The organism is Serratia sp. TSO36 (assembly GCF_057808395.1).
The window spans coordinates 284,285-340,280 of record NZ_JBJZOU010000009.1; the positions used below are offsets into that span (position 1 = coordinate 284,285).

At 61.3% G+C, this 55,996-nt stretch carries 53 protein-coding genes, 6 tRNA genes and 4 other RNA genes (2 of these 63 cut by a window edge); 46 read left to right on the forward strand and 17 right to left on the reverse strand.

From position 1 onward, the window contains the following. The 3 genes from odhB to sucD all read left to right on the forward strand — a co-directional run. Positions 1-1,178, forward strand: the 3' portion of a protein-coding gene (gene odhB / locus ACK3CV_RS06665) for a 2-oxoglutarate dehydrogenase complex dihydrolipoyllysine-residue succinyltransferase (RefSeq protein ID WP_033637469.1). The gene continues 40 nt to the left of window position 1, outside the view; only the last 1,178 of its 1,218 coding nucleotides appear in the window; the start codon falls outside the window, past its left edge; its stop codon occupies positions 1,176-1,178. 122 nt (positions 1,179-1,300) lie between these two features. Further along, positions 1,301-2,467: an ADP-forming succinate--CoA ligase subunit beta gene (gene sucC / locus ACK3CV_RS06670; RefSeq protein ID WP_015376978.1), complete on the forward strand. Its 1,167-nt coding sequence runs from the start codon at positions 1,301-1,303 to the stop codon at positions 2,465-2,467. Continuing rightward, on the forward strand, positions 2,467-3,339 hold the full coding sequence (gene sucD / locus ACK3CV_RS06675) for a succinate--CoA ligase subunit alpha (RefSeq protein ID WP_004939878.1): 873 nt from the start codon (positions 2,467-2,469) through the stop codon (positions 3,337-3,339). The genes sucC and sucD overlap by 1 nt, the downstream gene beginning before the upstream one ends. 72 nt (positions 3,340-3,411) lie before the next feature. Here sucD and ACK3CV_RS06680 read toward each other — a convergent pair whose 3' ends face one another. Beyond that, positions 3,412-5,310 (reverse strand): bifunctional metallophosphatase/5'-nucleotidase, encoded by a 1,899-nt coding sequence (locus ACK3CV_RS06680; RefSeq protein ID WP_164038687.1) that lies wholly within the window; start codon positions 5,308-5,310, stop codon positions 3,412-3,414. 683 nt (positions 5,311-5,993) lie between these two features. On the opposite strand from ACK3CV_RS06680, the gene cydA reads away from it, so the two are divergent. The 23 genes from cydA to pnuC all read left to right on the forward strand — a co-directional run bounded on the left by cydA (position 5,994) and on the right by pnuC (position 18,548). After that, a complete protein-coding gene (cydA, locus tag ACK3CV_RS06685) occupies positions 5,994-7,562 on the forward strand; it encodes a cytochrome ubiquinol oxidase subunit I (protein WP_019454034.1) in 1,569 nt (522 codons plus the stop codon). Positions 7,563-7,576: 14 nt separating this feature from the next. Further along, positions 7,577-8,716, forward strand: coding sequence for a cytochrome d ubiquinol oxidase subunit II (gene cydB / locus ACK3CV_RS06690; protein ID WP_019454033.1), 1,140 nt, complete (start codon positions 7,577-7,579; stop codon positions 8,714-8,716). A gap of 17 nt (positions 8,717-8,733) precedes the next feature. Continuing rightward, positions 8,734-8,847, forward strand: coding sequence for a cytochrome bd-I oxidase subunit CydX (gene cydX, locus ACK3CV_RS06695; protein WP_004939868.1), 114 nt, complete (start codon positions 8,734-8,736; stop codon positions 8,845-8,847). Beyond that, entirely contained in the window at positions 8,847-9,143 is a 297-nt protein-coding gene (ybgE, locus tag ACK3CV_RS06700; protein ID WP_033637471.1) for a cyd operon protein YbgE, read from the forward strand. The genes cydX and ybgE overlap by 1 nt, the downstream gene beginning before the upstream one ends. 130 nt (positions 9,144-9,273) lie before the next feature. Further along, complete coding sequence (gene ybgC, locus ACK3CV_RS06705; RefSeq protein ID WP_025160034.1) at positions 9,274-9,678, forward strand: tol-pal system-associated acyl-CoA thioesterase; 405 nt, start codon at positions 9,274-9,276, stop codon at positions 9,676-9,678. Then, the gene (gene tolQ / locus ACK3CV_RS06710; RefSeq protein ID WP_004939862.1) at positions 9,675-10,358 is read left to right on the forward strand and encodes a Tol-Pal system protein TolQ; all 684 of its coding nucleotides are present in this window, start codon (positions 9,675-9,677) and stop codon (positions 10,356-10,358) included. The genes ybgC and tolQ overlap by 4 nt, the downstream gene beginning before the upstream one ends. Before the next feature lie 12 nt (positions 10,359-10,370). Then, positions 10,371-10,799, forward strand: a complete 429-nt coding sequence (gene tolR, locus ACK3CV_RS06715) for a colicin uptake protein TolR (RefSeq protein WP_004939859.1) — start codon at positions 10,371-10,373, stop codon at positions 10,797-10,799. An 81-nt stretch (positions 10,800-10,880) separates the two neighbouring features. Next, positions 10,881-12,083 (forward strand): cell envelope integrity protein TolA, encoded by a 1,203-nt coding sequence (gene tolA, locus ACK3CV_RS06720; RefSeq protein WP_164038685.1) that lies wholly within the window; start codon positions 10,881-10,883, stop codon positions 12,081-12,083. 132 nt (positions 12,084-12,215) lie between these two features. Then, a complete protein-coding gene (gene tolB / locus ACK3CV_RS06725) occupies positions 12,216-13,508 on the forward strand; it encodes a Tol-Pal system beta propeller repeat protein TolB (RefSeq protein ID WP_004939856.1) in 1,293 nt (430 codons plus the stop codon). Positions 13,509-13,552: 44 nt separating this feature from the next. Further along, positions 13,553-14,062: a peptidoglycan-associated lipoprotein Pal gene (pal, locus tag ACK3CV_RS06730; protein WP_025160033.1), complete on the forward strand. Its 510-nt coding sequence runs from the start codon at positions 13,553-13,555 to the stop codon at positions 14,060-14,062. A gap of 9 nt (positions 14,063-14,071) precedes the next feature. After that, positions 14,072-14,866, forward strand: coding sequence for a cell division protein CpoB (gene cpoB / locus ACK3CV_RS06735; protein WP_033647153.1), 795 nt, complete (start codon positions 14,072-14,074; stop codon positions 14,864-14,866). 178 nt (positions 14,867-15,044) lie between these two features. Then, positions 15,045-15,120 (forward strand) — tRNA-Lys (locus ACK3CV_RS06740). A 29-nt stretch (positions 15,121-15,149) separates the two neighbouring features. Further along, positions 15,150-15,225, forward strand: a tRNA-Val gene (locus tag ACK3CV_RS06745). Between the two features lie 7 nt (positions 15,226-15,232). After that, positions 15,233-15,308 (forward strand) — tRNA-Lys (locus ACK3CV_RS06750). A 15-nt stretch (positions 15,309-15,323) separates the two neighbouring features. Next, a non-coding RNA gene (locus ACK3CV_RS06755) (RtT sRNA) lies at positions 15,324-15,448 on the forward strand. A gap of 156 nt (positions 15,449-15,604) precedes the next feature. Beyond that, positions 15,605-15,680: transfer RNA gene (locus ACK3CV_RS06760), tRNA-Lys, on the forward strand. 13 nt (positions 15,681-15,693) lie between these two features. After that, positions 15,694-15,816, forward strand: a non-coding RNA gene (locus ACK3CV_RS06765) — RtT sRNA. Between the two features lie 45 nt (positions 15,817-15,861). Then, a tRNA-Val gene (locus ACK3CV_RS06770) sits at positions 15,862-15,937 on the forward strand. Positions 15,938-15,943: 6 nt separating this feature from the next. Beyond that, positions 15,944-16,019: transfer RNA gene (locus tag ACK3CV_RS06775), tRNA-Lys, on the forward strand. A 74-nt stretch (positions 16,020-16,093) separates the two neighbouring features. Further along, positions 16,094-16,218: non-coding RNA, RtT sRNA (locus tag ACK3CV_RS06780), on the forward strand. 74 nt (positions 16,219-16,292) lie between these two features. Beyond that, a non-coding RNA gene (locus ACK3CV_RS06785) (RtT sRNA) lies at positions 16,293-16,417 on the forward strand. Positions 16,418-16,740: 323 nt separating this feature from the next. After that, positions 16,741-17,802, forward strand: coding sequence for a quinolinate synthase NadA (nadA, locus tag ACK3CV_RS06790; RefSeq protein WP_015376982.1), 1,062 nt, complete (start codon positions 16,741-16,743; stop codon positions 17,800-17,802). 20 nt (positions 17,803-17,822) lie between these two features. Continuing rightward, positions 17,823-18,548 carry a nicotinamide riboside transporter PnuC gene (gene pnuC, locus ACK3CV_RS06795; RefSeq protein ID WP_033637475.1) on the forward strand — a complete coding sequence of 242 codons (726 nt, stop codon included), beginning with the start codon at positions 17,823-17,825 and terminating at the stop codon, positions 18,546-18,548. 35 nt (positions 18,549-18,583) lie between these two features. Here pnuC and zitB read toward each other — a convergent pair whose 3' ends face one another. Genes zitB through ACK3CV_RS06810 form a run of 3 tightly spaced genes read right to left on the reverse strand, consistent with a single transcriptional unit; the run spans position 18,584 to position 23,348 of the window. After that, positions 18,584-19,546 (reverse strand): CDF family zinc transporter ZitB, encoded by a 963-nt coding sequence (gene zitB / locus ACK3CV_RS06800; protein WP_164142061.1) that lies wholly within the window; start codon positions 19,544-19,546, stop codon positions 18,584-18,586. Further along, positions 19,546-22,746 (reverse strand): ATP-binding protein, encoded by a 3,201-nt coding sequence (locus tag ACK3CV_RS06805; protein ID WP_489009815.1) that lies wholly within the window; start codon positions 22,744-22,746, stop codon positions 19,546-19,548. Before ACK3CV_RS06805 ends, zitB begins: the two co-directional genes overlap by 1 nt. Continuing rightward, positions 22,743-23,348, reverse strand: coding sequence for a response regulator (locus ACK3CV_RS06810; RefSeq protein ID WP_033638694.1), 606 nt, complete (start codon positions 23,346-23,348; stop codon positions 22,743-22,745). Before ACK3CV_RS06810 ends, ACK3CV_RS06805 begins: the two co-directional genes overlap by 4 nt. A gap of 212 nt (positions 23,349-23,560) precedes the next feature. Here ACK3CV_RS06810 and aroG point away from each other — a divergent pair, with 212 nt between their 5' ends. The 3 genes from aroG (at position 23,561) to ACK3CV_RS06825 (ending at position 27,111) form a co-directional block, all read left to right on the forward strand. After that, positions 23,561-24,613, forward strand: a complete 1,053-nt coding sequence (gene aroG, locus ACK3CV_RS06815) for a 3-deoxy-7-phosphoheptulonate synthase AroG (protein WP_033637478.1) — start codon at positions 23,561-23,563, stop codon at positions 24,611-24,613. Positions 24,614-24,878: 265 nt separating this feature from the next. Next, on the forward strand, positions 24,879-26,069 hold the full coding sequence (locus ACK3CV_RS06820) for a YjgN family protein (protein WP_033638695.1): 1,191 nt from the start codon (positions 24,879-24,881) through the stop codon (positions 26,067-26,069). Positions 26,070-26,076: 7 nt separating this feature from the next. Then, positions 26,077-27,111 carry a M48 family metallopeptidase gene (locus ACK3CV_RS06825; RefSeq protein WP_164142059.1) on the forward strand — a complete coding sequence of 345 codons (1,035 nt, stop codon included), beginning with the start codon at positions 26,077-26,079 and terminating at the stop codon, positions 27,109-27,111. 49 nt (positions 27,112-27,160) lie between these two features. Here ACK3CV_RS06825 and gpmA read toward each other — a convergent pair whose 3' ends face one another. The 9 genes from gpmA to modE form a co-directional block, all read right to left on the reverse strand. After that, positions 27,161-27,913 (reverse strand): 2,3-diphosphoglycerate-dependent phosphoglycerate mutase, encoded by a 753-nt coding sequence (gpmA, locus tag ACK3CV_RS06830; RefSeq protein WP_004939834.1) that lies wholly within the window; start codon positions 27,911-27,913, stop codon positions 27,161-27,163. A gap of 215 nt (positions 27,914-28,128) precedes the next feature. Beyond that, positions 28,129-28,476: a PsiF family protein gene (locus ACK3CV_RS06835; protein ID WP_063991122.1), complete on the reverse strand. Its 348-nt coding sequence runs from the start codon at positions 28,474-28,476 to the stop codon at positions 28,129-28,131. A gap of 197 nt (positions 28,477-28,673) precedes the next feature. Further along, positions 28,674-29,717, reverse strand: coding sequence for a galactose-1-epimerase (galM, locus tag ACK3CV_RS06840; RefSeq protein WP_103773756.1), 1,044 nt, complete (start codon positions 29,715-29,717; stop codon positions 28,674-28,676). Beyond that, positions 29,711-30,862, reverse strand: coding sequence for a galactokinase (galK, locus tag ACK3CV_RS06845; RefSeq protein ID WP_033637483.1), 1,152 nt, complete (start codon positions 30,860-30,862; stop codon positions 29,711-29,713). Before galK ends, galM begins: the two co-directional genes overlap by 7 nt. Next, positions 30,859-31,911, reverse strand: coding sequence for a galactose-1-phosphate uridylyltransferase (gene galT, locus ACK3CV_RS06850; RefSeq protein WP_033637484.1), 1,053 nt, complete (start codon positions 31,909-31,911; stop codon positions 30,859-30,861). The genes galK and galT overlap by 4 nt, the downstream gene beginning before the upstream one ends. A gap of 285 nt (positions 31,912-32,196) precedes the next feature. Beyond that, a complete protein-coding gene (locus ACK3CV_RS06855) occupies positions 32,197-33,015 on the reverse strand; it encodes a CPBP family intramembrane glutamic endopeptidase (protein WP_164142057.1) in 819 nt (272 codons plus the stop codon). Positions 33,016-33,181: 166 nt separating this feature from the next. Next, positions 33,182-33,754 carry a cysteine hydrolase family protein gene (locus ACK3CV_RS06860; RefSeq protein ID WP_164142056.1) on the reverse strand — a complete coding sequence of 191 codons (573 nt, stop codon included), beginning with the start codon at positions 33,752-33,754 and terminating at the stop codon, positions 33,182-33,184. A 95-nt stretch (positions 33,755-33,849) separates the two neighbouring features. Next, positions 33,850-35,337 carry a molybdate ABC transporter ATP-binding protein ModF gene (gene modF / locus ACK3CV_RS06865; protein WP_164142054.1) on the reverse strand — a complete coding sequence of 496 codons (1,488 nt, stop codon included), beginning with the start codon at positions 35,335-35,337 and terminating at the stop codon, positions 33,850-33,852. A gap of 90 nt (positions 35,338-35,427) precedes the next feature. Beyond that, a complete protein-coding gene (modE, locus tag ACK3CV_RS06870; RefSeq protein ID WP_164142052.1) occupies positions 35,428-36,219 on the reverse strand; it encodes a molybdenum-dependent transcriptional regulator in 792 nt (263 codons plus the stop codon). Positions 36,220-36,407: 188 nt separating this feature from the next. Here modE and ACK3CV_RS06875 point away from each other — a divergent pair, with 188 nt between their 5' ends. From ACK3CV_RS06875 to modC, 9 genes are all read left to right on the forward strand, one after another. Beyond that, on the forward strand, positions 36,408-38,570 hold the full coding sequence (locus ACK3CV_RS06875) for a TonB-dependent siderophore receptor (RefSeq protein ID WP_164142049.1): 2,163 nt from the start codon (positions 36,408-36,410) through the stop codon (positions 38,568-38,570). A gap of 4 nt (positions 38,571-38,574) precedes the next feature. Continuing rightward, positions 38,575-39,570, forward strand: coding sequence for an ABC transporter substrate-binding protein (locus ACK3CV_RS06880; protein WP_239504677.1), 996 nt, complete (start codon positions 38,575-38,577; stop codon positions 39,568-39,570). Position 39,571: 1 nt separating this feature from the next. After that, the gene (locus tag ACK3CV_RS06885) at positions 39,572-40,327 is read left to right on the forward strand and encodes a class I SAM-dependent methyltransferase (protein WP_086579463.1); all 756 of its coding nucleotides are present in this window, start codon (positions 39,572-39,574) and stop codon (positions 40,325-40,327) included. Position 40,328: 1 nt separating this feature from the next. Continuing rightward, entirely contained in the window at positions 40,329-41,354 is a 1,026-nt protein-coding gene (locus ACK3CV_RS06890; protein WP_164142045.1) for a FecCD family ABC transporter permease, read from the forward strand. Then, the gene (locus tag ACK3CV_RS06895; protein ID WP_164142043.1) at positions 41,351-42,139 is read left to right on the forward strand and encodes an ABC transporter ATP-binding protein; all 789 of its coding nucleotides are present in this window, start codon (positions 41,351-41,353) and stop codon (positions 42,137-42,139) included. Before ACK3CV_RS06890 ends, ACK3CV_RS06895 begins: the two co-directional genes overlap by 4 nt. Before the next feature lie 145 nt (positions 42,140-42,284). Then, complete coding sequence (locus ACK3CV_RS06900) at positions 42,285-42,434, forward strand: AcrZ family multidrug efflux pump-associated protein (protein ID WP_004939813.1); 150 nt, start codon at positions 42,285-42,287, stop codon at positions 42,432-42,434. A gap of 158 nt (positions 42,435-42,592) precedes the next feature. Then, positions 42,593-43,366: a molybdate ABC transporter substrate-binding protein gene (gene modA / locus ACK3CV_RS06905; protein ID WP_164142041.1), complete on the forward strand. Its 774-nt coding sequence runs from the start codon at positions 42,593-42,595 to the stop codon at positions 43,364-43,366. Then, the gene (modB, locus tag ACK3CV_RS06910) at positions 43,363-44,052 is read left to right on the forward strand and encodes a molybdate ABC transporter permease subunit (protein WP_164142039.1); all 690 of its coding nucleotides are present in this window, start codon (positions 43,363-43,365) and stop codon (positions 44,050-44,052) included. The genes modA and modB overlap by 4 nt, the downstream gene beginning before the upstream one ends. After that, complete coding sequence (gene modC / locus ACK3CV_RS06915; protein ID WP_164037470.1) at positions 44,053-45,120, forward strand: molybdenum ABC transporter ATP-binding protein ModC; 1,068 nt, start codon at positions 44,053-44,055, stop codon at positions 45,118-45,120. A gap of 31 nt (positions 45,121-45,151) precedes the next feature. On the opposite strand, the gene ACK3CV_RS06920 is transcribed toward modC, so the two are convergent. Next, entirely contained in the window at positions 45,152-45,970 is an 819-nt protein-coding gene (locus ACK3CV_RS06920; protein WP_164142037.1) for a pyridoxal phosphatase, read from the reverse strand. A 178-nt stretch (positions 45,971-46,148) separates the two neighbouring features. Here ACK3CV_RS06920 and pgl point away from each other — a divergent pair, with 178 nt between their 5' ends. Further along, positions 46,149-47,144, forward strand: a complete 996-nt coding sequence (gene pgl, locus ACK3CV_RS06925; protein ID WP_164142035.1) for a 6-phosphogluconolactonase — start codon at positions 46,149-46,151, stop codon at positions 47,142-47,144. 67 nt (positions 47,145-47,211) lie between these two features. On the opposite strand, the gene ACK3CV_RS06930 is transcribed toward pgl, so the two are convergent. Continuing rightward, positions 47,212-47,694: a kinase inhibitor gene (locus tag ACK3CV_RS06930; RefSeq protein ID WP_033637497.1), complete on the reverse strand. Its 483-nt coding sequence runs from the start codon at positions 47,692-47,694 to the stop codon at positions 47,212-47,214. A 156-nt stretch (positions 47,695-47,850) separates the two neighbouring features. Here ACK3CV_RS06930 and ACK3CV_RS06935 point away from each other — a divergent pair, with 156 nt between their 5' ends. Continuing rightward, positions 47,851-48,252, forward strand: a complete 402-nt coding sequence (locus ACK3CV_RS06935; RefSeq protein ID WP_016928691.1) for a YkvA family protein — start codon at positions 47,851-47,853, stop codon at positions 48,250-48,252. A 4-nt stretch (positions 48,253-48,256) separates the two neighbouring features. Here ACK3CV_RS06935 and bioA read toward each other — a convergent pair whose 3' ends face one another. Then, complete coding sequence (gene bioA / locus ACK3CV_RS06940) at positions 48,257-49,531, reverse strand: adenosylmethionine--8-amino-7-oxononanoate transaminase (protein ID WP_164142033.1); 1,275 nt, start codon at positions 49,529-49,531, stop codon at positions 48,257-48,259. A gap of 88 nt (positions 49,532-49,619) precedes the next feature. Between bioA and bioB the strand changes: the two genes are divergently transcribed. Genes bioB through bioD form a run of 4 tightly spaced genes read left to right on the forward strand, consistent with a single transcriptional unit; the run spans position 49,620 to position 53,226 of the window. Then, positions 49,620-50,657 carry a biotin synthase BioB gene (bioB, locus tag ACK3CV_RS06945; RefSeq protein WP_033638697.1) on the forward strand — a complete coding sequence of 346 codons (1,038 nt, stop codon included), beginning with the start codon at positions 49,620-49,622 and terminating at the stop codon, positions 50,655-50,657. Continuing rightward, complete coding sequence (gene bioF / locus ACK3CV_RS06950; RefSeq protein WP_489009816.1) at positions 50,657-51,808, forward strand: 8-amino-7-oxononanoate synthase; 1,152 nt, start codon at positions 50,657-50,659, stop codon at positions 51,806-51,808. The genes bioB and bioF overlap by 1 nt, the downstream gene beginning before the upstream one ends. After that, the gene (gene bioC / locus ACK3CV_RS06955) at positions 51,792-52,559 is read left to right on the forward strand and encodes a malonyl-ACP O-methyltransferase BioC (RefSeq protein ID WP_033647122.1); all 768 of its coding nucleotides are present in this window, start codon (positions 51,792-51,794) and stop codon (positions 52,557-52,559) included. Before bioF ends, bioC begins: the two co-directional genes overlap by 17 nt. Beyond that, entirely contained in the window at positions 52,552-53,226 is a 675-nt protein-coding gene (gene bioD, locus ACK3CV_RS06960; protein WP_164142030.1) for a dethiobiotin synthase, read from the forward strand. Before bioC ends, bioD begins: the two co-directional genes overlap by 8 nt. A 27-nt stretch (positions 53,227-53,253) precedes the next feature. Here the strand turns inward: bioD and ACK3CV_RS06965 are convergent, their stop codons facing one another. After that, complete coding sequence (locus tag ACK3CV_RS06965; RefSeq protein WP_033637502.1) at positions 53,254-53,976, reverse strand: ATP-binding cassette domain-containing protein; 723 nt, start codon at positions 53,974-53,976, stop codon at positions 53,254-53,256. Between the two features lie 144 nt (positions 53,977-54,120). Here ACK3CV_RS06965 and ACK3CV_RS06970 point away from each other — a divergent pair, with 144 nt between their 5' ends. Together ACK3CV_RS06970 and uvrB are read left to right on the forward strand one after the other, a co-directional pair. Beyond that, positions 54,121-54,300, forward strand: a complete 180-nt coding sequence (locus ACK3CV_RS06970; RefSeq protein WP_130042688.1) for a hypothetical protein — start codon at positions 54,121-54,123, stop codon at positions 54,298-54,300. 784 nt (positions 54,301-55,084) lie between these two features. Further along, positions 55,085-55,996, forward strand: the beginning of a protein-coding gene (gene uvrB / locus ACK3CV_RS06975; protein WP_164142028.1) for an excinuclease ABC subunit UvrB. 1,101 nt of this gene lie beyond the right edge of the window; only the first 912 of its 2,013 coding nucleotides appear in the window; its start codon is at positions 55,085-55,087; its stop codon lies off the right edge, out of view.

The following is a 55,996-nucleotide window of genomic DNA, read 5'->3' on the forward strand; positions in this document are numbered from 1 at the left end:
CGGTTGCCGATGCGACCGTAGCCACCTGGCACAAAAAACCGGGCGACAGCGTGCAGCGTGATGAAGTCCTGGTTGAAATCGAAACCGACAAAGTGGTGTTGGAAGTGCCGGCCAGTGAAGCGGGCATTCTCGATGCTATCGTGGAAGAAGAGGGCGCGACCGTACTGTCTCGCCAGCTGCTCGGCCGCATCCGTCCGGGCGACAGCTCCGGCAAGCCGACCGCTGAGAAGAGCCAGGAGAAAGAAGCCACGCCTGCACAGCGCGCTACCGCGAGCCTGGAAGAAGAAAGCAATGACGCGCTCAGCCCGGCGATTCGCCGCCTGATCGCCGAACACGATCTCGATGCCGGCGCCATCAAAGGCACCGGTGTGGGTGGCCGCATCACGCGTGAAGACGTGGAAGCGCACCTGGCCAAAGGCGGCGCCGCCGCCAAACCGGCCGCCGCCGCTGAAGCCGCGCCGCAGCCTGCTCTGGCCGGCCGCAGCGAAAAACGCGTGCCGATGACTCGCCTGCGCAAACGCGTCGCCGAGCGTCTGCTGGAAGCGAAGAACAGCACCGCGATGCTGACCACCTTCAACGAAATCAACATGCAGCCGATCATGGATCTGCGCAAGCAGTACGGCGAAGCCTTCGAGAAGCGCCACGGCGTGCGTCTGGGCTTCATGTCCTTCTACATCAAGGCGGTGGTTGAAGCGCTGAAGCGCTTCCCGGAAGTGAACGCGTCGATCGACGGTTCCGACGTGGTTTACCACAACTACTTCGACATCAGCATCGCGGTTTCGACCCCGCGCGGCCTGGTGACGCCGGTACTGCGCGATGTAGACGCCATGAGCATGGCTGACATCGAGAAGAAAATCAAAGAGCTGGCCGTTAAGGGCCGCGACGGCAAACTGACCGTGGAAGAGCTGACCGGCGGTAACTTCACCATTACCAACGGCGGCGTATTCGGCTCCCTGATGTCCACCCCGATCATCAACCCGCCGCAGAGCGCCATCCTGGGCATGCACGCCATTAAAGATCGCCCAATGGCGGTCAATGGTCAGGTGGTGATCCAGCCGATGATGTATCTGGCGCTGTCTTATGACCACCGCCTGATCGACGGTAAAGAATCCGTCGGTTATCTGGTGACGGTCAAAGAGATGCTGGAAGATCCGGCTCGTCTGCTGCTGGACGTCTAGTAACCCTTGCCGGGCGCGGCATGCCGCGCCCGCACTCTGTGCTATGTGGCCGGAAAACCATGCGGTTTACCGCGTAATAATGGTCCGGCTAAAAACCTTCAGAACTGAATGGATAGAACATCATGAATTTACACGAATATCAGGCAAAACAGCTGTTTGCTCGGTATGGCATGCCGGCACCAACCGGTTACGCCTGTACCACTCCGCGTGAAGCAGAAGAAGCCGCATCCAAAATCGGCTCCGGCCCGTGGGTGGTGAAATGTCAGGTTCATGCTGGCGGCCGCGGTAAAGCGGGCGGCGTTAAAGTCGTCAACAGCAAAGAAGATATCCGCGCTTTCGCGGAAGCCTGGTTGGGCAAGCGTCTGGTAACTTACCAGACTGACGCGCTGGGCCAGCCGGTTAACCAGATCCTGGTTGAAGCGGCGACCGACATCGATAAAGAACTGTACCTGGGCGCCGTCGTAGACCGTGCGACCCGTCGCATCGTGTTCATGGCGTCTACCGAAGGCGGCGTGGAAATCGAGAAGGTGGCGGAAGAAACCCCTGAACTGATCCACAAAATGACCATCGATCCGCTGGCGGGCCCACAGCCTTATCAGGGCCGTGAGCTGGCCTTCAAACTGGGCCTGACCGGTAAGCAAGTCAGCCAGTTCGCCAAGATCTTCATGGGCCTGGCGACGCTGTTCCTGGAACGCGATCTGGCGATGGTTGAGATCAACCCGCTGGTGATCACCAAGCAGGGCGATCTGGTGTGCCTGGACGGCAAACTGGGCGCCGACGGCAACGCCCTGTTCCGCCAGCCGGAACTGCGTGAAATGCGTGACCCTTCCCAGGAAGACGAGCGCGAATCCCGTGCGGCTCAGTGGGAGCTGAACTACGTTGCCCTCGACGGCAACATCGGCTGCATGGTTAACGGCGCCGGCCTGGCGATGGGCACCATGGACATCGTTAAACTGCACGGCGGCGAACCGGCCAACTTCCTGGACGTTGGCGGCGGCGCGACCAAAGAGCGCGTGACCGAAGCGTTCAAAATCATCCTGTCCGACGACAAGGTGAAAGCGGTTCTGGTTAACATCTTCGGTGGTATCGTACGTTGCGATCTGATCGCCGACGGCATCATCGGCGCAGTGGCCGAAGTGGGCGTTAACGTCCCGGTGGTGGTGCGCTTGGAAGGGAACAACGCCGAACTGGGCGCCAAGAAACTGGCGGACAGCGGCCTGAATATCATTGCTGCGACCAGCCTGACTGATGCGGCTCAGCAAGTTGTTGCAGCAGTGGAGGGTAAATAATGTCCATTTTAATCGATAAGAACACCAAAGTAATTTGCCAGGGCTTCACCGGTAGCCAGGGGACTTTCCACTCCGAACAAGCTATCGCTTACGGCACCAAAATGGTTGGCGGCGTAACCCCGGGCAAAGGCGGCACTCAGCACCTGGGCCTGCCGGTGTTCAACACCGTGCGCGAAGCGGTTGAAGCGACCGGCGCCACTGCCTCTGTGATCTACGTTCCAGCGCCGTTCTGCAAAGACTCCATCCTGGAAGCGATCGATGCCGGTATCAAACTGATCATCACCATCACCGAAGGCATCCCGACGCTGGACATGCTGACCGTGAAAGTGAAGCTGGACGAAGCCGGCGTGCGCATGATCGGGCCGAACTGCCCAGGCGTGATCACCCCAGGCGAGTGCAAAATCGGCATCATGCCTGGCCACATCCACCTGCCGGGCAAAGTGGGCATCGTTTCCCGCTCCGGCACCCTGACCTATGAAGCGGTGAAACAAACCACCGATGCCGGTCTGGGCCAGTCCACCTGCGTGGGCATCGGCGGCGACCCGATCCCGGGCTCCAACTTCATCGATATCCTGAAGATGTTCCAGCAGGATCCGCAGACCGAAGCGATCGTGATGATCGGTGAGATCGGCGGCAGCGCTGAAGAAGAAGCGGCAGCTTACATCAAAGAACACGTCACCAAACCGGTTGTCGGCTACATCGCCGGCGTAACCGCGCCGAAAGGCAAGCGTATGGGCCACGCGGGCGCCATCATCGCAGGCGGCAAAGGCACGGCGGACGAGAAGTTTGCTGCGCTGGAAGCGGCGGGCGTGAAAACCGTTCGCAGCCTGGCGGACATCGGCGACGCGGTAAAAGCGGTGCTGAAGCGCTAAGCATTTAGTACGAAATAACACTATCTCGACATGTTTGGCCACCCATTGGGTGGCCTTTTTTATGGACGACGATCAGAAGTCGTTGAGCGCCTTGATCAGCGCGATCCGATCCTGCAGGCGGCGCTGCTGCACCGGATCCACGGCGGCTTGGCGCTGTTGCTCCAGCGAGGTGAGGGCGGCGCGGTAATCGTCGGCGTTGCGGAACAGCGCGTTTTTGACGTTGATCGACGCGACGTTGGTGTAGCGGCCGTCGTCGGTGGTCGGTACCTGGATAACGCCCTCATTGAGCAGCCGTTTGACGATCGCCCGCTGCGGTTCGTAACCCTCCATGCCGACCAGCTTCCAGCGCTGCGGCGGCACGCCCTGATACTGGCCGTGTTTCACTTCCGTCAGGTAGCGCAGGGTCAGATGGCGAATGGTGCCTTCTTCTTCACCGTATTGCGCTTTGCTGTCGAACAGCACCGGGAAGGATTGCCCCTCCAGCGCGCCACCCTTTTGCGTCAGGTGGCCCATGCGGTAACTGTTCATGCCCAGGCGGATCGGCATATCGTCGGTGACCGGCGTGCCGTCCGTCAGGCGCAGATCGACGATGCGCGCGCCGGCGGGTTGGCGCAGATCGATGGTGTAAGTGACGCCGTCGAAGAAATCATTGGTGGAATATTTGGACGTTCGCCGCGCCGGGTTAAAGCTGTAGGTGACGTCGCCCGGCTGCAGCTGATTGAAATAGTCGGCGGACCACTCCATGTAGCGTTTAAGCGCTTTGCCGTTGAGCTGATACACGGTGATCTCGCCGCCGGCGTATTGGTAGTTAAAGGCGATATCCTTGGCCTTGATGTCGCCGACGTCCAGTTTGGCGCGATCGTTGTCGATCTGCAGGGCGATCACCTGCGCCAGCGGCGCATAGTGGCGGGCGGCCTGCTGGAACAGCGCGCTGATGCCGGTATCCTGCACATGCACCTGGGGAATGCCGCGGAATTCGTCGGCGGGCACCAGATCGCTGCCGCTCAGCTTCGCCACGACCCGGTTGGCATTGGCGCGCAAAATGTCATGGTACGGCTGGTAGAGCGCTTGCATGGCGCTGTCCGGCGTCATCCCCTTGATGGGGTAGGTGTAGCTGTTTTTGTCGATCAGCGTGAATTTGCCGTCGCGGCGTTCAAACTGCAGATCGATACGCGACAGCGCGCGGCCGTATTTATCCGGCTCGGTGATGATGACGCCGTTAACCACCGCTTTGTCGATCTTCACATGCATATGGCCGGCGACGATCGCCGCCAGCTCCGGGTTGGCGTTGGCGATGTCGGCCACGCCGGTGCCGGGGCGCTGGTTCTCGTTGTCGATGCCCATATGCGCCACCAGCACGATGGCGTCGACCTGGCCGTCGATTTGCCTGATGACCTGCTTCACCGCCTGCACCGGATCGGTGAAGTTCAGCCCTTTGATGCGATCGGTGCCCTTGGCAAATTCCGCGGTCATCGGCGTGTCCATGCCGATAATGCCGATCTTCACGCCCTGGCGTTCGACGATGGTGTAGGCCGGCAGATAGGGCTTGCCGTTGTCCCAGACGATATTACCCGCCAGCGCCGCGCCCTTGAACTGCTTGAGCGGGGTGGCCAGCACCGGCAGGCCGAAGTCGAACTCGTGGTTGCCCATCACCCAGACATCGTAATTGAGTGCGTTGAGGCCCAGCATCATCGGGCTGACGGCCTCATGCTTGAAGGTTTCGACGAAGTTGCCTTGAATGGTGTCGCCGGCGTCCACCAGGATCAGGTTGGGCTGCTCGGCGCGCACTTTTTTGACCTGGGTGGCTATCTGGCTCAGGCTGCCCGCCAGATTCTCCGTGTCGCTGGCGTAGTCCCAGGGCACGAAGGTGCCGTGCAGATCGGAGGTGCCCAGCAGGGTGATATTTACCGTTTCGGCGGCCATGGCGTTTCCCGAGAGTCCCAAGACAGAGGCAAAGATGATTTTTTTCATAAGTTATTGTCACTCAATGCAATTTTAACATAAGTGGTCATTCTGCTACAAAATCGCAACCTTTACGATCCCATAGCGAGAAATAGACTAATATTGGAGAGAGATTTGTTGTTTTGTGACTGCTATCACTGTCACGGCTTATTGGAAATAAAAGGTTAATTATGTCGCATAATAAGCGCGTAATAATACAATGGCGGCTCTTTTAAATTACATTTATTTAACACAAAAATATCATTAAAAAACAATTAAACCATTGCGCAACATGACCCTAAGAAAATTATGCGAAATGTGCTGATGAATATGGAAATAAGATGCGGATAGGCTTAAATTGTCTCAGATCAAATTAGCCCGAAGTACCTCTTTCGGCTAAGATTTGACCTGTAACCAAAAGTCTAACCCACGTCACGTAAAAACCTATTTATTGTGTGGGATTGGGCGAGTATCATCCATGTTGTGATTATGGATGGTTGATCTTGTTGCATTTGTTACCCGTTGTCGGTTTTCAGTGGCGTGCTTGTCGAGGGCCCGAGGGGCTATTGGCCGAGTGTGCGGTTGAAAGCGGAGAAGCTGGATCAAATTTGTTGTGTTTAAGGGCATTCACTGCGGGGCGTTACTGGCGGCTTTGAAAGAGGCATGCCGATAACCGCGTGTCGGAGTCTTCCTGCGAGGAGCAAGGAGTCAAGATGTTTGATATTGTCGAACTGTCGCGCTTACAGTTTGCTTTAACGGCGATGTACCATTTCTTATTTGTCCCATTAACGCTCGGTATGGCGTTCTTGCTGGCAATTATGGAAACGGTATATGTCCTGTCTGGCAAACAAATCTATAAAGACATGACCAAATTCTGGGGAAAGTTATTTGCGATTAACTTTGCTCTGGGTGTGGCCACCGGTTTGACCATGGAGTTCCAGTTCGGGACTAACTGGTCGTATTTCTCTCACTACGTCGGCGATATCTTCGGGGCCCCACTGGCTATCGAAGGTCTGATGGCGTTCTTCCTTGAATCGACGCTGGTCGGCCTGTTCTTCTTCGGCTGGGATCGTCTGAGCAAGGTGCAGCACATGGCGGTAACCTGGTTTGTGGCCCTCGGCTCCAACCTGTCCGCGCTGTGGATCCTGGTCGCCAACGGCTGGATGCAGAACCCGATCGCGTCGGATTTCAACTTCGAAACCATGCGCATGGAGATGGTCAGCTTCTCCGAACTGGTGCTTAACCCGGTTGCGCAGGTGAAATTCGTTCACACCGTGGCTTCCGGCTACACCTGTGGCGCGATGTTCGTTCTGGGCATCAGCTCCTACTACCTGCTGAAAGGCCGCGACATCGCCTTCGCCAAGCGCTCCTTCGCCATCGCTGCCAGCTTCGGTATGGCTGCCATTCTGTCCGTTATCGTTCTGGGTGATGAATCCGGCTACGAAATGGGCGACGTGCAGAAAACCAAGCTGGCCGCTATCGAAGCGGAATGGGACACCCAGCCGGCGCCGGCGTCCTTCACCCTGTTCGGCATTCCCGATCAGGACAAGATGGAAAACTCCTTCTCTATTCAGATCCCGTATGCGCTTGGCCTGATCGCCACCCGCTCCACGGACACTCAGGTCACCGGCCTGAAAGATCTGATGGCGCAGCATGAAGTGCGCATCCGCAACGGGATGAAAGCCTACCAGCTGCTGGAAGAGCTACGCGGCGGCAACACCGATCCTGCGGTGCGCGCCGAATTCAACAAAACCAAGCAAGACCTGGGCTACGGCATGCTGCTGAAGCGCTATACCCCGAACGTCACCGACGCGACGGAAGCGCAGATCCAGCTGGCGACCAAGGACTCCATTCCGCGCGTGGCGCCGCTGTACTTCGCCTTCCGCATCATGGTGGCCTGTGGCGTGATCATGCTGTTGATCATCGGCCTGTCGTTCTGGAACGTGATCCGCGGCCGCATCGGCCAGAAAAAATGGCTGCACCGCGCGGCGCTGTACGGTTTGCCGCTGCCTTGGATCGCGATCGAGTCCGGCTGGTTCGTGGCGGAATACGGCCGTCAACCGTGGGCGATTGGTGAGGTGCTGCCGACGGCGGTCGCCAACTCTTCGCTGACCGCGGGCGACATTCTGTTCTCGATGGGGCTGATCTGCGGCTTGTACACCCTGTTCCTGGTGGCTGAATTGTACCTGATGTTCAAGTTTGCGCGTCTGGGTCCAAGCAGCCTGAAAACCGGCCGCTATCACTTTGAACAACCGACTGCCGCCGTGCAGGAAGCGCGCTAAACAGGAGTCCACGTATGTTTGACTATGAAGTACTGCGATTTATTTGGTGGGTCCTGGTTGGCGTACTGCTGATCGGCTTCGCCGTCACCGACGGTTTCGACATGGGCGTCGGCATTCTGGTGCGCATCATCGGGAAAACCGATACCGAGCGCCGGGTGATGATCAACTCCATCGCCCCGCACTGGGACGGTAACCAGGTGTGGCTGATCACCGCAGGCGGCGCGCTGTTCGCCGCCTGGCCGATGGTCTACGCAGCGGCCTTCTCCGGCTTCTACGTCGCCATGATCCTGGTGCTGGCCGCCTTGTTCTTCCGCCCGGTCGGTTTCGATTACCGTTCCAAGCTGGAGAGCAGCCGCTGGCGCAACATGTGGGACTGGGGCATCTTCATCGGCTCCTTTGTGCCTGCAGTGGTCTTCGGCGTGGCGTTCGGCAACCTGCTGCAGGGCGTGCCGTTCCACATGGACGAGTACATGCGCCTGTTCTACACCGGCAACTTCTTCCAACTGCTGAATCCGTTCGGTCTGTTGGCGGGCGTGGTCAGCCTGACCATGCTGGTCACCCAGGGGGCGACCTACCTGCAAATGCGCACCACCGGCGAGATCCACCTGCGTTCACGCGCTGCGGCGCAGATCGCGACGCTGATCATGGCGGTGTGCTTCCTGCTGGCGGGCGTATGGCTGGTGAAAGGCATCGACGGCTTCGTCGTGACGTCGGCGCTGGACACCCTGGCGGAATCCAACCCGATGCGTAAAGAAGTGGCGCATCAGGCCGGCGCCTGGCTGATCAACTTCAACAAGTATCCGCTGCTGTGGGCGTTGCCTGCGCTGGGCGTGGTGCTGCCGTTGTTCACCATCCTGTTCTCGCGTCTGGAGAAAGGCGCGCTGGCGTTCGTCACCTCGTCGCTGACCATCGCCTGCGTCATCCTCACCGCCGGGGTCACCATGTTCCCGTTCGTGATGCCGTCCAGCACCGTGCCTAACGTCAGCCTGACCATGTGGGACGCGACGTCGAGCCTGTTGACGCTGAAAGTGATGACCGTCGTGGCGGCGATCTTCGTGCCTATCGTTTTGGCGTACACCAGCTGGTCGTACTACAAAATGTTCGGTCGCCTCGACAAGAACTACATCGAAAACAACAAGCATTCGCTGTACTAAGGATAAGGAGCTAAACCATGTGGTATTTTGCCTGGATTCTCGGAACGCTTCTTGCCTGCGCCTTCGGCATCATCACGGCGCTGGCGCTTGAGCAGAGCGAAGCGACCAAAGCTCAGCAAGACGGTAAGTGATGAGCTCGTCCGTGATTGACAAGCTGTACGCTGTCACCGACAAGGGCCCGATCCGGGCCCTTTCCCTGGTGCTGGCGTTGGTTTTGGCGGGGTGCGTGTTCTGGGATCCGACGCGTTTCGCCGCCAAAACCAGTTCGCTGGAGATTTGGGAAGGGCTGTTGCTGATTTGGGCGGTGTGCGCCGGGGTGATCCACGGTTTCGGATTCCGCCCGCAGCGCAGCGTCTGGCGCGCTTTTTTCGCGCCGCTTCCCGCAATTGTGATCTTGTGCGCAGGATTACTTTACGTTTCTTTATAATCTCCCCGATGTCCCCATGTTATGGGCCCTCACGGCCCATAATTATTTTCATTCCCATCTTGTAACCCATTCCCAACCCGATCCGTCTTGCGTATAGTAGCAGCGTTAAATTGCATTGCTGGGAAGTAGAGTGAGTAATACGTTGTTTCGATGGCCGGTTCGCGTTTACTACGAGGATACCGATGCCAGTGGTGTGGTCTATCACGCCCGCTACGTCGCCTTTTTTGAAAGAGCGCGCACAGAGATGCTGCGTCAGCACAACTTTCATCAACAGCAGCTGCTCAGTGAACAAGTCGCTTTTGTCGTCCGGCGCATGACGGTGGATTATCTGGCTCCGGCTCGTCTCGACGAGCAACTGGAGGTCCAGAGCGAAATCACCTGCCTGCGCGGGGCTTCTCTCACGTTTGCTCAACGCATTGTCAATTCTGACGGGGCCCTACTGAGCCAGGCAGATGTCCTGATTGCCTGTATTGATCCACACCAAATGAAGCCGAGAGCGCTTCCTAAGTCTATTGTCGCGGAGTTTAAGCAGTGACTGACATGAACATCCTAGATTTATTCTTGAAGGCGAGCCTGCTGGTTAAGCTTATCATGTTGATTTTGATATGCTTCTCGGTAGCCTCCTGGGCGATCATCATTCAGCGCACCCGCATCCTCAATGCGGCGACGCGTGACGCCGAAGCCTTTGAAGACAAATTCTGGTCCGGTATCGAGCTTTCCCGTCTGTACCAGGAAAGTCAGGCGCGTCGCGATAGCCTGACCGGCTCCGAGCAGATCTTCCATTCCGGCTTCAAAGAGTTCGCCCGCCTGCACCGCGCCAACAACCATGCGCCGGAGTCGGTGATCGAAGGGGCGTCGCGCGCGATGCGCATTTCGATGAACCGCGAGCTGGAAACGCTGGAAACCCATATTCCGTTCCTCGGCACCGTCGGTTCGATCAGCCCGTACATCGGCCTGTTCGGCACCGTGTGGGGGATCATGCACGCCTTTATCGCGCTGGGCGCGGTGAAGCAAGCCACGCTGCAGATGGTGGCGCCGGGTATCGCCGAAGCGCTGATCGCCACCGCGATCGGTCTGTTCGCCGCCATCCCGGCGGTCATGGCCTACAACCGTCTCAACCAGCGCGTCAACAAGCTTGAGCAGAATTACGACAACTTTATGGAAGAGTTCACCGCTATTCTGCATCGTCAGGCCTTCTCCAGCGACAGCAAATAAGTAGGAGGTAGCATGGCGAGAGTACGTGGACGTAGTCGGCGCGAGCTGAAGTCCGAAATTAACATCGTTCCGCTGCTCGACGTGTTGCTGGTGCTGCTGCTGATCTTTATGGCAACCGCGCCAATCATCACGCAGAGCGTGGAGGTTGACCTGCCGGACGCCACCGATTCCAAAACGGTGTCTAGCGATGACAATCCGCCGGTGATCCTCGAGGTTTCCGGCGTAGGTCAATACACCCTGGTGGTGGATCACAACCGTATGGAGCTGTTGCCGCCTGAGCAAGTCGCGGCCGAAGCCAAGTCGCGTTTGGCGGCTAACCCGAAAACGGTCTTTTTGATCGGCGGTGCGAAGGAAGTCCCTTACGATGAGATTATCAAGGCATTGAATATTCTCCATCAGGCGGGCGTGGCTTCCGTGGGGCTGATGACCCAGCCAATCTGACCGTAAGGCGAACGGCAACCCGGTTCCTGCGCTGCGGCCCAGGAACCCCGTATAAGCAACACCAGTTTTTGGGAATCTATTTTGGTAAAGGCAACTGAGCAAAACGATAAGCTGAACCGCGCCGTTATTGTTTCGGTCGTTCTGCACTTCATACTGATTGCCCTGCTGATTTGGGGATCGCTGCAGGAAAATGTCGACATGGGCGCCGGCGGTGGCGGTGATGGCACCGTGGTGGGCGCGGTGATGGTCGATCCCGGCGCGGTGGTGGAGCAGTACAATCGCCAGCAGCAGCAGAGCAACGATGCGCAGCGTGCCGAAAAGCAGCGCCAGAAAAAGGCGGAGCAACAGGCCGAAGAGCTTCAGCAGAAGCAGGCGGAGCAACAGCAGCGCCTGAAAGAGCTGGAGAAAGAGCGTTTGGCGGCGCAGGAGAAAGCCGCGCAGGACGCCAAAGCGCAGGCTGAGCAACAGCAGAAGGCGGCGGAGCAGCAGAAACAGGCCGCCGAGCAGCAAAAAGCGGCGGAAGCCGCCGCAGCCAAGGCCAAAGAGCAACAGAAGGTCGCCGAGGCCGCCGCCGCGAAGGCGAAGGCTGAAGCGGACAAGATAGCCAAAGCGCAGGCGGACGCGCAGAAGAAAGCCGAAGCGGAAGCCAAGAAAGAAGCGGCCGCCGCTGCCGCCGCCAAGAAACAGGCGGAAGAGGCGAAGAAAGCCGCGGCCGCCGCCGCAGAGCAAAAAGCCGCAGAAGCTGCGGAGAAGAAAGCGGCCGCTGAAGCCGAGAAAAAAGCCGCAGCGGAAGCCGAGAAGAAAGCTGCGGCCGAGAAAGCGGCTGCCGCCAAGAAAGCCGCCGCGGACGCCAAGAAGAAGGCCGCCGCTGAGGCTGCGAAGCAATCGGAGGAAGTCAACGATCTGTTTGGTGGCCTGGCGGACGGCAAGAACGCGCCGAAAGGCGGCGGTGCCAAATCGAAGGGCGACGGTAAACCGGCCGGGCAGGGCAATGCCAAGGCGGCTGGGGCCAGCGGGGCGGATATCAGCGGTTATATGGGGCAAATTCAGGGGGCGATTCAGAGCAAGTTCTATGACGCCAGCTCGTTCGCCGGCAAAACCTGCGATCTGCGTATCAAGCTGGCGCCGGACGGCCTGCTGATAAGCGTACAAGCGGCGGGCGGCGATCCGGCGCTGTGTCAGGCCGCGGTGTCTGCCGCCAAGTTGGCGCATATACCGAAGCCGCCGAGCGATGCCGTTTATCAGCACTTTAAGAATTCTATCCTTGAATTCAAACCGAAATAACGGTTGATTGACTGAGTGATATCACAGGGATGTACTAAGGTAACCAACAGGGATTATGTAGTTTTACGTAAGTTGGTTTGTTAAAATTCTGCTAATTTATCGCAGGCATCCCGCCTGGATAAGGGAGATGAGATGAAGCAGGCATTTCGAGTAGCGCTAGGTTTTTTAATTCTGTGGGCGTCCGTGCTGCACGCGGAAGTTCGCATTGAAATCACCCAAGGGGTCGACTCCGCTCGTCCGATTGGCGTGGTGCCGTTTAAATGGGCGGGCCCAGGCACGCCGCCGGAAGATATCGGCAAGATTGTCGGCGCGGATCTGCGCAACAGCGGCAAATTCAACCCGATCGACGTGGCGCGCATGCCGCAGCAACCGACCTCCGCGTCTGAAGTGACCCCGGCGGCCTGGACTGCGCTGGGCATCGACGCCGTGGTTGTCGGCCAGGTTCAACCTGGCGCCGACGGTAGCTATCTGATCTCCTACCAACTGGTGGACACCTCGGGTTCGCCGGGCACCGTATTGGCGCAGAACCAGTATAAAGTGACCAAACAGTGGTTGCGTTATTCTGCCCATACCGCCAGTGACGAAGTGTTCGAGAAGCTGACCGGCATCAAGGGCGCGTTCCGTACCCGTATCGCCTACGTCGTGCAGACCAACGGCGGGAAATTCCCGTATGAGCTGCGCGTAGCGGATTACGACGGTTACAACCAGTTTACGGTGCACCGTTCGCCTGAGCCGCTGATGTCCCCGGCCTGGTCGCCGGACGGCAGCAAACTGGCTTACGTGACCTTTGAGAGCGGCCGTTCCGCGCTGGTGGTGCAGACCCTGGCTAACGGCGCCATCCGCCAGATCGCCTCGTTCCCGCGCCACAACGGTGCGCCGGCGTTCTCGCCGGACGGCAGCAAACTGGCCTTCGCGCTGTCCAAGAGCGGCAGCCTGAACCTGTACGTGATGAACCTCGGCTCCGGCCAGATCACGCAGCTGACCGATGGCCGCAACAACAACACCGAACCGACCTGGTTCCCGGATGGCCAGTCTCTGGCGTTTACCTCCGACCAGGGCGGGCGTCCGCAGATTTATAAAATCAGCGCCAGCGGCGGTGCCGCACAGCGCCTGACGTGGGAAGGCTCTCAGAACCAGGATTCTGAAGTCAGCTCCGACGGTAAATTCCTGGTGATGGTCAGCACCAACAGTGGTGCGCAACACATCGCCAAACAAGATCTTGGATCGGGCGCCGTTCAGGTTTTGACCGGTACCTTCCTCGATGAAACGCCTAGTATTGCGCCAAACGGCACCATGGTGATCTATAGCTCGACGCAAGGTATGGGCTCCGTGCTGCAGTTGGTGTCAACTGATGGGCGTTTCAAAGCGCGTCTTCCGGCAACTGATGGACAGGTCAAATTCCCTGCCTGGTCGCCGTATCTGTGATGCATGTGTAAATATGTATGGCAAACTATAAAAGGATCAAAGAAATGCAACTGAACAAAGTGCTGAAAGGGCTTCTGCTGGCACTGCCAGTTCTGGCTGTAGCAGCTTGTAGTTCTAACAAAAGCGCAAACAACGACCAATCTGGTATGGGCGCTGGCACTGGTATGGAAAACGGCAGCAGCAACCTGTCTTCCGAAGAACAAGCTCGTCTGCAGATGCAAGAACTGCAGAAGAACAACATCGTTTACTTCGGCCTGGACAAGTATGACGTAAGCTCCGAATTCGCTCAGATGCTGGACGCGCACGCTGCATTCCTGCGTAACAACCCGTCTTACAAAGTGACCGTTGAAGGCCACGCTGACGAACGCGGCACGCCGGAATACAACATCGCTCTGGGTGAGCGCCGTGCTAACGCCGTTAAAATGTACCTGCAGGGTAAAGGCGTTTCCGCTGACCAGATCTCTATCGTTTCTTACGGTAAAGAAAAACCAGCAGTACTGGGCCACGACGAAGCGGCTTATGCTAAAAACCGTCGTGCCGTTCTGGTTTACTAAGAGAATCGCATGAACAGTAACTTCAGACGTCACCTGTTGAGTCTGTCGTTACTGGTTGGCGTAGCGGCCCCCTGGGCCGCTACTGCCCAAGCGCCAATCAGTAATGTCGGCTCCGGCTCGGTCGAAGACCGCGTCACCTCGCTTGAGCGCATCAGCAATGCTCAAGGCCAGCTTTTAAATCAACTCCAGCAGCAACTCTCTGATAACCAACGCGACATTGATTCTCTCCGTGGGCAAATCCAGGAAAGCCAGTATCAGTTGAATCAGGTGGTTGAACGCCAGAAGCAAATCTATCAGCAGATGGATAGCCTCAGCCAGGGCGGCGCTCAGAGCGCCTCTGCGGCCGCGGGCGCTGCCGGCGGGGCAGCCGCAGGCGCATCTTCCGATGCGGGCGGCAGCGCGCCTGCAGCCGCCTCCGCCACGCCGAGCGGCGGTGATGAGAACAGCGACTACAACGCCGCTGTTTCTCTGGCACTGGAAAAAAAACAGTATGACCAGGCGATTTCCGCCTTTCAGTCCTTCGTAAAACAGTACCCGAAGTCTACTTACCAGCCCAACGCCAACTATTGGCTGGGCCAGTTGTTCTACAACAAGGGTAAAAAAGACGACGCGGCCTACTATTTTGCGGTGGTGGTGAAGAATTACGCTAAATCACCGAAGGCGCCGGACGCCATGTACAAGGTGGGTATCATCATGCAGGAGAAAGGGCAGGCCGATAAAGCCAAAGCCGTGTTCCAGCAGGTGATTAAACAGTACCCAACCAGTGCGGCGGCCAAACAGGCGAAAAGTCGCGTAGGCGGTTAACAGTCAGAAAAATGAGCCCAGAAGTTAGTCGATTTGACCGATTTCTGGGCTCATTCGCGTGAAGAACAAGCAGTTGAACGCATCGGTAAAAAATTTAGGTTGCGCTGCCAAGATAAATTAGTAATATATGCCGCCGTTGCCAAGACATCTTGCAAGATGTTAAAGCGGCAGGGAAATTGGGTCGTTAGCTCAGTTGGTAGAGCAGTTGACTTTTAATCAATTGGTCGCAGGTTCGAATCCTGCACGACCCACCAATTTCTGAAGTAGCAGTAACCACAACAGTGGGTGATTAGCTCAGTTGGTAGAGCATCTCCTTTACACGGAGGGGGTCGGCGGTTCGAGCCCGTCATCACCCACCACTGTTATGGGTCGTTAGCTCAGTTGGTAGAGCAGTTGACTTTTAATCAATTGGTCGCAGGTTCGAATCCTGCACGACCCACCATTCTTTAAGAATGGCTGTGATAGAGAATCGTAAAGGATGAGAACCGTAAAGGTTCGAGTCTCGCGTAGCGAGACAACATCACTCCGGTGATGGCCCGCAAGGGCGAGGCCAAAGGCCTAGTTATCCTGCACGACCCACCATTCTTTAAGAAAGAATGGCAGCTTCAGAATCGGTTTGATGTGGCAAAGTAAAGGTCCGAGTCGAGTACCCGTCGAGTTGTCCTGAACATCCCCATCCTTGTTTTCCGCGAGTTGGTTTCAGTAACCCATTCGCCATCAGCAGTAAACCACATCAGTGGGTCGTTAGCTCAGTTGGTAGAGCAGTTGACTTTTAATCAATTGGTCGCAGGTTCGAATCCTGCACGACCCACCACTCTTTGATAGAGCAAGGTGTTAAATCGTCAGGATGAGAACCGTAAAGGTTCGAGTCTCGCAAAGCGAGACAACATCACTCCGGTGATGGCCCGAAGGGCGAGGCCAAAGGCCGAGTTATCCTGCACGACCCACCACTCTTTGATAGAGCAAGGTGTGAAAAATAGCAGTACCACAGCAGTGGGTGATTAGCTCAGTTGGTAGAGCATCTCCTTTACACGGAGGGGGTCGGCGGTTCGAGCCCGTCATCACCCACCACACTGCGGGTCGTTAGCTCAGTTGGTAGAGCAGTTGACTTTTAATCAATTGGTCGCAGGTTCGAATCCTGCACGACCCACCAATTCAGAAAAAAGCGCCTTTTGGCGCTTTTTTCGCATCCGCGCCACCAGATTCTGCTTTATCCTCTTGCCAACAGAGTTCACCGAGTCGTGCGGGTGAGATCCTGCGTTCAGGTTCGAGCATCACGCAGCGATACGACAACGCGCAGCGTTGCCCGCAGGGTGAGGCCAAAGGCCGAATCAATCCTGCACGACCCACCAATTCAGAAAAAAGCGCCTTTTGGCGCTTTTTTCGCATCCGCGCCACCAGATTCTGCTTTATCCTCTTGCCAACAGAGTTCACCGAGTCGTGCGGGTGAGGGCCTGCGCTCAGGTTAGAGCATCGCGCAGCGATACGACAACGCGCAGCGTTGCCCGTAGGGTGAGGCCAAAGGCCGAATCAATCCTGCACGACCCACCCATTCAGAGAAAAGCGCCTTTTGGCGCTTTTTTCGCATCTGCAGCACCGTAATCTACATTCGTGCTTTCTCGTTTCAACACTGCACCGATCATCATCCCGCTGTTCTCTGAACGGGCTATACGGTCTCGTCAGGCCATTATCCGCTGTGAACTGCACGGCCAGCGTCCGTGTTTTTAATTCATTAAACAATAGGTGCGCAAATATGAAAATATCAGCGGACTTTTCGCGCAAATTTAGGTATTTTGTTTAGTATATAAAACGAAGGGCGTTGCGGCAGGCGATATTCACGCGGCAGGCGCCCAGCCTAGCATGAGATTGCAGCGATGAGTGAAATGTTTGATGTCAATGCGGCGGTGTATCCCTTCCCGCCTAAACCGGTACCGCTGGACGTAGCCGAAAAAGCCTTTTATCGCGAGAAGATAAAAACCCTGCTCAAGCAGCGCAATGCGGTGATGGTCGCCCACTATTATACCGATCCGGAAATCCAGGCGCTGGCGGAAGAAACCGGCGGCTGCGTGGCGGATTCGCTGGAAATGGCGCGCTTCGGCAGCGCCCATCCGGCTTCCACGCTGCTGGTGGCCGGCGTGCGTTTCATGGGGGAAACCGCCAAGATCCTCAGCCCGGAAAAACAGGTGCTGATGCCGACGCTGTTTGCCGAATGTTCGCTGGATCTGGGCTGCCCGGAAGAGGAGTTTCATGCGTTTTGCGACAGCCATCCCGATCGTACCGTGGTGGTCTATGCGAACACCTCGGCGGCCGTCAAAGCACGCGCCGACTGGGTGGTCACTTCCAGCATCGCCGTTGAGCTGATCGAACACCTGGACAGCCTGGGCGAGAAGATCATCTGGGCGCCGGATCGCCATCTCGGCAGCTACGTGCAGAAGCAGACCGGCGCCGACGTGCTGTGCTGGCAAGGCGCCTGCATTGTCCATGACGAGTTCAAGACTCAGGCGCTGCGGCGTATGAAGGCGCTCTATCCGCAGGCGGCCATCCTGGTGCATCCCGAATCGCCACAGGCGGTGGTTGAATTGGCGGATGCGGTGGGATCGACCAGCCAACTGATCCAGGCGGCGAAAACATTGCCGCATCAACAGCTGATCGTCGCCACCGATCGCGGTATCTTTTACAAGATGCAGCAGGCCTGTCCGGATAAGGAGCTGTTCGAAGCGCCGACCGCCGGAGAAGGGGCGACCTGCCGCAGCTGCGCGCACTGCCCGTGGATGGCGATGAATGGCCTGAAGGCGATTGCAGAAGGGCTGGAGCAGGGGGGCGCGCAGCATGAGATCCACGTGGACGCCGCGCTGCGTGAGAAGGCGCTGGTGCCGCTGAACCGCATGCTGGATTTCGCCGCTCAGCTTAAAATGCAGGTTAAAGGCAACGCTTAACCGTTTAAAAGGATGACTTCATGAGCTTCTTCAGTACCAGCAATATTCTGGTGCACATTCCGCTTGGTGCGGGCGGTTACGATCTGTCGTGGATCGAAGCCATCGGCACGCTGTTCGGGTTGCTGTGCATCTGGTACGCCAGCAAGGAAAAAATCATCAACTACCTGTTCGGCCTGATCAACGTCACGCTGTTCGCGGTGATTTTCTTCCAGATCCAGCTGTACGCCAGCCTGCTGCTGCAGCTGTTCTTCTTCGGCGCCAACATTTACGGTTGGTATGCCTGGAGCCGCCAAACCCAGGATAATCAGGCTGAGCTGCAGATCCGCTGGCTGCCGCTGCCGAAAGCGTTGGCCTGGGCGGCGGTCTGCGTCATCGGCATCGGCCTGATGACCTTCAATATCGACCGCGTGTTCGCCTGGCTGACGCAGATCGCGGTGGCAGTGATGCAAGGGCTGGGGCTGAACGTGCAGATGCCTGAGCTGCAGCCGGACGCGTTCCCGTTCTGGGATTCGGCGATGATGGTGCTCTCCATCGTGGCGATGATTCTGATGACGCGCAAGTACGTGGAAAACTGGCTGCTGTGGGTGGTTATCGATGTCATCAGCGTGGCGATCTTCGCCTACCAGGGGGTGTACGCGATGGCGCTGGAGTATGTCATTCTGACGCTGATCGCCCTGAACGGCTCTTGGCTATGGATCAAGAGCGCCGGGCGCAATGGTTCCAACCCGCTCTCTTCCGCACCTTAACAACGCAGAGGGCGCCGTGATGGCGCCCTCTTGGCTTAGTGGCGATGTCCCAGATGGGAGTGGGCTTCGGCATGTGAGTGTTCACTCGGCTCCGGCGCCCGGTTGATACCGCAGTCCGGCGCCTCGCAGTGCCGGTACTCCATCTGAATGGTCACGTGGCCAATCTTGTAGTGTTCCAACAGATAAGCCTGAATGCGTTGCAACAGCCCATCGTGGTCATGCGGCGGGATCACCTGCGCATGCAGCGTCATCAGCTTCTGTTCGCCGATCTGCCAGACGTGCACGTGATGGATGTTGCGCACTTCCGGGATATTCAGGCACAGGTCTTTTTGCAGCTTGGCGATATCGACCTCCTGCGGCGTGCCTTCCAGCAGCTCGTGGAAACTCTCCTTCAGCAGCCGCCAGGCGCTGCGCAGCACCAGACAGGAGACGAGCACCGACAGGATCGGGTCAATCGGCGTCCAGCCGGTGGCAAGAATGACGATGGCGGCGACGATGGCGCCCACCGAGCCGAGCAGATCGCCCAGCACATGCAGCGCGGCGGCGCGCACGTTGATATTTTTCTCTTCGCTGCCGCGATGCAGCAGCCAGAAGGCGAACAGGTTCGCCAGCAGCCCCGCTACGGCGATGATCAGCATCGGGGTACCCATCACCGGCTGCGGCTCGAAGAAACGCCGTATCGCCTCCCACAGGATGAATACCACGATCACCAGCAGCGCCGCGGCGTTGAGGAAGGCCGCCAGGGTGGTCAGGCGCAGGTAGCCGAAGGTGTGGCGCGCGTTGGGCTTGCGCTGGGAGAAGTGCACCGCCATCAGCGCCACCAGCAGCGCGGCGGCATCGGTCAGCATGTGGCCGGCGTCGGCCAACAGCGCCAACGAGCCGGACAACAGGCCGCCGACCACCTCGGCCACCATAAAGACGGCGGTGACTAAAAAAGCGGTCAGTAGGCGTTTACTATTACTGTCTTTCGGCAGGTGTACGTGTGGAGTGTCCGACATTATTCATCCTTATGCATAGCCAAAGTGGGGGCGGCGGCGAGCAGAGCGTCCAGCTCCGGCACTATCTGCGCCACTAACGCCTTTAATTTAGTATAAGCGGCGGCGGCAAGCGCGCCCCGACGTGCGGTTTCCACCAGCTGCTGGCACAGCTGCGCGGCTTCCGGCAGTTGCAGCATCAGCAGGCTGCCCTTGATGCGGTGCGCCGCCTGCTCCAGGCGCGGCCAGTCGTTCGCGGCGACGGCGTCCGCGAGCCGCTGCCGGTCTTGCCGCAGCGTATCGCCGAGCGTCAGCGCCAGCCGCTGCAGCATGGCGCGATCGCCACCCGCCATTTCGGCCAGCGTTTGTCGCAGGTCAGTAAGGACTGACTTTGCTTCCTGAGCCTGCGGTTGCTGAGCCAATACCTGGCCGATCGCCGCCAGTGAAATCGGTTTGGTCAGGAAGTGGTCGATCGCCACCAGCCCCGGAGGAATGCGGGTAAACTCCTGCACGTCTGCCGAACAGAGCACGATGCGGCAAGGCGGGCGTTGCAGCCGCTGTTCGTCGCGGCGGATCAGCCTGGCCAGCGTCAGGCCGTCCGGGCGCGGCATGTTATAGTCGATAAACAGCAGATCGAACGGTTGCCGGCGTTGGGCCTTCAACAGCGCATAGCCTTGTTCGAAGCGGGCGGGTTGCAGCCCGAAGTGGCGCAGCTGGCGTTCCATCAGCAACAGATTGGTGGGGTGATCGTCGATCAGCGCGGTACGCAAGGCGGAAGACGGCAGAGCAAAGGGGCTTTCCTCCGGGGCGGCAACCGGCGCCGCGCCGCTCAGCTCGACCGGTATCGCGACCTCGACGCGGGTGCCTACGCCCGGCTGCGAGTGCAGCTCGATGCGGCCGCCCATCTGTTCGACGATCTCTTTGCAGATCGACAGCCCCAAACCGGTACCCTGCACCGAGATGCGTTGCGCGCCGCGCGCGCGGTAAAACGGTTGGAACAGCTTGTCTATTTCATCGGCGGCGATACCGCAGCCGCTGTCGTTCACCGTCAGATGCAATTCCCCCTGCCGCTCATCCTGTGCGCGCCAGCCGATCTCGACCTGAATGGCGCCGCGCGGCGTAAATTTTATCGCGTTGTTTATCAGGTTGTTAGCCACCTGAAGTAAACGCTCACCATCAATCACTACCGCCTCCGGCAATGCCGGATCCGCCACCACGCTCAGCGTCAACGGCCGCTCGCCGATCAGCGGCCGGTAGAGGGCGTCGATGCGCGCTACCCAGGGGCGCAGCACCACCGGTTTCGGCGCCAGCGTCAGCGAGCCGGTTTCCAACCGCGCGTGATCCTGCAGGTCGTTGAGCAGGTTGAGCAGCGATGAGGCCGAGCTGTATATCACCGGCAGGCCTTCCGGCGCGGGTTGGCGTTTGAGCTCCAGCTCCAGCAGGCCAAGGATGGCGTGCATCGGCGTGCGCAGCTCATGGCTGACGGTGGCGAGGAATTTGCTCTTCATGCGGTTTTCCGCCTCGGCGCGGCGGCGCGCGTGCTCGAGTTCTTCGCGTTCGCGTTTTTCACGGCGCTGCAGCATGAAACGGCGCAGCGTCAGCGCCAGCAGCAGCACGGTGGCGGCGGCCAGCAGCGCCAGCAGCCAGGTGGTCTGCGGCGGCATGCGGTTGTCGTTCACCGCGTCGATCAGGTTGCTGCGATCGACGATCCACTCGTCGCGCAGCGATTGCAGGGTGTCCGCCGGGATCTGCATCAGGTTCTTATCGAGGATAGCCAACAGAAGAGGTTGATCGCGGCGCACGCCGAAGGCCACCGGATAGGGGATGTTATTGGCGGCGAAGGCCAGCTTGATGGCACCGGAATAGCGTGAAAGCGCCAAAAAGTTGGCGGAGATGACGTTATCCACCAGCGCATCCAACTGGCCGTTGGCCAGCGCGTCGTACATCGACTTGCTGTCGGCGAAGCTGACGGTTTGCTCCTGTTCCGGCACCAGCCCCTGCGCCAAATCGCCCTGCAGCACGCCGATGCGCTTGCCGGCCAAATCGCTCCAGGTGGAAATGCCGTTAGCGTGCTGGCCGACGTAAACGCCCCACAGCGAACGGTGGATCGGCATGCTGGCGCCGTAGCGCGCTTTGACGCCGCGCGCCAGCGGCAGGGCGGCGCGGAAGCTGGCCTGGCCGGACTGCACCAGCAGATCGGCCTGCTCGGCGTTGCGCGCCCACAGCGGCGCGAAACGCAGCCCGGTGTTTTGCGCGATGATGTTGAGAATGTCGATGGCGTAGCCGCGCGGCTGGCCGTCGGAGCCGCGGTAGGCGAACGGGAAGTTGTTCTCGATGGCGGCGTAGTAAACCACGCGGTGGCTCGCCACCCAATTCTTCTCCATCGTCGTCAGATCGGCATTGCCGGTATCGAGATAGCTGGGGATCTTCTTGCTCCAGCGGCCCTGCAGGGCGTTCATCAGCTCCATCGGCGCGTCGGCGATGGCGGTGTCCAGCGTGTCTATCAGCCGCGAGTCGTCGGCGGCGAACACGAAGGACAGGTTGCCCAGGTTCTCGTTGCTTTCAATCTGATAGAGCTGGCCGAGCTGCAGCTGATCGATGATAAAGCTGGCGCTGGCCTCATCGGCGATAAAGTAGTCGCTGCTGCCGTTGAGCAGCGAGTAGACCGCCTGCAGATTGTTGTCGTAGCGCTGGATCTGCGACGCGACCGCCTGCAGAGCGCCGCCGGACTGCATGTCGGTCAGCGCGCCGATCGCGACGCGGGCGTTGGCGGAGTTGAGCATCACCGGCCGATCGTTGCTGCGATCGCGCAATACGCGCAGGTTGCTGACGTAATAGGGCTGAGAGATCGCCAGGCCGTGCAGCGCCTCACTTTGCGGGATGCCGTACAGCAGATCGATCTTGCCGTCGTGCAGCGCCTGCTCCAGCTGCGTCAGATCGGCAAAGCCGTAAATGGCGAAGCGAATGCCGGTCACCTGCTGGATGTAGCCGAGGTAGTCGGCATTCAGCCCATACAGATCGTCATCCACGATGATGTTGTACGGGCTGGTGTTCTCACTGACGATGCCGACGTGCAGCGTACGGTCGCGCCAGGGGTTTTTCTCGCCGACGATCAGCATATTCTCGGGGGTATTCAGATTGCTGACCAGCTGATAGCGCACCGGCTCCGCCGCCTGCGCCAGACCGCACCACAGCAGCAGTAGCAGCAGGGCGCGGCGCATCATGGCGCCAGCTCTTTAAACACCGCCACCAGCTCCAGCAGGTTGCCGGCGCCGGTTTTGCGCTGGATGTTCTTCTTGTGGGTGCTGACGGTCTTGTTGCTGATGTGCAGCCGATCGGCGATCTGCAGGTTGGACAGCCCCTGGCTCAACAAGCCCAGCACCTCGAGCTCTTTAGGAGTGAGCAGCCCGCCGTCTGCCGTCGGCGCTTCTTCGGCCAGCGCGGCGGCGGGGAAGTGGGTTTCACCGTCCAGCACCTGCTCGATCGCCTGCAACAACTCTGCCAACGAGCTGCCTTTGTTGACGAAACCGTTGGCCCCGGCGGCATGCGCCATGCGCGCATAGACCTCGGCCTCCTGCGCGGTATAGATCAGGATCGGCTGCTGCGGGTAGCGGCGGCGGATTTTTTTCAACAGCTGCAGCCCGTCGACCTGCGGCAGGCCGATATCCAGGATCACCAGGCCGAAAGCGGCCTCGGCCAGCAGGGCCAGCGCCTGGACGTCGTCCTGCGCCGCCTGCAGGCGGTAGGGGCGGGATGATTTCATTAGCGCCGCTTCCAGTGCGACATGAACCACCGGGTGGTCATCAACTAATAACAGAGAGGGCATGTTCAACTCGGGTCGCTTTATATTCCGATCGCTAGCATAGCGAAAAAGGAGGCTCTGCGCTCCCCTGATGAAACAGCACAATCTGCTGTTAATTTGGCGGTTCCAGCGGCGGGGGGCAAAGGTGATTTACAGCGCCATTCCCACAGGCTAGATTGTTGGGATCTACACCGTTACGCACTGCGAAATACCCCTCGATACCGAATGGAAAAGCTATGAATTACCAAAACGACGATTTACGCATTAATGATATTAAGGAACTCCTGCCGCCGGTGGCTTTGCTGGAGAAATTCCCGGCCACTGAACGCGCGGCAAAGACGGTGTCCCAGGCCCGCAGCGCAATTCACAATATCCTCCGCGGCAGCGACGATCGCCTGCTGGTGGTGATTGGCCCTTGCTCTATCCACGATACGAAAGCCGCCAAAGAGTACGCGGGGCGCCTGTTGGCGCTGCGTGAAGAACTGAGCGGCGAGCTGGAAGTGGTCATGCGCGTATACTTCGAAAAACCGCGCACCACCGTGGGCTGGAAAGGCCTGATCAACGATCCGCAGATGGACAACAGCTTCAACATCAACGACGGTCTGCGCCTGGCGCGCAAGCTGCTGGTGGAGATCAACGACAGCGGCCTGCCGGCCGCCGGCGAATTCCTCGACATGATCACGCCGCAGTACCTGGCGGATTTGATGAGCTGGGGCGCCATCGGCGCGCGCACCACGGAATCGCAGGTGCACCGCGAGCTGGCCTCCGGCCTTTCCTGCCCGGTGGGCTTCAAGAACGGCACCGACGGCACCATCAAGGTGGCGATCGACGCCATCAACGCCGCCGGCGCGCCGCACTGCTTCCTGTCGGTGACCAAATGGGGCCACTCGGCGATCGTTAACACCAGCGGCAACGGCGATTGCCACATTATCCTGCGCGGCGGCAAAGAGCCGAACTACAGCGCGGCGCACGTGAAGGACGTCAAAGCCGGCCTGAGCAAAGCCGGGCTGCCGGCGCAGGTGATGATCGACTTCAGCCATGCCAACAGCAGCAAACAGTTCAAAAAGCAGATGGACGTGAGCGCTGACGTTTGCGGGCAGATTAGCGGCGGTGAAAAAGCGATCATCGGCGTGATGATCGAAAGCCACCTGGTGGAAGGCAACCAGAACCTCGAAAGCGGCGAACCGCTGGTTTACGGCAAGAGCGTGACCGACGGCTGCATCGGCTGGCAGGATACCGAAACCGTGCTGCGCGATCTGGCGGCGGCGGTGAAAGCGCGCCGCGGATAATAGCTAAAATGACAAGGGCCTGGCAGCCAGGCCCTTGTTTTATCCTTGTCATTGCACCTCTATATATCCCACTCATTTAAGGCTTACATTTAATAGGCCAATAAAATCATTAAGCGACCTCCTTCGCATTATTCCTATTTAATAAAAGAATAATTGTCACTGCTCATGGCATTGTGCTTATATAAGACGCTTTTTTATTCCACAAACCCCGCATGACAAATAAGCGGGGAGTGGTATGACCTATTCCTTTCAGGACGAAAGAATTATGACAAGCAATACCTCGCAGCCGCTGGGGCTGCACCGGATTAAATTCCATGGGAAAGGTGGCGAGTACTTCGCGATTTGGTTGGTTAACGCATTATTGACCATCGTGACGCTGGGCATCTATTCCGCCTGGGCGACGGTGCGCCGCCGCCGCTATTTTTACGGTAACACGGAATTGGACGGCGATCGTTTCGATTACCATGCGCAACCGCTGCAAATTCTGAAAGGGCGGCTGTTGGTGATCGGCGGCCTCATCGTATTTTATATCCTGTTGGCGGTAACGCCACTGCTGGGGCTGCTGGCTTTGCTGGTGTTGCTTGCCCTGCTGCCGTGGATCGTTATCCGCAGCTGGCGCTACAATGCGATTATGTCGAGCTATCGCGGCGTGCGTTTTAATTATGTTTGCCGCACCGGGCGCGCTTATTGGGCGTTACTGTTCTGCCCGCTATTGCTGATTATCGGGCTTTATGTCGCCTTAATCATTTTGCTCAGCATTGGCAGCGGTTTTGACAGCATCAACGCCATCGGCCTGATGTTGGTGTTGACGCTGCTGTTGGCCGTGCCGGCATTCGCCGCCGTCAACGGTATTATTAGCGCGCTGCAGCACGATCTGTACGTTAATAACCTGTTTTTCGGGAATACGCCGTTTATTGCCGAGCTGAAAAAGTCGGCCTTTATCAAATTTGCCTTGATCGGCCTGCTCATTTTCCTGCCGTTTATGTTGGCGGCGCTGGTGTGTATGGGGTCGTTCATTCTGTCGCTGTACCAAATGGTATTGATGGGCATGCTGACGGATGAAACCGCCGATTTGCTGGTGTTGGAAAATATTGGCAGCCTGCTGCTGATGATGGTGGTGCTGCTGATTGGCGCCTTGATCGCCGGCAGCTATCAGGTCGTCGCCCAACGCAACTATCTGTTTAACCAGGCGACGCTGAACGGCAACGTTAAACTGCGCTCTTCCATGCAAACGCTGCCGTATATGGGGCTGTTGATCACCAATACCCTGATCACGCTGTTCTCGCTCGGTTTCGCCGTGCCGGTGGCGGAAGTGCGCCACGCCCGTTATCTGGCGGAGTGCACGGCGGTCGAAGGCGATCTGGCGTTGCTGGACATCGCGGCGCATCAGGAAACCGCCAACAGCGCGGTGGCCGAAGAAGCGGTGCAGGCGCTGGATCTGGGCGGCAGTTTCTGAGGCGCCGATGATCCTCGAGGGCGCCTATCAGTTGCCGGGGCGGGCTGCGCGTGAGGCGGCTCGCCTGCTGGTGAACGAAAGCGGCGGGGGGGTGACGCTGCAGCGGCAGGATGAGCAACGTTACATCCCCTTGGCGGACATCACCGTCTCTGCGGCGCTGGGCAATATTCCGCTGACGCTGACCTTCAAGGACGGCGCGCGCTTTGTGCCGGATGACGATGCGGCCTTCCGCCGCTGGTTCTATCAGCGCCGTTCGCCGGGGTGGGTGCATCGCCTGGAGCGCCACAAACGCGGCGTCGCCGTGGCGCTGCTGATGACGCTGCTGGCGGTCGTGGCCTACGTTAACGTCGTGCTGCCGTGGGCGAGCAGCGAGATCGCCATGCGCATCCCCACCTCGGTGGAACAGACGCTGGGCGAACATACGCAGACGTTTTTGAGCCAAAGCGGCTTTGAACCTTCCGCATTACCGGCCGAGCGGCAGCAGGCGTTGCAGCAGCTGTTCCGGCAGGTGATGCCGGCCGAGATGCGCCAGGAGCGTACGCCGCTGTCGTTAAAGCTGATGGCGGCGCCCGGTGCGCCGAACGCTTTTATGTTGCCGGACGGCACGCTGGTGCTCAGCGATGGGCTGGTCGCCCTGTCGAAAAACGACGACGCTCTGGCGGCGGTGATGCTGCATGAGATGGGGCATCACGCTTATCGCCATCCGATGCGCATGCTGGTGCGTTCGTCACTGGTGGCGTTGACGCTGATGTGGATGACCGGCGACGTCAGCGGCATCGGCGACACGCTGCTGCAGTCTGCGTCCTTCGTGAATGAGATGCAGTTTTCCCGCGGCATGGAGCGTGAGGCGGATGCGTTTGCGATAGCGGAAATGCAGCGCCAGGGGCGTTCGCTGGCGCAAATGGCGGCTATCTACCGCGCGTTGGCGCAGGTGCCTGAACGCGAAACGGCCGACGGCTGGGCGCTGCCGGCCTGGCTCAGCACCCATCCGGCGATGCAGGAACGGCTGGACGCGGTGAATGAGGCGATGGCGCAGCAGTAATAAAAAAGCCCCCGGTTTTCACCGGGGGCTTTTTCGTTAACGGGCGAAATTACTTCGCTTTACCCTGGTTTGCCACGGCGGCCGCTTTTGCAGCGATCTCGTCGGCGTTACCCAGGTAGTAACGTTTGGTTGGCTTGAAGTTCTCGTCGAACTCATACACCAACGGCACGCCGGTTGGGATGTTCAGTTCGAGGATTTCGTCTTCGCTCAGGTTATCCAGGTATTTCACCAGCGCGCGCAGCGAGTTGCCGTGCGCCGCAACGATCACGCGCTCGCCGCTCTTGATGCGTGGCAGGATCTCTTCGTCCCAGTAAGGAATCACGCGATCGATGGTCAGCGCCAGGCTTTCGGTCAGCGGCAGCTCTTGCTCGGTCAGCGAAGCGTAGCGCGGATCGTGGCCAGGGTAACGTTCGTCTTCTTTGGTCAGCTCAGGTGGGGTCACCGCGAAGCCGCGACGCCATTGTTTCACCTGCTCGTCGCCGTATTTTTCGGCGGTTTCCGCTTTGTTCAGACCCTGCAGCGCGCCGTAGTGACGTTCGTTCAGCTTCCAGGATTTTTCGGTCGGCAACCAGGCCTGATCCAGCTCGTCGAGGATGTTCCACAGGGTGTGGATCGCGCGCTTCAGTACGGAGGTGTAAGCGAAGTCGAAAGTGAAACCTTCCTCTTTCAACAGCTTGCCTGCTGCTTTCGCTTCGGTGCGGCCCTTGTCGGACAGATCAACATCATACCAACCGGTGAAGCGGTTTTCTTGGTTCCACTGGCTTTCGCCGTGACGCACCAGAACCAGCTTAGTTACAGCCATAGCTTAACTCCTTAATAATCTGACATTTCAATGATAACGAAAATCATTATATTGCCGCGGGCCGGGGCTCGGCAATCGATAGTGTCTAACCATAGCCAATTTCTTGCCGCAAAGTAAGGGCTGGCGAAAGGAAAAAGCTGAATCGTTCAGGCTGGCGCTGCGAAGGGGAAATGGCGCGCCGAAATTGCTCCGGGCGCGCCGTGGCGCGGGGAAAATCAGGCCGATTTTTTCAGGCAGTTGCTCATGAAGGTTTTACGCGCGTCGCCCTTCAGATCCTTGGTCTTGGCGTCGGCGTTGCAGCTTTTCATTTTCTGCTGCTGCGGCGTCAGGGTTTTGCCCGTCGCGGCGGAGCCTTCGGATTTCAGACAGGTGCTCATGAAGGTGGAGCGATCGGCGCCTTTCAGCGATTTGGTAGATGCCTGCTGGTTGCAATCGGTCATGCGTTTCTGTTGAGCCGCCTGCGCCGGCGAAGGCGTTTTCGTCGCCGTCGTCGCGTCGGCCGCCATCAGATTGGTGCTCAGCATTAAGCCCGCCAGCAATGGAAGTGCAGTAATCAGACGCATAGGTGTTCCTTCAGCTATTGATTGGCCGCCATTGGCCGAAAAAGGTGACGTTGCACAAGGCGTTGTGCTTATCACGGTAGCCTGAGTGTAGTGCGCGCCTTGGAATAAGGGAAGGCGGGCGCCGGTGGGGGGATAGCGTTAAAAGGTAAGCATTTATAACAAATTGCCCCCGGCCGCACGGCGAGGGGCGTGGCGGGTCAGATAGGATAAAACTGATAATGCGTGGCGCTGCGATAGCGGCTCCCCGGCTGCAGCCAGCAGTCCGGCTGCGGCCACTCGGGATGGTGCGGGCTGTCCGGCAAGAACTCGCTCTCCAGCGCCACGCCGGCATGGTCGGCGTAGCTGCCGCCATCGCGCGCCGGCGTGCCGGCCAGGTAATTGCCGCTGTAGAGTTGCAGCGCCGGCGCGTCGGTGAACACGCTCATTTGCACTTGCCCGTCGGCGGACCACAAATGGGCCGCCGGGCTCTCCAGCGCCCCGCAGGTACGATGCAGCAGGAATGCGTGATCGTAGCCTTTTACCCGCTGCTGGTCGCTGTCGCGCAGGAAATCCTGCAGCAGCGTTTTCGGCTGGCGAAAATCCATGCCACTGCCGTCCACCGGCGTCAGATCGGCGCAGGGAATGCCCTCGGCGTCGACGGGCAGATAGCGATCGGCGAACAGCTGCAGCCGCTGGGCGCGGGCGTCGGTGCCGGCGCCGTCCAGATTGAAATAGGCGTGGTTGGTCAGGTTGACCGGGCAGGGGCGATCCACCTGCGCCAGATAGCTGATTTCCAGGCGATTGTCATGAGTCAGGCGGTAACAAACCTGCACGTCGAGATTGCCGGGAAAGCCCTGATCGCCCTCCGCCGAGTGCAGCACATAGCAGACCTGCTGCGCATCATGCTGTACCCGGCGCCAGCGGCGGGCATGAAAACCATCGGGGCCGCCGTGCAGCTGGTGGGCGCCCTGATTGGCGGCCAGCGCATGGGGTTTCCCGTCGATGGGCAGACTGGCGTTGGCGATACGGTTGGCGTAGCGGCCGACGGTGGCGCCCAGATAGGCGCCCTGACGCGGGTAGTCCGCTGGGCTGCGGCAGCCGAGCAGCAACTCGCGTCTTTCACCGGATTTGAGCGGCAAGACGGCGGACAGCCAGGTGGCGCCCCAGTCCATCAGCGTCACCGTCATGCCGCCGGCGTTTTGCAGCTGCGTCAGCTGATAAGGTTGCCCATCGGGGGCAACTGCCGTGGTTGCGGTCAGCATAGGCCGGCGCCTTGCGAAGCCTGGCAGACATAGAAGGTTTCCTGTAATCCGCCGGTTTGCCGCGGATACTCGTGCGCCACGGCGGCACGCACCGTCTCCACGAGATCCTGCGGCATCAGCGCGACGACACAGCCGCCAAAGCCGCCGCCGGTCATGCGCACGCCGCCGCGCGGGCCGATCGCCGCTTTGACGATCTCGACCAGCTTATCGATCGGCGGCACGGTGATTTCAAAGTCGTCGCGCATCGAGGCGTGCGACTCCGCCATCAGCCGGCCCATGCGTTGCAGCTCGCCGGCCGCCAGCGCGTCGGCCGCCGCCAGCGTGCGGGCGTTCTCGCTGATGACATGGCGCGCGCGTTTGGCCACCAGCGGATCCAACTGATGTTGACGCGCTTCGAACTGTTCCGGGCTGACGTCGCGCAGCGCCTTGACGCCGAAGAACCGCGCCGCTTCCTCGCACTGTTTGCGGCGGGTGTTGTATTCGCTGTCCACCAGCCCGCGTTGCACATTGGAGTTGACGATCACCACCGCGACGTTGTCCGGCATCGGTACCGCACGGGTTTCCAGCGAACGGCAGTCGATCAGCAGCGCGCTGTCGCGCCGGCCGAGCGCGGAGATCAGCTGGTCCATGATGCCGCAGTTGCAGCCGACGAACTGGTTCTCCGCTTCCTGGCCGTTCAGCGCCAGCGCTACGCCGTCCAGCGGCAGCTGATAGAGCGCCTGCAGCGCCTGGCCCACCGCCACTTCCAGCGCGGCGGAGGAGCTGAGCCCCGCGCCCTGCGGCACATTGCCGGCGATCACCAGATCCGCGCCGCCGAAGTCGGCGTTGCGGCGCTGAAGGTGCTTCACCACGCCGCGCACATAGTCGGACCAGCGCTGATCGGGGTGGCTGACGATCGGATCGTCGAGCGAGAATTGATCCTGCTGATTCTGATAATCGGCGGCGAGCACGCGGATCTGGCGGTCGTTGCGCTTGGCGCAGGCGATGACGGTTTGATAATCGATGGCGCAGGGCAGCACGAAGCCGTCGTTGTAATCGGTATGCTCGCCGATCAGGTTCACCCGCCCCGGCGCCTGGATGGTCAACGCCGGCGCGTAGCCGAAGTGTTCGGTAAACAGCGAATGGGTAAGCGGTTTCAGGCTCATGCTTGGGCTCCGGCTTCACGGTAATGAATATCGCTGACGGCGCGCAGACGCTCTGCGGCCTGTTCGGCGGTCAGGTCGCGCTGGGTTTCCGCCAGCATCTCGTAACCGACCATAAATTTGCGCACGCTGGCTGAACGCAGCAGCGGCGGGTAGAAATGGGCGTGCAGCTGCCAGTGTCGGTTGTCGGCACCGTTGAACGGCGCACCGTGCCATCCCATCGAATAGGGGAAGGAGCACTGGAAAAGGTTGTCGTAGCGGCTGGTCAGCTTCTTCAGCGCCAGCGCCAGATCTTGGCTTTGCGCCGCGCTGAGATCGGTAATGCGCTGCACCGCCGCTTTCGGCAGCAGCAGCGTTTCAAACGGCCAGGCGGCCCAGTAAGGCACCACCGCCAGCCAGTGTTCGGTGTTTACCACGATGCGTTCGCCGGCGGCCAGCTCGCGCTGCGCATAGTCCAGCAGCAGCGGGGAGGCGTGTTCCCGAAAATACGCGTGCTGCAGGCGATCTTCGCGCTCGGCCTCGTTCGGCAGAAAACTGTTGGCCCAGACCTGCCCGTGCGGGTGCGGGTTGGAGCAGCCCATCGCCGCGCCTTTGTTTTCGAACAGCTGTACCCAGGGGTAGTGCTTGCCTAGCTCATCGGTTTGCGCCTGCCAGGCGGCGATCACCTGCTCCAGCGCCGGCAGCGTCAGTTCGGGCAGGGTCTTGCTGTGATCGGGAGAGAAGCAGATCACCCGGCTGACGCCGCGCGCGCTCTGGCTGCGCATCAAAGGATCCTGGCTGTCGGGCGCCGGCGGCGTATCGCTCAGCAGCGCGGCGAAATCGTTGGTGAAGACGTAGGTGCCGCGATAATCCGGATTGCGATCGCCGGTGATGCGCGCGTTGCCCGGGCACAGGAAACAGTCGGGATCGTGCGCCGGCAGCGTTTCCGTCGGGACGGCCTCCTGCTGGCCCTGCCAGGGGCGCTTGGCGCGGTGCGGTGAAACCAGCACCCACTGGCCGCTCAGCGGGTTGTAGCGGCGGTGCGGATGATCGATAGGGTTAAATTCCGTCATACGGTTCCTTTCTTGGCGTCGACGAGAGTGTAATCGCTTCCAATTACCGTCTTAATACGCCCGTTGCTGAACAGGGAGAGGTCATTGCGCAAAAAGATAGCACGCCCGCGGCGCTAAAAAGGTGATCTAACGCGAAAAATGGAATCGTTTACACTTCATTGAAATGCGCCGGATGGGCGGAGAAAAGCCGGTGGCAACGTGATAGAGGGCAGTGCGGTGAGATAGCGGTGATAGCGTTTTCACCCGACCTGCCGGCAGAGGAAGGCTCTCTGCCGGCGTCAGCCGTTAAGGATGCTGATACAGCGGGTAGGTAAAGAACAGCAGATGGGTCAGATTAAGCCCGAAATGGAACAGAATCGGCACCCACAGGCGGCCGCTCCACATCCACGCCAGGCCGTAGATCACCCCGGCCAGCGTCGCGAAGATCACCATCAGCATGCCGCCGGCCAAATGTGCGGCGCCGAACACCAGAGAAGCGACGATCAGCGCCGGCCAGGCGCCCAGCCACTGGCTGAGGCGCTGCTGCAGGTAGCCGCGAAACAGCGCTTCTTCGGCCATACAGACGAAGAACAGGTTCGCCATCACGAAAGGCAGGATCCAGGCGGGCGCATGCAGCTCGATTTTTAAGCCGCCCAGCGCCACGGCCAGCAGCAACAGCGCCGGCACGGCCAGCAGCAGCGCAATCCAGCCCGCTTTGCCGACGTTGCCGCCGCGTTCAGCGGAAAACAGCGTGGGCAAGCAGGCGAACAGCAGGAAGGGCACCATCGCCTTGTCGAAGTTGTAATACATGGTGAACGGCGCGCTGAGCGGGCCGGCTTTTTCGCCGTCGATCATCAGCTGGTTGTGGATGCCCGGTACCAGATGCAAGAATAGCGCGACGCAGCCGGCGACCACCAACCCTTCGAACGCGATCGCCAGACTACGCCGCTCGCGAAAATGGTGACGCAGCCCCGACAACGCTACGATCGCCAGCAGATAACTCAGGCTGAGCGGCGTCAGCACCCCATGATAAAGCCCCATGCCCGCCGAGGCGGCCAGGATCACCCAGGCTATCAGCCGGTTAAACGGCAAGAAAAATAACGAAGCAGCCAATACGCCCCACATAAGATGTCCCTTTAAATATGTACACGGCGCTCAGCGCCTTTGCGGCGTGCGATAATGGCGAGATTGAGCGCTAAAGCGGATAGTAGCACATCAAGATGACGCTAAAGGTCGGGGCAGTGACGTATTCGTGCATGATGCCGGCCCACACGACCGGCGGCGATGAGAGTTAGCCTTTCATCCAGGCCTGCGAACGGGTGATTTCGGCCAGATTTTGCAGGATGTCCAGACTCTGCTGGTGGATCTCCTGCGTGGGGGCTGCGCACAGGTCGTGCAGCACAGTCACCTGGAAGCCGGCGTCGTGCGCCTGGCGCGCGGTGCTCTCGATGGCGAGCGGTGTGCTGATGCCCGCCAGCAGCAAATGGTGGCACCGATGTTGCCGCAGCCAGGCTAACAAATTGTTACCGGAGAAGGCGCTCACCGCCGTTTTATCAAACTGCAGATCGGTCTCCTCCTGATGCAGATCGGGTGCCCAGCGGCAGCCCGGGCCGTTTAGCCGCAGCGCGCCTATCTGTTTCAAATGGTTGAAAAGCGGCGAGTGGAGCGGGATGTCATGATAATCGTCGGCAAATCCCGTCCGCACCCAAATCACCGGGATTTTTCGCACCCGGGCGTAGGCCGCGGCGGCATTGACGTTGGCGAGCAGGTGGCTTGCCGTCACCTGTTCGCGGCAGTGGTTGGCGCGCCCTTTGGGCCCGAGCAGATCCTCGATCAGGTCGATGATAATCAACGCAGCGGACATGGCGTCTCCAGAAAATGGCCTTCTTTCTTTCTATGATAAAAGGCCAAATGTGATGTGCTGCGGTGAAGTGTTGCCGGATATGTTCACGCCGCGCTTCAGGCGGAGGTCGGCTCCAGCCGTTCCTGTTGGTAGCCGTAGCCGCCCTCGCCGTCGGGCACGAAGCTGAGGCGGTGTGTGATGCACTGCGGCGCATCTTCGGCATGGTGCGAGACGAACAGCAGCTGGGTGGCGCCCTGGCCGATCAGCACGTCGATGAAGCGGCGCACCAGCTGGCGATTGAGCGGATCCAACCCTTGCAGCGGCTCGTCGAGGATCAGCAGCGCCGGGTGTTTCACCAGCGCGCGGGCGATCAGCGCCAGCCGCTGTTGGCCCCAGGAAAGGCTGTGGAACGGGGCGTCGCCGCGCGCGCCGTCGAGCCCGAGCAGCGCCAGCCATTGCTCGGTCAGCTGCCGCTGACGATCCGAAACCGCCTGATAAATGCCGATCGAATCGAAGAACCCCGACAGCACCACGTTGCGCACGCTGGTGTTGACGCGATAATCCAGATGCAGGCTGCTGCTGACGTAGCCGATATGGCGCTTGATCTCCCAAATGGTTTCCCCGCTGCCGCGGCGGCGGCCGAACAGCGTCAGATGGTTGCTGTAGCCCTGCGGGTGATCGCCGGTGATCAAGCTGAGCAGCGTGGATTTGCCGGCGCCGTTCGGGCCGACGATCTGCCAATGTTCACCGGGGTTAACCTGCCAGTCGAGATGATTGAGGATCGGCCGGTCGTTATAGCTGACCACGCCGTCGCGCAGGACGATCAGCGGCCGATCCGCCGGCAGCGCCACCTTTTGCGTTGGATCCTCCTCCTCCGGCAGCGCCAGCCCGCTGAGGTTTTCGCTGTGCGCCAGCTGCGCCACCAGCGCGTCCGCCATCACCTGGCGGCGCGGCCCGCGGTTGGTCAGGGTACAGTCCGCCAGTACGCCCACCTGCCGGACAAAATCCGGGATATCGTCGAACCGGTTGAGCACCAGCACCACGGTCTGGCCCTGGGCGGAAAGCTCGCTCAGCAGCGTGGCGAGCTGCGTGCGCGAGTGCACGTCCAGCCCGTCGAAGGGTTCGTCGAGGATCAGCAGGTCAGGCTCGGGCATCAGCGCCCGGCACAGCAGGGTTTTGCGCGTTTCGCCGGTGGATAGGTATTTGAAGCGGCGCGTCAGCAGGGCGGTGATGCCGAACTGCGCGGCCAGCCGCTCACAGCGCGCGGCGTCTTGCACCTCTTCCTGAATGATTTCCGCCGCGGTGCGGCCGGTGTCGTCCTCGTCCGCGCTGAGCAGATCGGTGTTGTTGCGTTGCCACTCGTCGCTGACCATTTTTTGCAGCTGTTCGAAGGAGATGCGCACCGCGTGCTGAAAGTCGCTGCGGCGCTCACCGCTCAGCAGAACCAGTTCGTCGGCCAGCGCGCGCGCCAGGGCGGATTTGCCGCTGCCGTTGGCGCCGACAAAGGCCCAGCTGTCGCCGGCCTGGATTTCCAGCGCGTCCAGCGTCAGGGTGCGGGTATCGCTTAAGCGGAATGAACCTTGCGAAATGTGCAACGACGACATCACCTGTTCCTTTTTTTGCAATTATTTGCCTTAGGAATAGGCGCATTGCAGGGTGATGTCAATCAACAAAAACGCAACGTCATGTTGCGCTTAACACAACGTGGCGACAATCACGCGATCGGCGTTGAACAGGGCGTGTACGGCGGTGCCGACGCTCAGCTGCAGGCGCTGCAGCTCCGCCGTCGTCAGGGTGGCGCACAGGGTTTCGCCACCCGCCAGCGTCACCAGCACCTCGCTGTGTTCGGCGCCCGACTGAATGCCGGCCACCACGCCCGCCAGCGCGTTATCCGCGCCGGCATGCTCCGCGGTATCGACGCTTAACCGCACCCAGGGCGCCTTGATCAGCGCCAGCACCTCTTTGCCCGGCGTGAGCTGCAGCCGGTCGGCGCTTTGCTGGGTGACGGCCGCCATCAGGCGAGTGGTGCCGTCATTCAACAAAATCGCCAGGTGCTGCTGCACTTGCTGATGATCGCGTTCGATGACGGTACCGAAGAACTGATTGCGCGCGCTGGTTTGCAGCGAGAAGCGCGAGATGGCCGCCAGCAGGCTGTCGAGCGGCAGATCGTCCTGCTGCAACACGTCGAAAGCTTTTTGCTGCACCTGGCCCAGCAGGTCATACAGCTGGATCAACCGCTGGCCATAGTGCGTCAGCTGTGCGCCGCCGCCGCCTTTACCGCCGGTGGCGCGTTCCACCACCGTTTGTTCCGCCAGCTGGTTCATCTCATTGATGGCGTCCCAGGCGCTTTTGTAGCTGATGCCCGCCAGTTTGGCGCCCTGGCTGATGGAGCCGGTGTGCTGCACCTGTTTCAGCAGCGCGATGCGGCGCGGATCGGCGAACAGCTTTTGCTGGAGTTTGAGAGTCAGAAGAATTTCGGCCTGCATAGCGCATCCTGTCGGCGGCAAAAATCTTATTGTCGCCGATTTGGCGGCAAAGCGCCAAGCGCAGTGCGCTGGAGGGCGGGGCAATAAAGACTGGTATTGCTTTGTTGTTATAATATAACATAACAGAAAAACGATAAGGCTTTACGCCGGCTGCGGCCGGTTTTTATTTCACCACAGGGATGCTTCACATGAGTACGACACGCTGGCGTCTTGTCACGCCCAGAAAATCGTTATGCCTTGCCGTCGCCTGGGTCGGCGGCGCACTGACGGCGCCGTTGGCTTTCGCCGCCGACTGCGATAAAGCCCGCAATGCCACAGGATGCGAAGAACTGCTCACGGTGGAGGCGGCGACCCCCGCCGGGCGCTACGATGCGTTGAACGCCGTGAGCCGCAGCGCTTCGCAGCTTGGGCTGACCGCTCGGGAGACGCCGCGCAGCGTCGATATCATCAGCGCGCAGGCGATCCAACAGCGGGGCGATCGCTCGCTGGCCGCCGCCGTCGAGCACGCCACTGGCCTGTCCGGCGTCGCTTCGCCGACGCTGTCCAACAACTTTTCCGCGCGCGGTTTCCGGCCGATCTCTTGGCTGTATAACGGCGTGGAGATGCCCGGCAGCACGCTGCAACTGGGCGATCCGGCGCATTACGACAGCATCGAGATACTGCGCGGGCCGGGCTCGGCCTTGAACGGCCTGAGCGCCGCGGGCGGCAGCGTCAACCTGATCTCGCGGCGGCCGACCTTCAGCCGCCAGCCGCTTGAGCTCGATTATGGCTTCGGCAGCTACCGCAGCCAGCGTCTGCATCTGGGGGCCGGCGGCGCGCTGGTGGACGATGCGGTGGCGTACCGGTTGGACGTCAGCGGCAACGACAGCGGCAGCAACGTGCAGTACGAACGCGATCGGCAGAAGCGGGTTTCCGGCTCGCTGCTGTTTAAACTGACGGACGATGCGCTGTTGACGCTGAGCCTGGACCGCATGCTCAACCGCACCAACAACCCTTACTACGGCACGCCGCTGCTGGACGGGCGCATTGCCGGCGAGCTGCGCGACATCAATTACAACAACCTGACCGACAGCCGCATCCAGAGCAACGCCACCGCATTTCAGGCCAGTCTGGACTGGTTTATGACGCCCGAAGTGGAGTGGCATAACCAATTCTATTACTACAGCGGCTTTCGCGAGTGGCACAACGTCGAACGCTTTCGCGTCGCGGCGGCGGCCCGACCCGGTGACGTCAACCGCGACTCCTTCGGCGCCCTGGCGCACGACGACGATCTGATCGGCAACCGCAGTTCGCTGGTGTTCGATCGCGCCATCGCCGGTTTCGATAACCGGTTGCTGGTCGGCCTCGATCTGAGCAAGCGGCATTTTCAGTACTACTCCAACGGCTTCCCCGGATCCGAAGACGTGCCGCTTGGCGCGCCGCCCCGAGAGCCGTTCGCCCAGGGAACCGACCGCCAACGCGCGCCGGTGCGCCACGTTACCCAGAACCAGTACGCCGCCTTTCTTGAAGATCGCTTCAGCCTGACCGAGCGTTTAGCGCTGCTGGGCCAGCTGCGCTACAACCATATGAACATGGACTGGCGCTTCCAGGGGCCGCAGGAAGAGAGCCGCGCGCACACCTACGTTTTCAGCACCTGGAGCCTGGGCCCCAGCTATGCATTGACCGATAACCTCACGCTCTACGCCAACTACACCACCGGCCAGGAGCCGGGCAACGATCTGTTCTTCCTCAGCCCAACGCAGACCGATCTGCCGCTTACGCGAGCGCGCCAGTGGGAGGCCGGCGCCAAAGGGCAGTTTTGGGGTAACAAGGGCGAGGCGACACTGGCGCTGTACGAACTGCGCAAGGACAACCTGTTTGTGCCTGACGCGCAGCGGCCGGATGCGTTGAACGCGGTAGGCAGGCAGACGTCGCGCGGCATCGAGCTTGGCGTGGTGCTGCGTCCCGACGAGCGCTGGGAGCTGGCCGGCAACGCCGCCTACACGCATGCCCGCTACGACGACTATCGCGGCGGCAGCCCGCTGCGCAGCTACAACGGCAATCGCCCGGCCTATATTCCGGACTGGACTGCCAACCTCAGCGTGCATTATCAGGCGACGGAGCGTCTGGGACTGGCTTCTTCACTGCGCTACGTCGGCAGCAGTTACAACGACGACGCCAACCGGCGCAAGATGCGCGCGTACACCACGCTCGATCTGGCGGCGGACTATCAGCTGACGCCGATCGTTGATGTCGGTTTTCGCATTCGCAACGCCACCAACCAGCTGTACGCCTATCAGCGTACCTACCCGGACCAGGCGCTGATCGCGCCGCCGCGCAGCTATGAAACCTTCGTGTCGGTCAGGTTCTGACGGCGTGAAACGCCGGCTTGCCCTGCTGTTGTGCGCCCTGGGATTGGGCGGGGGCGCGCCGCTGCGTGCCGATGCCGTCAGCCTGCAAAATTGCGGGGTAATGCGCGATTACCCGCAGCCGCCGCAGCGGGTGCTGGTTTACGCCAACCCGGCGCTGGAAAACCTGCTGGCGCTGGGGCTGGCTGGCCGCGCGATCGGCGTGGTCGGGTATGACCGCACGCGCGATCCCGTGCCAACGGCGTCGGTAGAGACATTGCAGGCGCCCACCAGCCCGGCGCCGCCCACGGCGGAAGCGTTGCTGCTGATGCGGCCGGATTTTGTCTATTCGGCCAGCTATTACTGGCTGCACAGCCCGGAAACGCCCGATCGGGCGCGGCTGGCAGAATGGGGCATCGGCACTTATCTCTCTCCCGGCGCCTGCAGCGGCCAGCAAAGCGCGATCGCCGCCGCGCTGACGTTCGAAGACATTTTCACCGAGCTGCGGGAGCTGGCGCGCATTTTCAACGTCAGCCGCGCCGGTGAAGCGCTGGTCGAACGGCTGCGCGGGCAGCTGCAGGCGTTTGAGGCGCAGCGCGCGCCGCTGCCGCATTTACGTCTGCTGTGGTGGTATGCCGGCGCGCAAACGCCCTACGTGGCGGGCTGCTGCGGCGCGCCAGGCCTACTGAGCCGCAGCGTCGGCAGCGAGAACCTGTTCGGCGATCGGCCTGAGCTGTGGCCGACGGTGTCCTGGGAGGTTATCGCCGCCCGCGATCCGGATGCGATCGTGCTTGGCGATCTGCCGCGCGGCGGCCTCGGCGACAGCGCGGCCGACAAGATCGCCTTTCTGGAACATCACCCGCTGACCGCGACGCTGCGCGCCGTGCGTCAGCGGCGCTACGTGATCCTCCCCGGTTACGACATGGACCCTTCCGCCCGCACCGTGGCGGCGCTGGGCCGTTTGATTCGGGGCCTGGCGGCCTTGCCACCGCAGGCCCCGACTTTTTCCAACAAGGAACCTTGATATGACTGCCGTTTCATTCTCTTCGCTGCTGGACTCCTGGGATCGCCAGCAGGCGGCCTACATCGCCGAACGGGAAGCGCGTTTTAACGCCCAGCTGGACGTGCTGGCGCTGGCCGCCGGCCAGGATTTTCACGTGGTGGATCTGGCTTGCGGCCCGGGCTCGCTGAGCCTGCGCATTTTGCAGCGCTTTCCACAGGCCAGGGTGACCGCCATCGATCTCGATCCGCTGCTGCTGGCGGTGGCGCGCGGCGCGCTGGCGGCGTACGGCGATCGGATCCGCATTCTGCAGGCCGATCTGGCGGATCCGGCCTGTTTTTCCGCGCTGTCCGGCCCCGCGCCGCAGGCGGCGGTGTCCAGCACGGCGCTGCACTGGCTGATGCCCGAGCAGCAGCTGGCGCTGTACCGCAACGTTGCCGGGCTGCTGGCCGACGGCGGCGTGTTCCTGAACGCCGATCATCAGCGCTATGACCCGCGCCAGCCGCGGCTGAAAGCGCTGGCGGAGCGGCACGACGAGCAGACCCAACAGCGCGCCTGGGACAGCGGCGTTGAGGATTGGGATCGCTGGTTCGCCGGCGCGCTGCAATCGCCGGCGCTGGCCGCTTATCAAGCCGAGCGTGAAGCGCTGTTCGCCGGCCGCCCGGTGCCGCCGCCGACGCCGGTGGATTTCCAGCTCGCGGCGCTTAGACAAGCCGGTTTCAGCGAGGCGGGGACGGTGTGGCAGCTGTTGGACGACTATGTGATCGCAGGCTGGAAATAGCATGATCCGGCGGTTACTGCCCGGCCGTGAGGCCGGCTGGCTGCTGTTGCTGGCGGCGGCGCTGCCGCTGGCCCTGCTGGGCGCCACCCTGTCGGGGCCCGCGCCGATCGCGTGGCACGACGCCTGGCGCATCGTGCTTGGCGTCAGCGGCAGCGCGGCGACCGATGCCGATGTGTATCAGCGCATCATCTGGTCGCTGCGGATGCCGCGCGCGCTGTTGGCGGCGCTGGCCGGCGCCGGATTGGCGCTGGCGGGCACCGTGCTGCAGTCGCTGACCCGCAACCCGCTGGCCGATCCCTGGGTGCTGGGCATCTCCTCCGGCGCCGGCGTGGGAGCGGTAACGGTGCTGGTATTGGGACTGGGGGGCGGCCTGTTGTCGGTGTCCGGCGGTGCGTTTATCGGCGCGTTGGGAGCGTTTGCGTTGGTGATGCTGCTGGCCGGGCGTTCGCTGCAGGGGGAGTCCACGCTGTTTATCCTGGCCGGGGTGGCGGTGACGCAGCTGCTCTCCGCGCTGACTTCGCTGATCACGCTCTGGCAGGCGGACGCCAACGCCACGCGCGGCGTGATGTTCTGGCTGCTGGGATCGTTCAGCGACGCGCGCTGGCCGCAGGTCGGGCTGTGCGGGTTGGCGCTGGCGGCGGCGCTGCTGCTGTGTTGGCAGCGGGCGGGTGAGCTGGACGCGCTGGCGTTCGGCGGCGTGACCGCCGCTTCGCTGGGGGTGGCGGTGGCTCCGCTGAAGCTGCTGCTGTATGTGGTGACCACCGCGCTGACGGCGGCGATCGTCGCGTTCAGCGGTGCGGTGGGATTTATCGGGCTGACGGTGCCGCACGTCGCCCGGCGGCTGGTCGGCTCGCGGCATCGGCTGCTGTTGCCGGCCAGCGCGCTGTGCGGCGCGCTGTTCGCCGTGGCGGCGGACACGCTGGCCAGAACGCTGTTTGCTCCGCGCGAGCTGCCGGTCGGCGTGCTGACGGCGCTGCTGGGGGTGCCGGTATTCCTGCTGTTGCTGTATCGGAAGGTCAATGCATGACGATTGAAAAAGCGCGATCCGGCCTGTGCGCCGAGGCGGTGAGCTGGCGAGCGGGCGAACGCACGGTGCTGGAAAATCTGGATTTCTGCGCCTTGCCCGGTGAGGTCACCGGCGTGCTCGGCGTCAACGGCAGCGGTAAATCCACGTTGCTCAAGCTGCTGGCCGGGTTGCAGCCCGCCGCCGGGGGCCGCGTTTGGCTGGCAGGGCGCCAAATTACCGCGTTTTCCGGGCGGGAGCGCGCCAGGCGCATCGCCTTTCTTGAGCAATCCGCCCCCGGCGCCTTCGCGCTGCCGGTGAAGGAGGCGGTGCTGCTGGGGCGCCTGGCCCATGTCGGCCGCTGGCGCGGTTTCGGCCCCGAAGATCGCCGCCTCGCCGGGCAGGCGATGGAGCAAGTGGGCATCAGCCACCTGGCCGATCGCGATTGGCAGCGGCTGTCCGGCGGTGAACAACAGCGGGTGCATCTGGCGCGCGCGCTGGCGCAGCAGACGCCGTGGCTGCTGCTGGATGAGCCCGCCAACCATCTGGATATCGCCCATCAGCAGCAGTTTATGGCCTTGCTGCGGCGGCTGAAACTCAGCGTGGTGGTGACGCTGCACGATCTGAATCTGGCGGCCTGTTATTGCGATCGGGTGGCGCTGCTGCAGCGGGGCAGGATCTGTGCGGCGGGCACGCCGCGGCAGGCACTGACGCCGGAGCACATTCGCGCGGTATACGGGGTGGAGGCCCGGCTGGCGGCGCCCGCCGGCTATGCGCCGCCGCTGATCTACTATCCTGCGGCGGGATGAGCCGGTGGAAAGGGCACGTTTGGCCGATCACAATTTCGCCCCGCTGGCTAAAATAACTCCGGTTTTAGCGATTTTTTTGGGTTAGAATAACCCGGTATGCGGTGAAAGGCATTTGCCGCTCAATGGGCAGTTAAGCGAGGCTATCATGTTGGAATTATTGAAAAGTCTGTTATTTGCCGTGGTCATGGTGCCGGTGGTCATGGCGCTGATCCTTGGCCTGATCTACGGTTTTGGCGAAGTGTTCAACGTCTTCTCCAAAGTGGGCCGTTCGAAAGAAAACCGCACCCAACACTGACCGTTCCCCATCCCGATACCCGCCGGCATCGCCCGGCGGGCATTCCTCAAGTTATCTCACGCTTTGCCGATAAACCGCATGACAAGCTTTCGCGCAACGTTATATTATTTTTTATATAACGAAGAGTGATAATGCACGTTAACTTGCGGAGAAAAACAATGAAACAGCAATGGACCAAATGGGTTGGCGGGATCGTGTTGGCATCGGGCCTGGTGGCACAGGCTTTGGCGGCGGAAAAGATCACCGTGTTCGCCGCCGCGTCGCTGACCAACGCGCTGCAGGACATCGCCACCCAGTATCAAAAAGGCAAGGACGTGCAGGTGGTTTCCTCCTTCGCATCGTCCTCGACGCTGGCGCGCCAAATTGAGCAGGGCGCCCCGGCCGATCTGTTCATCTCCGCCGATCAACAGTGGATGGATTACGCCATCGACAAGCAGCAGATGGTGAAAGACACCCGCTACACGCTGCTGGGCAACGAACTGGTGCTGATCGCCGCCAAGAGCGATAAGCAAGACAAGATCGCCATCGACAAGCAGACCGACTGGGCCAAGCTGCTCAACGGCGGCCGCCTGGCGGTGGGCGATCCGGATCACGTGCCGGCCGGCATCTACGCCAAAGAGGCGCTGGAACACCTGGGCGCCTGGAGCGCGCTGGAGCCGAAACTGGCGCGCGCCAACAACGTGCGCAGCGCGATGGCGCTGGTGGAGCGCGGTGAAGCGCCGCTCGGCATCGTCTACGACTCCGACGCGGTCGCCAGCGACAAGGTGAAAGTGGTGGGCGTGTTCCCGGAAGACAGCCACAAACCGGTTGAATATCCGATGGCGATGGTGAAAGATCGTCAAAATCCGACGGTCAGCGCTTTCTATACCTATCTGAAGGGTCCGGAAGCAGCCGCTATTTTCGAACATTATGGATTCACCCCGCGTAAATGATTCTGAGTGAGTACGAGTGGCAGGCGGTTGAGCTGAGCCTGAAAGTCTCCGGTTTGGCGGTGGTCTGCAGCCTGCCGTTCGGCATTCTGATGGCCTGGGTGCTGGTGCGTTGCCGCTTTCCCGGCAAGGCGCTGCTGGACGGCGTCATTCACCTGCCGCTGGTGCTGCCGCCGGTGGTGGTCGGCTATTTGCTGCTGATCGCCATGGGGCGGCGCGGCGTCATCGGCGAGTGGCTGTACGACTGGTTCGGCTTCAGCTTCAGCTTTAGCTGGCGCGGCGCCGCGCTGGCATCGGCGGTGGTGGCGTTTCCGCTGATGGTGCGCGCCATCCGGCTGGCGCTGGAGGCGGTGGATACCCGGCTGGAGCAGGCGGCGCGCACGCTGGGTGCCAACCCGTGGCGGGTGTTTTTCACCGTCACGCTGCCGCTGTCGCTGCCCGGTGTCATTGTCGGCCTGGTGCTGGCCTTCGCCCGCTCGCTGGGGGAGTTCGGCGCCACCATCACCTTCGTCTCCAACATTCCCGGTGAAACCCGCACCATTCCGCTGGCGATGTATACGCTGATCGAAACGCCGGGGGCGGAAGCCGCCGCCGCGCGGCTATGCGTGATCGCCATCGTGCTGTCGCTGGCTTCCCTGATGGTGTCCGAATGGCTGGCCCGCTGGGGCCGCAAACGGATGGGGGTGTAAATGCTGGAGCTGGATTTCTCGCAGCAGCTGGGCGACCTTAATCTCAACGTCCGTGCCGATTTGCCGGCGCAGGGCATCACCGCGATTTTCGGCCTGTCCGGCGCGGGCAAAACTTCCCTGATCAACGCCATCGGCGGCCTTACCCGTTTGCAGCAGGGGCGCATCGCGCTCAATGGCCGTACGCTGGTGGATACCGCCGCGGGCCTTTGCCTGCCGCCGGAAAAGCGCCGTATCGGCTACGTGTTTCAGGATGCACGGCTGTTCCCGCACTATCGGGTGCGCGGCAACCTGCAGTACGGCATGGCGGCCGGCATGCGCGCACAGTTCAACACCATCGTCGAGCTGTTGGGCATCGGGCCGCTGCTCAATCGGCTGCCGCTGACGCTCTCCGGCGGTGAAAAACAGCGGGTGGCGATTGGCCGCGCGCTGCTGACCGCGCCGGAACTGCTGCTGATGGACGAGCCGCTGGCCTCGCTCGATCTGCCACGCAAACGCGAGCTGCTGCCGTATCTGGAGCGGTTGGCGCAGGACGTCAACATCCCCATCCTCTACGTCAGCCACAGCCTGGACGAGATCCTGCGCCTGGCCGAGCAGGTGATGGTGCTGGATCGCGGCGAGGTGCTTGCGTTCGGCGGGCTGGAAGCCGTCTGGGCCAGCAGCGCGCTGCGGCCGTGGCTGCAGCGTGAAGATCAGAGCAGCGTGCTGCGCGTCAGCGTGATTGAGCATCATCAGCGCTATGCCATGACCGCGCTGGCGCTCGGCGATCAAAGGCTGTGGGTCAGCGGCATCGACGCCGAACTGGGCACCCAGCTGCGCATTCGCATCAACGCCGCCGACGTTTCGCTGGTGCTGCAGCCACCGATCAACAGCAGCATTCGCAACGTGTTGCCGGCCAAGGTGAGCGAGTGTCTGGACGTGGACGGGCAGGTGGAAGTGAAGCTGGCGGTCGGGGAGCACGTGCTGTGGGCGCGGATCACGCCGTGGGCGCGAGACGAACTGGCGATCCGCCCCGGGCAGTGGCTGTACGCGCAGGTGAAGAGCGTGTCGATCAGCCGCGAGAGCCGCTAAGGCAGGCCCTCCCGGCGGGAGGGCGAAAAGATTACAGCACGCGGGTGCGGATCACCTCGGCGATGCCCGGCTGCAGGTTATCGGCGATCACCAGATCGGCGCGTTCCTTGATCGCGTCATCGGCGTTGCCCATCGCCACGCCCAACCCGGCCGCTTCCAGCATGCTGATGTCGTTGTAGTTGTCGCCGAACGCCACCACCTGATCCATGCTCAGCCCCTGCGACTCCACCCATTGGCGCAGGCGCTTGCCTTTGCTGTTGCCGCCTTTGGCGATATCCACCTGATCGTGCCAGGACCATTCGCACGCCAACCCCAGCTCTTTCTCCACCGTGTCGGCAAACTCGCGCAGCGCCAGGGTATCGGCGTGCGAGGTGGCGAATTTCCAGATCGCCTGCGCGTCGTCGGCCGCCTGCGCCAGGCTGCCGACCTGCAGCAGCGTCGGGCGCTGCGCCGCCGGCAGGGTTTCGGCCCAGGCCAGCGAGCGGGTCACGTGGCCGCTCGGCTCCTGATACAGCATGGCGTCGTCAACGTACATCAGCCCGTGAATGTCGGTCTGTTTGAGCATCTGCAGCACCTGCCTGGCCTGATCTTTTGCCAGCGGATCGGCCGCCAACACCTTATTCTGCTGAAAATCATACAGATAGGTGCCGTTGCAGCAGATGGCTGGGGTGTCTATCTGCAGCGCCTGGTAGAACGGATGGATGGCGACGTGGTGGCGGCCGGTGACCACCACCACCTGGATGCCGGCGGCGCGCGCCTGCGCCAGCGCTTCCAGCGACTGCGGTAAGATGCGTTTTTGGTTGTCCAGCAGGGTGCCGTCAAGATCGAGGGCGATGACGCGGTAGCTCATAGGGTTCTCGTTATCGTTAGCCATAAAATTAATCCGATGGTACACCGGATAGCCAACGGAGAAAACCGCGTGAGCTTCCGGTGCTAAGCGGGGTTGCCATGCGACGGATGTGCGGTAAGCTAGGGGCAATCGAACGGCCTGAAACCGGTTCCTCTTTTACCCTTTGCAAGGAGAACACATGAAGCAAATCGTTTATGTCGCCAGCCCGGAGAGCCAGCAGATCCACGTTTGGCAGTTGGACGACGCCGGCGCGCTGGCGCTGCTGCAAACCGTTGACGTGCCGGGCCAGGTGCAGCCGATGACCCTTCATCCGGACAAGACCCACCTGTACGTCGGCGTGCGTCCGGCGTTCGGCATCGTCAGCTACCGCATCGAGGCGGACGGCACGCTGCAGCAGGCCGGCATGGCGCCGCTGCCGGGCAGCCCGACCCATATCTCCACCGATTTGCAGGGGCGTTACCTGTTCTCCGCCTCCTACAGCGGCAACTGCGCCAGCATCAGCCCGATCGGCCACGACGGCGTGGTGACGGCGCCTATTCAGCAGATCGACGGCCTGACCGCGCCGCACTCGGCGAACATCGATCCGACCAACCAGCTGGTGCTGGTGCCTTGCCTGAAAGAAGACCGCATCCGTCTGTTCAACCTGAGCCTGGCGGGCCAGCTGACGCCGCACGCGCAGGAAGCGGTGGCGACCGCCGCCGGCGCCGGCCCGCGTCATATGGCGTTCCACCATAACGACAAGTTCGCCTACTGCGTCAATGAGCTGGACGGCACGGTGGACGTGCTGGCCATCTCGGAAAACGGCGGCAAATACACCGTCACGCAGACGCTGGACATCATGCCGGCTGACTTCGACGGCACCCGCTGGGCGGCGGACATCCACATCACGCCGAACGGCCGCTTCCTGTACACCAGCGATCGCACCGCCAGCATTCTGACCATCCTCAGCGTTTCCGCAGACGGCGGCACGCTGAGCGTGGTCGGCTATCACCCGACCGAAGCGCAGCCGCGCGGTTTCAACATCGATCACAGCGGCCGTTTCGTGATTTCGTCCGGCCAGAAATCCGATCACATCGCGGTGCATGAAATTGACCAGGCCAGCGGTAAGCTGACCACGCTGGCGCGTTATCCGGTGGGCAAAGGCCCGATGTGGGTGAGCGTGCTGGCGAAGTAATTCGGCGGTCAGACGAGTATGGAAAAAGCGCGATTCGGTGGGATCGCGCTTTTTTATTGGCGGGGGATCAGTTGAACGTCACCGTCAGCGTGGCGCTGCCGAGGCTGTGGAAATGGACGTTAAAGCCCACCAGCGCGCCGCTGGAACCCTCATCCACCTCGATGCGCTCCACGTCCAGCGCATGCACGGTGAACTGGTAGCGGTGGCTTTCGCCACTCGGCGGCGCTGCGCCGCCGTAGCCGGCTGAGCCGAAGTCGGTGCGGGTCTGCAGCGCGCCGGCGGGCAGCGGAGCTTTGCCGGAGCCCGCGCCCTGCGGCAGCTCGCGCACGTCGGCGGGAATGTTGGCCACGATCCAGTGCCACCAGCCGGAGCCGGTCGGGGCATCGGGATCGTATACGGCGATCACGAAGCTTTTGGTGCCGGCCGGCACGCCGTCCCAGGCCAGGTGGGGCGACAGGTTATCGCCGTGATAGCCCATGCCGTTGAAAACCTGCTGCTGCGGCAGTTTGCCGCCGTCCTGCAGATCGTTGCTGTACAAACGAAAAGCCATAGTGACTCCCAGTTGTCGGTAAACGCGAACCCTTAAGCTAGATCGTTTCGTCGTGACAATACAAGCGGGATTGCCATTCGCCAACGGCGGCGCGGATCGGTTACCATGGCCGCATCTTCCTTCCTACAGACCGCCGGATAGCCAAACAACGCCACCATGATCTCACTGAAAAAACGCACGCCGTGGTTCGGCTGGCTGCGCCGTTGGGCCAAAGGCATCAAGCGCGATATTTACGCGCTGTGGCTGGCCGCCCGTGATAAGCGCACCCCGTGGTACGCCAAACTGATCGCGCTGTTGGTGGCCGGCTATGCGATCTCGCCGATCGATCTGATCCCGGACTTCATTCCGGTGCTGGGCTATCTGGACGACGTGATTATCGTACCGTTGGGCATCATGCTGGCGGTGCGCCTGATCCCCAAGCCGCTGATGGCCGAGCTGCGCGAGAAGGCGCAAAAGCGCGTCGATAACCCCACCGGCCGCATGGCGGCGGTGATGATCATTTTACTCTGGCTGCTGTGTCTGGGATTGCTGGCCCGCTATCTGGACCAGCATTGGTAAGCCATTAACGCGCGGCGGCGGCCACGGCGGCGGTCAGGCGGCTGAGCTGTTCCGCTTCGATGATGTAAGGCGGCATCAGGTAAATCAGCTTGCCGAACGGCCGGATCCACACCCCACGTTCGACGAACCCGCGCTGCAGCTCGGCGACGTCCACCGGTTCGCGCATCTCCACCACCCCAATCGCGCCCAGCACCCGCACGTCCGCCACCTTCGGCAGCGCCGCGAGCGGCAGCAGTTCCTGTTTCAGCTGGGCTTCGATGGCGCTCACCTGCGCCTGCCAGCGATTTTCCGCCAGCAGCGCCAGGCTGGCGTCCGCCACCGCGCAGGCCAGCGGGTTGCCCATAAAGGTAGGGCCGTGCATAAAGCAGCCGGCCGCGCCGTTGCTGATGGTCTCCGCCACGTGGCGGGTGGTCAGGGTGGCGGACAGCGTCATGTAGCCGCCGGTCAGCGCCTTGCCCAGGCAGAGAATGTCCGGCACCACCTGTGCGTGCTCGCAGGCGAACAGCTTGCCGGTGCGGCCGAAGCCGGTGGCGATCTCGTCGGCGATCAGCAGCACCTGATGGCGATCGCACAGCTCGCGCACCCGCTTGAGGTAGCTTGGGTGGTAGATGCGCATGCCGCCGGCGCCTTGCACCACCGGTTCCAGGATCACCGCCGCCACTTCACCGGCGTGCTGCTTCAGCAGCGCGGCGAACGGCGCGATGTCCTCTTCGCGCCATTCCTCGTCGAAGCGGCACTGCGGCGCGGTGGCGAACAGGTGCGGCGCCAGATAGCCCTGATAGAGGCTGTGCATCGAGTTGTCCGGATCGCAGACCGACATCGCGCCGAAGGTATCGCCGTGATAGCCGTGGCGCAGCGTCAGGATGCGCTGCCGCCGCTCGCCACGCGCCTGCCAATACTGCAGCGCCATCTTCAGCGACACTTCCACCGCCACCGAACCGGAATCCGCCAGGAACACGCACTGCAGCGCTTCCGGCGTCATCTCCACCAGCCGACGGCACAGCGAGATGGCGGACGGATGGGTAATACCGCCGAACATCACGTGCGACATCTTCTCCAGCTGCTGGCTGGCGGCCTGATTCAGGCGAGGATGGTTGTAACCGTGGATCGCCGCCCACCAGGAGGACATGCCGTCCACCAGACGCCGGCCGTCGGCCAGCTGCAGCTCGACGCCGCTGGCCGACTCGATCGGGTAACAGGGTAACGGGCGGCTCATGGAGGTGTAGGGGTGCCAGATATGACGTTGGTCAAACGCCAGGTCGGAAGCGGTGACAGACATACTTGTAAACCAAATTGAATTAAGATTGGTTGACAGTATATCCACAATATTTAAACTGGCGACACTTTTTCGTTTTGGAGACGCCATGATGGCCGACCGCATTCACTGGACAGTAGGGCAAGCCCAGGCCCTGTTTGATAAACCGCTGCTTGAACTGCTGTTCGAAGCGCAAACCGTACACCGCCAACACTTCGATCCGCGTCAGGTGCAGGTCAGCACGCTGCTGTCGATCAAAACCGGCGCTTGCCCGGAAGACTGCAAATACTGCCCGCAGAGTTCGCGCTACAAGACCGGCCTGGAGTCGGAGCGGTTGATGCAGGTCGAGCAGGTGCTGGAATCGGCGCGCAAGGCCAAGGCGAACGGCTCGACCCGTTTTTGCATGGGCGCGGCGTGGAAGAACCCGCACGAGCGCGATATGCCTTATCTGCAGCAGATGGTGCAGGGCGTGAAAGCGATGGGCATGGAAACCTGCATGACGCTGGGCACGCTGGACGGCACTCAGGCCGAGCGGCTGGCGGAGGCCGGGCTGGATTACTACAACCATAACCTCGATACCTCGCCGGAGTTCTACGGCAGCATCATCACCACCCGCAGCTACCAGGAACGCCTGGATACGCTCGACAAAGTGCGCGACGCCGGCATCAAAGTGTGCTCCGGCGGCATCGTCGGGCTGGGAGAAACGGTGCGTGACCGCGCCGGGCTGCTGGTGCAGCTGGCCAATCTGCCGAAGCCGCCGGAGAGCGTGCCGATCAACATGTTGGTGAAGGTGAAAGGCACGCCGCTGGCGGATAATGACGACGTCGATCCGTTCGATTTCATCCGCACCATCGCGGTGGCGCGCATCATGATGCCGTCTTCTTATGTCCGCCTTTCCGCCGGCCGTGAACAGATGAACGAACAGACGCAGGCGATGTGCTTTATGGCCGGCGCCAACTCGATCTTCTACGGCTGCAAGCTGCTGACCACGCCGAACCCGGAAGAAGACAAAGACCTGCAGCTGTTCCGCAAGCTGGGGCTGAACCCGCAGCAGACCGCCACCGAACACGGCGACAACCAGCAACAGCAGGCGCTGGCTAAGCAACTGCTGACCGCCGATACCGCCGAGTTTTACAACGCGGCGCTGTGATGAGCTGGCAACAACGCATTGAGCAGGCGCTGGCAGAGCGGCGCCTCAACGCCGCCTACCGTCGGCGACAGACCACCGAGGGCGGCAATGGCCGCCAGATTCGGCTCGGCGATCGTCTCTACCTGAACTTCTCCGGCAACGACTATCTGGGGCTGAGCCAGGATGCGCGGGTGATCGCCGCCTGGCAGCAGGGCGCGCAGCGCTACGGCGTCGGCAGCGGCGGTTCCGGCCACGTCACCGGCTTTAGCGCGGCGCATCAGGCGCTGGAGGAGCAACTGGCGGCGTGGCTCGGCTATCCGCGCGCGCTGCTGTTCATCTCCGGTTACGCCGCCAACCAGGCGGTGCTGGCGGCGTTGATGCAAAAGGGCGATCGCATTTTGGCCGATCGCCTCAGCCACGCCTCGCTGCTGGAGGCGGCGGCGCAATCGCCGGCCGAGCTGCGCCGCTTCCAGCACAATCAGCCGCAGGCGCTGGCGGATCTGTTGGCCAAACCCTGCGACGGGCAGCGGCTGGCGGTGACCGAAGGGGTGTTCAGCATGGACGGCGACGGTGCGCCGTTGGCGGAACTGCATCGCCTAACCCGCGCGGCGGGCGCCTGGCTGATGGTGGACGATGCCCACGGCGTCGGCGTGCGCGGCGAGCAAGGCCGCGGCAGCTGCTGGCAGCAGGGCGTGCGCCCTGAACTGCTGGTGGCGACCTTCGGCAAGGCGTTCGGCCTCAGCGGCGCGGCGGTGCTGTGCGATGAGGCGACCGCCGAGTATCTGCTGCAGTTCGCCCGCCATCTGATTTACAGCACCGCGATGCCGCCGGCGCAGGCCTGCGCACTGCAGGCGGCGCTGGCCTGCATTCGAGAGGGCGATGAACTACGCGCCCGGCTGCGGGACAACATCCGCCGTTTCCGCCAGGGCGCCGCGCCGCTGGCGCTGACCCTGACGGACTCCGACACCGCCATCCAGCCGCTGCTGGTGGGGGACAATCAACGCGCGCTCGATCTGGCGGCCCGCCTGCGCGAGCGCGGGCTGTGGGTGAGCGCCATCCGCCCGCCGACGGTACCGCCGGGCGGCGCGCGGCTGCGCATCACCCTGACGGCGGCGCATCAGCCGCAGGACATCGATCGCCTGCTGGAGGTATTGCATGACGTCAGCCAATGACTGGGTGAACAAACAGGCGGTCGCTTCGGCCTTCAGCCGCGCTGCTGGCAGCTATGATGCCGCCGCCGCGCTGCAGCGTGACGTTGGCGAGCGCTTACTGGGGATGGGGAGTGCCCATCCGGGCGAACGGCTGCTGGACGCCGGCTGCGGCACCGGCTATTTCAGCCGCCTGTGGCGCGAGCGCGGCAAGCAGGTGACCGCGCTCGATCTGGCGCCGGGCATGCTGGACGTCGCCCGCCAACGGCAGGCGGCGCACCATTATCTGTTGGGCGATATCGAACAGGTGCCTTTGCCCGATGCGGCGATGGACATCTGTTTCAGCAGCCTGGTGGTGCAGTGGTGTAGCGATCTGCCCGCCGCGCTGGCGGAGCTGTATCGCGTGACCCGCCCCGGCGGCGCGATCCTGTTTTCCACGCTGGCGGCGGGATCGCTGCAGGAGCTGGGGGATGCCTGGCAACAGGTCGATGGCGAGCGCCACGTGAACGCCTTTCTGCCGCTGGCGCAGATCCGCGCCGCCTGTGCTGGCTATCGACACGAGCTGGTCACGGAGTTGCGCACCCTGAACTACCCGGACGTGATGACGCTGATGCGTTCGCTCAAGGGCATCGGGGCCACGCACCTGCATCAGGGGCGCGAGGGCGGCCTGATGTCGCGCGGCCGTCTCGCCGCGCTGCAGGCGGCTTACCCGTGCCGGCGGGGGCAGTTTCCGCTCAGCTATCATCTGGCTTATGGAGTGATTTATCGTGATTAAACGTTGGTTCGTAACCGGCACCGACACCGAAGTGGGGAAAACCGTCGCCAGCAGCGCCTTGCTGCAGGCCGCCAACCGAGCGGGCTACCGCAGCGCCGGGTATAAGCCGGTGGCTTCCGGCAGCGAGATGACCGCCGAGGGACTGCGCAACGGCGACGCGCTGGCGCTGCAGGCCAACAGCGGCGTAGCGCTCAGCTACGATGAAGTGAACCCTTACGTTTTTGCCGAACCCACCTCGCCGCATATCGTCAGCGCCGATGAAGGCCGGCCGATCGACGCGGCGCGGCTGTCCGACGGCCTGAGCCGGCTGGAGCAGCGCGCCGACTGGGTGCTGGTCGAGGGCGCGGGCGGGTGGTTTACCCCGCTGTCGGCGGAGTACACCTTCGCCGACTGGGTGCAGCAGGAGCAATTGCCGGTGATCCTGGTGGTGGGCATCAAACTGGGTTGCATCAACCACGCGGTGCTGACGGCGCAGGCGGTGCAGCAGGCCGGGCTGACGCTGGCCGGTTGGATCGCCAACGACGTGGCGCCGCCGGGGCGGCGGCATCAGGAATACCTGGCCACGCTGCGCCGCATGCTGCCGGCGCCGCTGCTGGGCGAAATCCCGCACCTGCCGCAGGCCGAACGGGCGCCGCTGGGGCAGTATCTGGATATCAGCCTGCTATAAACTCTCCATGAGGGGGGCTTATCTCCCTCATCCTTCTTCTTGCCCTGTCAGCCCGGCGCCGATCAGCGCCTGATCCAGCTGCGCCAGCGCGCCGTGCGCCACCGTGCGCCCGCTGTCCAACAGGCAGAAACGATCCGCCACCCGGCGCACGAACGGCAGCTGATGCTCCACCAGTAAAATGGTCATGCCCAGTTCGCGGTTGAGCCGGCGGATTACGTTGCCGATGTCGGCGGCGATCGAGGGCGGTACGCCCGCCGTCGGTTCGTCGAGGATCAGCAGCGCCGGCTCCTGGGCCAGCGCCCGACCGATCGCCAGCTGGCGCTGAGCGCCCACGCACAGATCGCCGGCGCGGCGCGCGCGCATTTGGCGCAAATGGGGAAACAGGCTGTAGATCAGCGGCGGAATGCGGCGAGGGGCGCCGCGCCCGGCCATTTGCGCCACCTGCAGATTCTCCTCCACGCTCAACTGCGAGAAGAGCTGCCGCCCTTGGGGCACGTGGCTGATGCCCAGCGCGGCGCGGCGCTCCATCGGCTGCAGCAGCAGATTTTGCGGCGGCTGATCCGCCGGCTGCCAGGTCATGCTGCCGCTCACCACCGGCACATGCCCCATGATGCAGTTAACCAGCGTGGTCTTGCCCACGCCGTTGCGGCCGAGCAGGACGGTGCACTGGCCGCGTGGTAGCTCCAGGTTGATGTCCCACAGGGTGTGGTTCTGCCCGTAAAATTGATTGACCGATCTCAGGCTCAGCATTTGGCATTCTCCTCATAGACGCTCGTTTCACTCGTTGGCGGGGGCTGCAAAGGCCGCATGAGCGGCGAATTTCCCGAGTGTGGCAATGTCTGGAACAAAATGCCGTCCGTCCGAGGAGCCAGAGCCAGGTCTGCGGTGGACGGAATGACAGTCAATATGTCGTTAAAAACGACGCTTGTGACGACTTGGTGTCGTTCTTGCGTTTTTACGGGCGATAACGCCGCGGCGGTGAAACTCCGCGGCCGGCAGCGCATCATGCTGCCGCACCGCATTTATACGCAGGAAGATAAAGCAACTCCCAGGCCAATTTTTGCCGCCGGGTGAAAACGGGGGATTGTTATCGCCTTGTTAACCGCACGTCAGGCCTGACGCGCGCTGCCGTGACGGCCTGAAAATACGCGGGCAAGTTAACCCGGACGTTTTTTGCACTCTTGTGGTGCTGTTCGGTGTGGGCATGGTGCAAGGCATTGCGCCGCCGTCAAGAGCGATCCACGTGAAAGGAGCCAATGCGATTTTGGCAATGGGGATTTTTAGTATTAATCGGCATAAACAAAGCGATATTTTTATGAAAAAATAACTAAAAAAGGCATTTTGGCCAGTGTAAAGGGCGAAAAGCTTTCTTTCTGTAACTCCCGCCCCGGGCGGGGCGGTGAGAGTTATCCACTATTCCTGTGGATAACCTTGTGTATTAGATTTAGAAAAACGCTGTAAAGCGAGAGCGGACGCGGGTTCTGTTCGCTTTGCCCGCATTCTCGTCTTTTTATTAAAGTAATTAATTATCAATAATTTAATTAAAATCAAGACGCGAGGGTATTGATCAGGTCTCTATGTATGATTTTTCGACGCGGTGCTATCAATAAGTTAATTCGCGGCAAGTTCTGGGGATAAATCTGTTATTGACAATAAAAATGTCACCGGACTGTAACGCCACGGTGCAACGGCGTTGCCGCGGCATCGGGCGCAGCGACGAATCCGCTTGAAGCTGGTTTTATATCCAGTATCATGGGCACTGGCGCAAATCGCCGACACTTTCCATAATTAGGGGCCATGCCCGGCGCAGAGTCGGCTGGCCGCCTGAGCGCGCGCATCTCCACAGGGTAGCCGAGCAATGAGTAAACTTTTCAAACTGCATTCAGAGTTCAAACCGGCCGGCGATCAGCCGGAAGCCATCCGCAAGCTGGAAGAGGGGCTGGAAGACGGCCTGGCGCACCAGACGTTGCTGGGGGTCACCGGTTCGGGCAAGACATTCACCATCGCCAACGTGATAGCCGATCTGAATCGGCCGACCATGGTGCTGGCGCCGAACAAGACGCTGGCGGCGCAGCTGTACGGCGAGATGAAAGAGTTTTTCCCGGAGAATGCGGTGGAATACTTCGTCTCCTACTACGACTACTACCAGCCGGAAGCCTATGTGCCCAGCTCCGACACCTTCATTGAAAAAGACGCTTCGGTGAACGAGCACATCGAGCAGATGCGCCTTTCCGCCACCAAGGCGCTGCTGGAGCGGCGCGACGTGGTGGTGGTGGCGTCGGTGTCGGCGATCTACGGCCTGGGCGATCCGGATCTTTACCTGAAGATGATGCTGCACCTGACCCAGGGGATGATCATCGATCAGCGATCCATTTTGCGCCGCCTGGCGGAGCTGCAATATTCCCGCAACGATCAGGCCTTCCAGCGCGCTACCTTCCGCGTGCGCGGCGAGGTGATCGACATTTACCCGGCGGAGTCGGACGAGCTGGCGCTGCGCGTCGAGCTGTTCGACGAAGAAGTGGAGCGGCTGTCGCTATTCGATCCGCTGACCGGGCAGATCGAGCAGGTGGTGCCGCGCTTTACCATCTACCCGAAATCGCACTACGTGACGCCGCGTGAGCGGATCATGCAGGCGATGGAAGAGATCAAGGTCGATCTGGCGGACCGCCGCAAGGTGCTGCTGGCCAACAACAAGTTGCTGGAAGAGCAGCGCCTGACGCAGCGCACCCAGTTCGATCTGGAGATGATGAACGAGCTGGGCTACTGTTCG

Bases quoted from the DNA above. Each gene is read 5' to 3' on its own strand.
- sucC (WP_015376978.1), top strand. From the start codon at position 1,301: ATGAATTTACACGAATATCAGGCAAAACAGCTGTTTGCTCGGTATGGC.
- sucD (WP_004939878.1), top strand. From the start codon at position 2,467: ATGTCCATTTTAATCGATAAGAACACCAAAGTAATTTGCCAGGGCTTC.
- ACK3CV_RS06680 (WP_164038687.1), bottom strand. From the start codon at position 5,310: ATGAAAAAAATCATCTTTGCCTCTGTCTTGGGACTCTCGGGAAACGCC.
- cydA (WP_019454034.1), top strand. From the start codon at position 5,994: ATGTTTGATATTGTCGAACTGTCGCGCTTACAGTTTGCTTTAACGGCG.
- cydB (WP_019454033.1), top strand. From the start codon at position 7,577: ATGTTTGACTATGAAGTACTGCGATTTATTTGGTGGGTCCTGGTTGGC.
- cydX (WP_004939868.1), top strand. From the start codon at position 8,734: ATGTGGTATTTTGCCTGGATTCTCGGAACGCTTCTTGCCTGCGCCTTC.
- ybgE (WP_033637471.1), top strand. From the start codon at position 8,847: ATGAGCTCGTCCGTGATTGACAAGCTGTACGCTGTCACCGACAAGGGC.
- tolR (WP_004939859.1), top strand. From the start codon at position 10,371: ATGGCGAGAGTACGTGGACGTAGTCGGCGCGAGCTGAAGTCCGAAATT.
- tolB (WP_004939856.1), top strand. From the start codon at position 12,216: ATGAAGCAGGCATTTCGAGTAGCGCTAGGTTTTTTAATTCTGTGGGCG.
- pal (WP_025160033.1), top strand. From the start codon at position 13,553: ATGCAACTGAACAAAGTGCTGAAAGGGCTTCTGCTGGCACTGCCAGTT.
- cpoB (WP_033647153.1), top strand. From the start codon at position 14,072: ATGAACAGTAACTTCAGACGTCACCTGTTGAGTCTGTCGTTACTGGTT.
- nadA (WP_015376982.1), top strand. From the start codon at position 16,741: ATGAGTGAAATGTTTGATGTCAATGCGGCGGTGTATCCCTTCCCGCCT.
- pnuC (WP_033637475.1), top strand. From the start codon at position 17,823: ATGAGCTTCTTCAGTACCAGCAATATTCTGGTGCACATTCCGCTTGGT.
- zitB (WP_164142061.1), bottom strand. From the start codon at position 19,546: ATGTCGGACACTCCACACGTACACCTGCCGAAAGACAGTAATAGTAAA.
- ACK3CV_RS06805 (WP_489009815.1), bottom strand. From the start codon at position 22,746: ATGATGCGCCGCGCCCTGCTGCTACTGCTGCTGTGGTGCGGTCTGGCG.
- ACK3CV_RS06810 (WP_033638694.1), bottom strand. From the start codon at position 23,348: ATGCCCTCTCTGTTATTAGTTGATGACCACCCGGTGGTTCATGTCGCA.
- aroG (WP_033637478.1), top strand. From the start codon at position 23,561: ATGAATTACCAAAACGACGATTTACGCATTAATGATATTAAGGAACTC.
- ACK3CV_RS06820 (WP_033638695.1), top strand. From the start codon at position 24,879: ATGACAAGCAATACCTCGCAGCCGCTGGGGCTGCACCGGATTAAATTC.
- ACK3CV_RS06825 (WP_164142059.1), top strand. From the start codon at position 26,077: ATGATCCTCGAGGGCGCCTATCAGTTGCCGGGGCGGGCTGCGCGTGAG.
- gpmA (WP_004939834.1), bottom strand. From the start codon at position 27,913: ATGGCTGTAACTAAGCTGGTTCTGGTGCGTCACGGCGAAAGCCAGTGG.
- ACK3CV_RS06835 (WP_063991122.1), bottom strand. From the start codon at position 28,476: ATGCGTCTGATTACTGCACTTCCATTGCTGGCGGGCTTAATGCTGAGC.
- galM (WP_103773756.1), bottom strand. From the start codon at position 29,717: ATGCTGACCGCAACCACGGCAGTTGCCCCCGATGGGCAACCTTATCAG.
- galK (WP_033637483.1), bottom strand. From the start codon at position 30,862: ATGAGCCTGAAACCGCTTACCCATTCGCTGTTTACCGAACACTTCGGC.
- galT (WP_033637484.1), bottom strand. From the start codon at position 31,911: ATGACGGAATTTAACCCTATCGATCATCCGCACCGCCGCTACAACCCG.
- ACK3CV_RS06855 (WP_164142057.1), bottom strand. From the start codon at position 33,015: ATGTGGGGCGTATTGGCTGCTTCGTTATTTTTCTTGCCGTTTAACCGG.
- ACK3CV_RS06860 (WP_164142056.1), bottom strand. From the start codon at position 33,754: ATGTCCGCTGCGTTGATTATCATCGACCTGATCGAGGATCTGCTCGGG.
- modF (WP_164142054.1), bottom strand. From the start codon at position 35,337: ATGTCGTCGTTGCACATTTCGCAAGGTTCATTCCGCTTAAGCGATACC.
- modE (WP_164142052.1), bottom strand. From the start codon at position 36,219: ATGCAGGCCGAAATTCTTCTGACTCTCAAACTCCAGCAAAAGCTGTTC.
- ACK3CV_RS06875 (WP_164142049.1), top strand. From the start codon at position 36,408: ATGAGTACGACACGCTGGCGTCTTGTCACGCCCAGAAAATCGTTATGC.
- ACK3CV_RS06885 (WP_086579463.1), top strand. From the start codon at position 39,572: ATGACTGCCGTTTCATTCTCTTCGCTGCTGGACTCCTGGGATCGCCAG.
- ACK3CV_RS06890 (WP_164142045.1), top strand. From the start codon at position 40,329: ATGATCCGGCGGTTACTGCCCGGCCGTGAGGCCGGCTGGCTGCTGTTG.
- ACK3CV_RS06895 (WP_164142043.1), top strand. From the start codon at position 41,351: ATGACGATTGAAAAAGCGCGATCCGGCCTGTGCGCCGAGGCGGTGAGC.
- ACK3CV_RS06900 (WP_004939813.1), top strand. From the start codon at position 42,285: ATGTTGGAATTATTGAAAAGTCTGTTATTTGCCGTGGTCATGGTGCCG.
- modA (WP_164142041.1), top strand. From the start codon at position 42,593: ATGAAACAGCAATGGACCAAATGGGTTGGCGGGATCGTGTTGGCATCG.
- modB (WP_164142039.1), top strand. From the start codon at position 43,363: ATGATTCTGAGTGAGTACGAGTGGCAGGCGGTTGAGCTGAGCCTGAAA.
- modC (WP_164037470.1), top strand. From the start codon at position 44,053: ATGCTGGAGCTGGATTTCTCGCAGCAGCTGGGCGACCTTAATCTCAAC.
- ACK3CV_RS06920 (WP_164142037.1), bottom strand. From the start codon at position 45,970: ATGAGCTACCGCGTCATCGCCCTCGATCTTGACGGCACCCTGCTGGAC.
- pgl (WP_164142035.1), top strand. From the start codon at position 46,149: ATGAAGCAAATCGTTTATGTCGCCAGCCCGGAGAGCCAGCAGATCCAC.
- ACK3CV_RS06930 (WP_033637497.1), bottom strand. From the start codon at position 47,694: ATGGCTTTTCGTTTGTACAGCAACGATCTGCAGGACGGCGGCAAACTG.
- ACK3CV_RS06935 (WP_016928691.1), top strand. From the start codon at position 47,851: ATGATCTCACTGAAAAAACGCACGCCGTGGTTCGGCTGGCTGCGCCGT.
- bioA (WP_164142033.1), bottom strand. From the start codon at position 49,531: ATGTCTGTCACCGCTTCCGACCTGGCGTTTGACCAACGTCATATCTGG.
- bioB (WP_033638697.1), top strand. From the start codon at position 49,620: ATGGCCGACCGCATTCACTGGACAGTAGGGCAAGCCCAGGCCCTGTTT.
- bioF (WP_489009816.1), top strand. From the start codon at position 50,657: ATGAGCTGGCAACAACGCATTGAGCAGGCGCTGGCAGAGCGGCGCCTC.
- bioC (WP_033647122.1), top strand. From the start codon at position 51,792: ATGACGTCAGCCAATGACTGGGTGAACAAACAGGCGGTCGCTTCGGCC.
- ACK3CV_RS06965 (WP_033637502.1), bottom strand. From the start codon at position 53,976: ATGCTGAGCCTGAGATCGGTCAATCAATTTTACGGGCAGAACCACACC.
- ACK3CV_RS06970 (WP_130042688.1), top strand. From the start codon at position 54,121: ATGACAGTCAATATGTCGTTAAAAACGACGCTTGTGACGACTTGGTGT.